The sequence below is a fragment of the Rhodococcus sp. 15-2388-1-1a genome (assembly GCF_002259145.1).
GTDB lineage: Bacteria > Actinomycetota > Actinomycetes > Mycobacteriales > Mycobacteriaceae > Rhodococcoides.
On record NZ_NPFP01000027.1, the window covers coordinates 1 to 57,671 of the forward strand.

Annotated in this window: 50 protein-coding genes (1 of these 50 running past the window's edge); 27 read left to right on the top strand and 23 right to left on the bottom strand. The window is 65.0% G+C overall.

Annotated features, from left to right (window positions below):
• Positions 1 to 177: 177 nt before the first annotated feature.
• From CH302_RS16495 to CH302_RS16530, 8 genes are all read right to left on the bottom strand, one after another.
• Complete coding sequence (locus CH302_RS16495; protein WP_082323634.1) at positions 178 to 3,972, bottom strand: multifunctional oxoglutarate decarboxylase/oxoglutarate dehydrogenase thiamine pyrophosphate-binding subunit/dihydrolipoyllysine-residue succinyltransferase subunit; 3,795 nt, start codon at positions 3,970 to 3,972, stop codon at positions 178 to 180.
• Positions 3,973 to 4,082: 110 nt separating this feature from the next.
• Positions 4,083 to 7,943 (bottom strand): ABC transporter ATP-binding protein, encoded by a 3,861-nt coding sequence (locus tag CH302_RS16500; protein ID WP_371828440.1) that lies wholly within the window; start codon positions 7,941 to 7,943, stop codon positions 4,083 to 4,085.
• Positions 7,944 to 8,075: 132 nt separating this feature from the next.
• A complete protein-coding gene (locus CH302_RS16505) occupies positions 8,076 to 8,846 on the bottom strand; it encodes an ABC transporter permease (protein WP_037190341.1) in 771 nt (256 codons plus the stop codon).
• Positions 8,843 to 9,883 (bottom strand): ABC transporter ATP-binding protein, encoded by a 1,041-nt coding sequence (locus CH302_RS16510; RefSeq protein WP_037190340.1) that lies wholly within the window; start codon positions 9,881 to 9,883, stop codon positions 8,843 to 8,845. Before CH302_RS16510 ends, CH302_RS16505 begins: the two co-directional genes overlap by 4 nt.
• Positions 9,884 to 10,004: 121 nt before the next feature.
• Positions 10,005 to 10,844: an LLM class F420-dependent oxidoreductase gene (locus tag CH302_RS16515; protein ID WP_037190339.1), complete on the bottom strand. Its 840-nt coding sequence runs from the start codon at positions 10,842 to 10,844 to the stop codon at positions 10,005 to 10,007.
• Between the two features lie 42 nt (positions 10,845 to 10,886).
• Positions 10,887 to 11,606, bottom strand: coding sequence for a hypothetical protein (locus CH302_RS16520; protein WP_037190338.1), 720 nt, complete (start codon positions 11,604 to 11,606; stop codon positions 10,887 to 10,889).
• Between the two features lie 47 nt (positions 11,607 to 11,653).
• Positions 11,654 to 12,670: a glutathione S-transferase family protein gene (locus CH302_RS16525; RefSeq protein ID WP_094649984.1), complete on the bottom strand. Its 1,017-nt coding sequence runs from the start codon at positions 12,668 to 12,670 to the stop codon at positions 11,654 to 11,656.
• A gap of 56 nt (positions 12,671 to 12,726) precedes the next feature.
• The gene (locus CH302_RS16530; protein ID WP_037190336.1) at positions 12,727 to 13,479 is read right to left on the bottom strand and encodes a GNAT family N-acetyltransferase; all 753 of its coding nucleotides are present in this window, start codon (positions 13,477 to 13,479) and stop codon (positions 12,727 to 12,729) included.
• A gap of 174 nt (positions 13,480 to 13,653) precedes the next feature.
• Here CH302_RS16530 and CH302_RS16535 point away from each other — a divergent pair, with 174 nt between their 5' ends.
• The 3 genes from CH302_RS16535 (at position 13,654) to CH302_RS16545 (ending at position 16,198) form a co-directional block, all read left to right on the top strand.
• Positions 13,654 to 13,857 (top strand): cold-shock protein, encoded by a 204-nt coding sequence (locus CH302_RS16535; RefSeq protein WP_008714360.1) that lies wholly within the window; start codon positions 13,654 to 13,656, stop codon positions 13,855 to 13,857.
• A 272-nt stretch (positions 13,858 to 14,129) separates the two neighbouring features.
• Positions 14,130 to 14,747, top strand: coding sequence for a PadR family transcriptional regulator (locus CH302_RS16540; RefSeq protein ID WP_037190334.1), 618 nt, complete (start codon positions 14,130 to 14,132; stop codon positions 14,745 to 14,747).
• Positions 14,744 to 16,198, top strand: coding sequence for a DHA2 family efflux MFS transporter permease subunit (locus tag CH302_RS16545; protein ID WP_037190333.1), 1,455 nt, complete (start codon positions 14,744 to 14,746; stop codon positions 16,196 to 16,198). Before CH302_RS16540 ends, CH302_RS16545 begins: the two co-directional genes overlap by 4 nt.
• A gap of 132 nt (positions 16,199 to 16,330) precedes the next feature.
• Here CH302_RS16545 and CH302_RS16550 read toward each other — a convergent pair whose 3' ends face one another.
• Complete coding sequence (locus CH302_RS16550) at positions 16,331 to 17,476, bottom strand: acyl-CoA dehydrogenase family protein (RefSeq protein ID WP_037190332.1); 1,146 nt, start codon at positions 17,474 to 17,476, stop codon at positions 16,331 to 16,333.
• Between the two features lie 89 nt (positions 17,477 to 17,565).
• On the opposite strand from CH302_RS16550, the gene CH302_RS16555 reads away from it, so the two are divergent.
• Both CH302_RS16555 and CH302_RS16560 read left to right on the top strand, forming a co-directional pair.
• A complete protein-coding gene (locus tag CH302_RS16555; RefSeq protein WP_037190358.1) occupies positions 17,566 to 18,357 on the top strand; it encodes an enoyl-CoA hydratase/isomerase family protein in 792 nt (263 codons plus the stop codon).
• 10 nt (positions 18,358 to 18,367) lie between these two features.
• Positions 18,368 to 19,303, top strand: a complete 936-nt coding sequence (locus CH302_RS16560) for an adenosine deaminase (protein WP_037190331.1) — start codon at positions 18,368 to 18,370, stop codon at positions 19,301 to 19,303.
• 1 nt (position 19,304) lies between these two features.
• Here CH302_RS16560 and CH302_RS16565 read toward each other — a convergent pair whose 3' ends face one another.
• The 3 genes from CH302_RS16565 to CH302_RS16575 form a co-directional block, all read right to left on the bottom strand.
• Positions 19,305 to 20,792 carry a molybdopterin-dependent oxidoreductase gene (locus tag CH302_RS16565; protein ID WP_037190330.1) on the bottom strand — a complete coding sequence of 496 codons (1,488 nt, stop codon included), beginning with the start codon at positions 20,790 to 20,792 and terminating at the stop codon, positions 19,305 to 19,307.
• Positions 20,793 to 20,871: 79 nt separating this feature from the next.
• Entirely contained in the window at positions 20,872 to 21,687 is an 816-nt protein-coding gene (locus tag CH302_RS16570; RefSeq protein ID WP_094649985.1) for a class I SAM-dependent methyltransferase, read from the bottom strand.
• A complete protein-coding gene (locus CH302_RS16575; RefSeq protein WP_037190329.1) occupies positions 21,684 to 22,997 on the bottom strand; it encodes a D-arabinono-1,4-lactone oxidase in 1,314 nt (437 codons plus the stop codon). The genes CH302_RS16570 and CH302_RS16575 overlap by 4 nt, the downstream gene beginning before the upstream one ends.
• Positions 22,998 to 23,085: 88 nt before the next feature.
• On the opposite strand from CH302_RS16575, the gene CH302_RS16580 reads away from it, so the two are divergent.
• On the top strand, positions 23,086 to 23,727 hold the full coding sequence (locus CH302_RS16580) for a TetR/AcrR family transcriptional regulator (RefSeq protein ID WP_037190327.1): 642 nt from the start codon (positions 23,086 to 23,088) through the stop codon (positions 23,725 to 23,727).
• 90 nt (positions 23,728 to 23,817) lie between these two features.
• Positions 23,818 to 25,032, top strand: coding sequence for an alanine racemase (locus tag CH302_RS16585; protein ID WP_037190325.1), 1,215 nt, complete (start codon positions 23,818 to 23,820; stop codon positions 25,030 to 25,032).
• Here the strand turns inward: CH302_RS16585 and CH302_RS16590 are convergent.
• Complete coding sequence (locus tag CH302_RS16590; RefSeq protein ID WP_037190323.1) at positions 25,002 to 28,451, bottom strand: TM0106 family RecB-like putative nuclease; 3,450 nt, start codon at positions 28,449 to 28,451, stop codon at positions 25,002 to 25,004. The two genes, CH302_RS16585 and CH302_RS16590, sit on opposite strands and share 31 nt — an antisense overlap.
• Before the next feature lie 79 nt (positions 28,452 to 28,530).
• On the opposite strand from CH302_RS16590, the gene CH302_RS16595 reads away from it, so the two are divergent.
• Positions 28,531 to 29,148 carry an alpha/beta hydrolase gene (locus CH302_RS16595; RefSeq protein WP_037190321.1) on the top strand — a complete coding sequence of 206 codons (618 nt, stop codon included), beginning with the start codon at positions 28,531 to 28,533 and terminating at the stop codon, positions 29,146 to 29,148.
• A 60-nt stretch (positions 29,149 to 29,208) separates the two neighbouring features.
• Here CH302_RS16595 and CH302_RS16600 read toward each other — a convergent pair whose 3' ends face one another.
• Complete coding sequence (locus tag CH302_RS16600; protein ID WP_037190319.1) at positions 29,209 to 30,996, bottom strand: AMP-dependent synthetase/ligase; 1,788 nt, start codon at positions 30,994 to 30,996, stop codon at positions 29,209 to 29,211.
• Between the two features lie 277 nt (positions 30,997 to 31,273).
• Here CH302_RS16600 and CH302_RS16605 point away from each other — a divergent pair, with 277 nt between their 5' ends.
• From CH302_RS16605 to CH302_RS16620, 4 genes are all read left to right on the top strand, one after another.
• Positions 31,274 to 33,067: a DEAD/DEAH box helicase gene (locus CH302_RS16605; protein ID WP_037190318.1), complete on the top strand. Its 1,794-nt coding sequence runs from the start codon at positions 31,274 to 31,276 to the stop codon at positions 33,065 to 33,067.
• A gap of 96 nt (positions 33,068 to 33,163) precedes the next feature.
• Positions 33,164 to 33,664, top strand: a complete 501-nt coding sequence (locus CH302_RS16610; protein ID WP_037190317.1) for a 2Fe-2S iron-sulfur cluster-binding protein — start codon at positions 33,164 to 33,166, stop codon at positions 33,662 to 33,664.
• Positions 33,661 to 34,656 carry an FAD binding domain-containing protein gene (locus CH302_RS16615; protein WP_037190316.1) on the top strand — a complete coding sequence of 332 codons (996 nt, stop codon included), beginning with the start codon at positions 33,661 to 33,663 and terminating at the stop codon, positions 34,654 to 34,656. The genes CH302_RS16610 and CH302_RS16615 overlap by 4 nt, the downstream gene beginning before the upstream one ends.
• The gene (locus CH302_RS16620; protein ID WP_037190314.1) at positions 34,653 to 36,716 is read left to right on the top strand and encodes a xanthine dehydrogenase family protein molybdopterin-binding subunit; all 2,064 of its coding nucleotides are present in this window, start codon (positions 34,653 to 34,655) and stop codon (positions 36,714 to 36,716) included. Before CH302_RS16615 ends, CH302_RS16620 begins: the two co-directional genes overlap by 4 nt.
• 16 nt (positions 36,717 to 36,732) lie before the next feature.
• Here the strand turns inward: CH302_RS16620 and CH302_RS16625 are convergent, their stop codons facing one another.
• The 4 genes from CH302_RS16625 to CH302_RS16640 are packed head-to-tail and all read right to left on the bottom strand — an operon-like array spanning position 36,733 to position 40,057.
• Positions 36,733 to 37,479, bottom strand: coding sequence for an amino acid ABC transporter ATP-binding protein (locus CH302_RS16625; protein ID WP_037190312.1), 747 nt, complete (start codon positions 37,477 to 37,479; stop codon positions 36,733 to 36,735).
• Positions 37,476 to 38,966: an ABC transporter permease subunit gene (locus CH302_RS16630; RefSeq protein WP_082323632.1), complete on the bottom strand. Its 1,491-nt coding sequence runs from the start codon at positions 38,964 to 38,966 to the stop codon at positions 37,476 to 37,478. The genes CH302_RS16625 and CH302_RS16630 overlap by 4 nt, the downstream gene beginning before the upstream one ends.
• Positions 38,967 to 39,005: 39 nt before the next feature.
• Positions 39,006 to 39,488, bottom strand: coding sequence for a RidA family protein (locus tag CH302_RS16635; protein ID WP_037190309.1), 483 nt, complete (start codon positions 39,486 to 39,488; stop codon positions 39,006 to 39,008).
• Positions 39,489 to 39,502: 14 nt separating this feature from the next.
• Positions 39,503 to 40,057 carry a histidine phosphatase family protein gene (locus CH302_RS16640; protein ID WP_037190307.1) on the bottom strand — a complete coding sequence of 185 codons (555 nt, stop codon included), beginning with the start codon at positions 40,055 to 40,057 and terminating at the stop codon, positions 39,503 to 39,505.
• 78 nt (positions 40,058 to 40,135) lie between these two features.
• On the opposite strand from CH302_RS16640, the gene CH302_RS16645 reads away from it, so the two are divergent.
• Both CH302_RS16645 and CH302_RS16650 read left to right on the top strand, forming a co-directional pair.
• Complete coding sequence (locus CH302_RS16645; RefSeq protein WP_037190305.1) at positions 40,136 to 41,311, top strand: acyl-CoA dehydrogenase family protein; 1,176 nt, start codon at positions 40,136 to 40,138, stop codon at positions 41,309 to 41,311.
• A gap of 16 nt (positions 41,312 to 41,327) precedes the next feature.
• The gene (locus tag CH302_RS16650; RefSeq protein ID WP_037190302.1) at positions 41,328 to 42,455 is read left to right on the top strand and encodes an acyl-CoA dehydrogenase family protein; all 1,128 of its coding nucleotides are present in this window, start codon (positions 41,328 to 41,330) and stop codon (positions 42,453 to 42,455) included.
• Positions 42,456 to 42,527: 72 nt separating this feature from the next.
• Here the strand turns inward: CH302_RS16650 and CH302_RS16655 are convergent, their stop codons facing one another.
• A complete protein-coding gene (locus CH302_RS16655; protein ID WP_037190300.1) occupies positions 42,528 to 43,337 on the bottom strand; it encodes an alpha/beta fold hydrolase in 810 nt (269 codons plus the stop codon).
• A 158-nt stretch (positions 43,338 to 43,495) separates the two neighbouring features.
• On the opposite strand from CH302_RS16655, the gene CH302_RS16660 reads away from it, so the two are divergent.
• A complete protein-coding gene (locus CH302_RS16660; protein WP_037190353.1) occupies positions 43,496 to 44,407 on the top strand; it encodes a phosphodiesterase in 912 nt (303 codons plus the stop codon).
• Here the strand turns inward: CH302_RS16660 and CH302_RS16665 are convergent.
• The 3 genes from CH302_RS16665 to CH302_RS16675 all read right to left on the bottom strand — a co-directional run bounded on the left by CH302_RS16665 (position 44,404) and on the right by CH302_RS16675 (position 47,097).
• Positions 44,404 to 45,903, bottom strand: coding sequence for a stealth family protein (locus CH302_RS16665; RefSeq protein WP_170945947.1), 1,500 nt, complete (start codon positions 45,901 to 45,903; stop codon positions 44,404 to 44,406). The two genes, CH302_RS16660 and CH302_RS16665, sit on opposite strands and share 4 nt — an antisense overlap.
• A 153-nt stretch (positions 45,904 to 46,056) precedes the next feature.
• A complete protein-coding gene (locus CH302_RS16670) occupies positions 46,057 to 46,419 on the bottom strand; it encodes a VanZ family protein (protein ID WP_037190297.1) in 363 nt (120 codons plus the stop codon).
• Positions 46,420 to 46,428: 9 nt separating this feature from the next.
• Positions 46,429 to 47,097, bottom strand: coding sequence for a class I SAM-dependent methyltransferase (locus CH302_RS16675; RefSeq protein ID WP_052047603.1), 669 nt, complete (start codon positions 47,095 to 47,097; stop codon positions 46,429 to 46,431).
• Positions 47,098 to 47,179: 82 nt separating this feature from the next.
• On the opposite strand from CH302_RS16675, the gene CH302_RS16680 reads away from it, so the two are divergent.
• The gene (locus tag CH302_RS16680; protein ID WP_037190294.1) at positions 47,180 to 47,653 is read left to right on the top strand and encodes a phosphoribosyltransferase; all 474 of its coding nucleotides are present in this window, start codon (positions 47,180 to 47,182) and stop codon (positions 47,651 to 47,653) included.
• Positions 47,654 to 47,753: 100 nt separating this feature from the next.
• Here the strand turns inward: CH302_RS16680 and CH302_RS16685 are convergent, their stop codons facing one another.
• Positions 47,754 to 48,128 (bottom strand): hypothetical protein, encoded by a 375-nt coding sequence (locus tag CH302_RS16685; RefSeq protein ID WP_141216668.1) that lies wholly within the window; start codon positions 48,126 to 48,128, stop codon positions 47,754 to 47,756.
• A 525-nt stretch (positions 48,129 to 48,653) separates the two neighbouring features.
• Here CH302_RS16685 and CH302_RS16690 point away from each other — a divergent pair.
• From CH302_RS16690 to CH302_RS16740, 11 genes are all read left to right on the top strand, one after another.
• On the top strand, positions 48,654 to 49,256 hold the full coding sequence (locus CH302_RS16690; protein ID WP_230596250.1) for an MspA family porin: 603 nt from the start codon (positions 48,654 to 48,656) through the stop codon (positions 49,254 to 49,256).
• Between the two features lie 101 nt (positions 49,257 to 49,357).
• On the top strand, positions 49,358 to 49,762 hold the full coding sequence (locus tag CH302_RS16695; RefSeq protein WP_141216669.1) for a hypothetical protein: 405 nt from the start codon (positions 49,358 to 49,360) through the stop codon (positions 49,760 to 49,762).
• A gap of 110 nt (positions 49,763 to 49,872) precedes the next feature.
• Positions 49,873 to 50,157 (top strand): hypothetical protein, encoded by a 285-nt coding sequence (locus tag CH302_RS16700; RefSeq protein WP_230596249.1) that lies wholly within the window; start codon positions 49,873 to 49,875, stop codon positions 50,155 to 50,157.
• Positions 50,154 to 52,937: a Tox-REase-5 domain-containing protein gene (locus CH302_RS16705; protein ID WP_094649986.1), complete on the top strand. Its 2,784-nt coding sequence runs from the start codon at positions 50,154 to 50,156 to the stop codon at positions 52,935 to 52,937. Before CH302_RS16700 ends, CH302_RS16705 begins: the two co-directional genes overlap by 4 nt.
• Positions 52,934 to 53,701, top strand: a complete 768-nt coding sequence (locus CH302_RS16710; RefSeq protein WP_052047600.1) for a hypothetical protein — start codon at positions 52,934 to 52,936, stop codon at positions 53,699 to 53,701. Before CH302_RS16705 ends, CH302_RS16710 begins: the two co-directional genes overlap by 4 nt.
• A gap of 115 nt (positions 53,702 to 53,816) precedes the next feature.
• Positions 53,817 to 54,398, top strand: coding sequence for a TNT domain-containing protein (locus tag CH302_RS16715; protein ID WP_037190289.1), 582 nt, complete (start codon positions 53,817 to 53,819; stop codon positions 54,396 to 54,398).
• 74 nt (positions 54,399 to 54,472) lie between these two features.
• The gene (locus CH302_RS16720) at positions 54,473 to 55,102 is read left to right on the top strand and encodes a hypothetical protein (RefSeq protein ID WP_094649987.1); all 630 of its coding nucleotides are present in this window, start codon (positions 54,473 to 54,475) and stop codon (positions 55,100 to 55,102) included.
• A 59-nt stretch (positions 55,103 to 55,161) separates the two neighbouring features.
• Positions 55,162 to 55,797 (top strand): hypothetical protein, encoded by a 636-nt coding sequence (locus tag CH302_RS16725; protein WP_037191237.1) that lies wholly within the window; start codon positions 55,162 to 55,164, stop codon positions 55,795 to 55,797.
• A complete protein-coding gene (locus CH302_RS16730) occupies positions 55,773 to 56,486 on the top strand; it encodes a hypothetical protein (RefSeq protein WP_094649988.1) in 714 nt (237 codons plus the stop codon). The genes CH302_RS16725 and CH302_RS16730 overlap by 25 nt, the downstream gene beginning before the upstream one ends.
• Before the next feature lie 164 nt (positions 56,487 to 56,650).
• Positions 56,651 to 57,418 (top strand): hypothetical protein, encoded by a 768-nt coding sequence (locus tag CH302_RS16735; protein ID WP_141216670.1) that lies wholly within the window; start codon positions 56,651 to 56,653, stop codon positions 57,416 to 57,418.
• 172 nt (positions 57,419 to 57,590) lie between these two features.
• Positions 57,591 to 57,671, top strand: partial view of a hypothetical protein gene (locus CH302_RS16740; protein WP_052047598.1) — the beginning only. Its footprint extends 399 nt past the window's final position; the window shows 81 of its 480 coding nt (coding positions 1-81); it begins with the start codon at positions 57,591 to 57,593; the stop codon falls past the right edge of the window.

The window sequence follows — 57,671 nt, forward strand, 5'->3', positions numbered from 1 at the left end:
CCCTTGCACTCCTAAGACGTATGCAGGGGTCCATTCACGCAGCCGCTGACTCTGCGTGAATGGACCGTTGCACAGCTCAGACGTATGCAATGGTCCATTGACGCGGAACGGGGAGCCCAGCAACGACAACAGCGGCCCACTTCCGAAGAAGTGGGCCGCTGTTGTTATCGAGTGTTTCTAGCCTTCGCCGACTGCGTTGAAGGCCTCGTCGATGATTTCGAGTTGCTCGACTGCGTGTACCTTGCTCGAGCCCGACGACGGGGCGGACATTGCGCGACGCGAGATGCGCTTGATGCCGACCAGCTTCTCGGGCATGAGCTCGGGCAGTGCGAGACCGAAGAACGGCCAGGCACCCTGGTTCGCGGGCTCTTCCTGGACCCAGCGGAATTCCGTTGCGTTCGGGTAGCTTTCGAGTGCTTCCCGGATGCGGCGGACCGGCACGGGGTAGAGCTGCTCCACGCGAACGATCGCGACGTCGTCGCGGTTGTCCTTCTGCTTGCGAGCGAGCAGTTCGTAGTAGAGCTTGCCGCTGACCATCAGCACTCGCTTGACCGCGCTGCGGTCACCGGTGCCGGTGTCGTAGGTGGGCTCGTCGAACACCGAGTGGAACTTGCCGTCGGTGAAGTCCTCGATGTTGCTCACTGCTGCCTTGTTGCGCAGCATCGACTTCGGGGTGAAGACGATCAGCGGGCGACGGATGCCGTCACGCGCGTGCCTGCGCAGCAGGTGGAAGTAGTTCGCGGGGGTCGAGGGGAGTGCGACGGTCATCGAGCCCTCGGCGCACAGTGTCAGGAAGCGTTCGATGCGTCCGGACGTGTGGTCGGGACCCTGGCCTTCGTGGCCGTGCGGCAGGAGCAGCACGACGTCGGAGAGCTGGCCCCACTTGGCTTCACCGGACGAGATGAACTCGTCGATGATGGACTGCGCGCCGTTGACGAAGTCGCCGAACTGCGCTTCCCACATCACCAGTGCGTCCGGGTTGCCCACCGAGTAGCCGTACTCGAAGCCGACGGCTGCGAACTCGCTGAGCGCGGAGTCGTAGACCATGAACTTGCCGGGGTTGTCGCTGCCGATGTTCTGCAGCGGCGTGTACTCGGCGCCGGTCTTGCGGTCGATGATCACCGAGTGACGCTGGGTGAACGTGCCGCGGCGGGTGTCCTGGCCGGAGAAACGGATGTTGCGTCCCTCGTCGACCAACGATCCGAGCGCCAACAGTTCGCCGAAGGCCCAGTCGACCTTGCCCTCGTGCGCCATCTCGCGACGCTTCTCGAGCACCGGCTTGACGCGCGGGTGCACGTTGAATCCGTCCGGAACGTCGAGGTGCGCATCGCCGATGCGGTGCAGCACGGCCTTGTCGACGGCCGTGGTGAGCTTGGCAGGCAACTGCTGGTCGAGTTCGACCGATTCGCTGGGCTCCGGGGTGTACTTCTCGAGTTCGCGTACCTCGTTGAAGACGCGTTCGAGCTGGCCCTGGTAGTCGCGGAGTGCGTCCTCGGCTTCCTTGAGCGAGATGTCTCCACGGCCGATGAGCGATTCGGTGTAGCTCTTGCGGACGCTGCGCTTGGTGTCGATGACGTCGTACATCGCCGGCTGCGTCATCGAGGGGTCGTCGCCCTCGTTGTGGCCGCGACGGCGGTAGCAGATCATGTCGATGACGACGTCCTTGTGGAACTTCTGACGGAAGTCCACCGCCAGCTGAGCCACCCAGGCGCAGGCCTCGGGGTCGTCGCCGTTGACGTGGAAGATCGGCGCGGCGATCATCTTCGCCACATCGGTGCAGTACTCGGACGAACGCGAGAACTCCGGTGACGTGGTGAAGCCGACCTGGTTGTTGACGACGATGTGCACGGTGCCGCCGGTGCGGTAGCCCCGCAGATCGGACAGGTTCAGCGTCTCGGCGACGACGCCCTGGCCTGCGAATGCAGCGTCTCCGTGCAGCATCAGCGGCAGGACGGAGTAGCCGCCCTGGCCGGTGCCCTTGTCCAGCAGGTCCTGCTTGGCGCGGACGAGGCCTTCGAGAACCGGGTCGACGGCTTCGAGGTGCGACGGGTTCGCGGTGAGCGAGACCTTGATGTCGTTGTCACCGAACATCTGGATGTACGTGCCCTCGGCACCGAGGTGGTACTTCACGTCGCCGGAGCCGTGTGCGGCGGCCGGGTTCATGTTGCCCTCGAACTCGGTGAAGATCTTCGAGTAGGGCTTGCCGACGATGTTGGCGAGCACGTTCAGTCGGCCGCGGTGCGGCATACCGATGACGACCTCGTCGAGGGCGTACTCGGCGCTCTGGTCGATGACGGAGTCCATCATCGGGATGACCGACTCGGCACCTTCGAGCGAGAAGCGCTTCTGCCCGACGTACTTGGTCTGCAGGAACGTCTCGAACGCCTCGGCTGCGTTGAGCTTGCTCAGGATGTACTTCTGTTGCGCCACAGTCGGTTTGACGTGCTTGGCCTCGACGCGCTCCTGCAACCAGGTGACCTGCTCGGTCTCGAGGATGTGGGTGTACTCGACGCCCACGTGGCGGCAGTACGAGTCGCGCAGAACGCTGAGCACGTCCCGCAGCTTCATCTTGTCCTTGCCGTGGAATCCGCCGACCTTGAACTCGCGGTCGAGATCCCACAGCGTGAGGTCGTGGCTGATCACGTCGAGGTCCGGGTGCATCCGGAACTTGTCCTTGGTGAACTGCAACGGATCGGTGTCGGCCATCAGATGACCGCGGTTGCGGTACGCCGCGATGAGTTCGAGCACGCGGGTGTTCTTGTCGACCGTGCCCTCGGGCAGATCCTTGCGCCAGCGAATGGGCTCGTAGGGGATCTTGAGCGAGTGGAACAGCTCGTCGTAGAACTCGTCGCTGATCAGCAGGTTGTGGATCGTCTTGAGGAAGTCGCCCGACTCTGCACCCTGAATGATGCGGTGGTCGTACGTCGAGGTCAGCGTCATGAGCTTGCCGACGCCGAACTCGGCGAGTCGCTCGTCACTGGCTCCCTGGAACTCTGCCGGGTACTCCATGGCACCTGCACCGATGATGGCTCCCTGGCCGTTCATCAGACGCGGCACCGAGTGCACGGTTCCGATTCCACCGGGGTTGGTCAGCGAGATGGTGACGCCCTGGAAGTCCTCACCGGTGAGCTTGCCGTCGCGAGCACGACGGACGATGTCCTCGTACGCGTTGTAGAACTGCGTGAACGTGAAGTCCTGCGTGTTCTTGATGGCCGCGACGACGAGGGAACGGTTGCCGTCCTTGCCGGGCAGGTCGATCGCGAGACCGAGGTTGATCGCTGCCGGAGTGACGGCGTTCGGCTTGCCGTCGACCTCGGCGAAGTGGCGGTTCATGTTCGGGAACGCCTTGACGGCCTGCACGATGGCGTAGCCGAGCAGGTGCGTGAACGAGATCTTGCCGCCGCGGGTGCGAGCGAGATGGTTGTTGATCACGAGGCGGTTGTCGACCATGAGCTTGGCCGGGATTGCACGCACGCTGGTCGCGGTCGGAATCTGCAACGAGGCGGACATGTTCTTCGCCACCGCTGCGGCAGCGCCGCGCAAAATCTTGCTCGACTCTTCACCGAACTCGGCTGCGGCGGGCTTTGCGGGAGCGGACTTCGCAGGCGCTGCCTTCTTCTCGGCAGGCTTGGCGGCAGCGGCGGGCTTCGAGGCCTCGGCCTTGGGAGCGGCGGCCTTGGGTGCTGCGGCCTTCGGCGCGTCGGTCTTGTCGGGAGCAGAGGCGGCCGGCTTGGCTGGTGGCGCGGGAGCTGCGGGAGGCGCGGACTTGGTGGAGCTACCGTTCGAGGCTGCGCCGTTGCCGGCCGCACCGTTGGATCCGGCGGTCTCGTCGGTCACGGCATCGGGGTCGTAACCGGTCAGAAACTCGTGCCAGCTCGCGTCGACGGATGAAGGGTCCTGCTTGAATCGCTGGTACATCTCGTCGACCAGCCATTGATTTTGTCCGAATTGGGTAGTAGAGCTGCTGCTCACGGCAGTAGTTCGCCTCGTTTCTGTCTTCGTTCCCGTTCAGCGCGCGTACGTGTCCAGGCTAGACCGTTGGTCCAGCTCACGTGCGTCCGGGACGTAGCTGTGATATGTACTCACCGGTAACCATCGGCCTCGTTGTCGATGACTCCTTGGACTATCGAATTATTCCCTCGGTTCGTTTCGGCTGCAGTCCACAGTTGCGCGTAGAAGCCGCCCCGCGTGCGGAGCTCCGAATGTCGACCTACTTCCACGATACGGCCGCCGTCGACCACCACGATCAGGTCTGCTCGTGCGGCGGTCGCCAAGCGGTGCGCGACGACCACTGCGGTTCGGGTCCGGGCGACGGCACTGCTGGCTGCCAGCACGGTGCGTTCGGTCGCCGGATCGAGCGTGGCGGTGGCCTCGTCGAGCAGGAGAAGGTCGGGGTCGACCAACTCGGCCCTGGCCAGTGCGATCAGCTGCCGTTGACCCGCGGACAGCCCTTGCCCGCGCTCGCCGACGGGTTGGTGCATACCGCCGCGAAGTGCAGCGATGGTGCTCAGAGCACCCACCGAGCGGGCAGCGTCCTCGATGTCGGCGCGGGTGGCGTCGGGCCTGCCGTAGGCGATGTTCGACGCGACGGTTCCGGTGAAGAGGTGCGCTTCCTGCGGTACGACGCCGAGTCGGTGGCGGTAGTCCGAGAGGCGATAGTCACGTAGATCGTGGCCGCCGACGCGCACCGATCCGGAGGTCGGATCGTAGAAGCGGGCCAGCAGTTTCACCACGGTGGATTTGCCCGCGCCGGTGCGTCCGACCAGCGCGACGGTGGTGCCGGCGGGAATCGTGAGATTTACCTCACTCAGCGCGTCGCTTTGGGCTCCGGCGTAGCGGAAACCGACGTCGACGAGATCGATGTCGGCGCGGAGACGTCCGCCAGGGAGGGCGGTGGCGTGCGCGGCGGTGGCAGTTTCGATGGAGCTGGTGGTGCGCAGCAGATCCCCGATGCGGCCGACACCGACACGTGCCTGCTGGTAACCGTCGAACACCTGCGAGAGCTGCTGGATCGGTCCGAAGAGCAGACCGAGATAGAGCACGAACGCGACGAGGGTGCCCGCGGTGGTGGTGCCGGTGGCGATCTGATGTGCGCCGACGAACACGACGACGGCGAGGGCGACGTCGGAGAGCAACGTGATGAGAGGGAAGAACACCGAGATCGCGGTCTGCGATCGCATTCGGCTCGCCCGGTAGCGGTCGGAGCGTTCGGCGAACCGGGTTGCGGCGTACTCCTCGCGCCGGTACGCCTGTGCGGCGCGCAGTCCCGTGACGTTCTCCTGGAAGTCGGCGTTGACGATCGAGATGCGCTCACGCGACGTCGAGTACGCCGCCGAGGAGATGCGCCGGAATATCACGGTGGCCACGGCGAGGGGCGGTACGACCGCCAACGCCACCAGGCCCAGAGTGGGGTCCGTGACGAGCAGGGCGGCCGCTATACCGACGACGGTCAACACGCTCACCACAGCGGTCGACGCCCCGGTCTGAATGAACGACGACAGTGCATCGACGTCGGTGGTCATTCGGGTCATGATGCGACCCGAGAGCTCACGCTCGTAGTAGTCGAGGCCGAGCCGCTGAATGTGCGCGTAGCTACGCACACGAAGACCGAAGAGGACTCGCTCGCCTGCCCGCGCAGTGATGACCGTCGTCCAACAGACGACGAACCAACTCGCCGCAGCCAACACGACGCCGATCGACGTGGCGATCCACAGCGTGTTCGAGTCTCCGCTCGCCACTCCGCTGTCCACCGCATAGCGAACGAGCGAAGGGAAGGCGATCGAGGCCAGTGAGTCCAGCGCGAGGAGCACCACAACCGCTGCGAGCAACGAGCGCACCGGGCTCAGCAGTCTGGACAGCCGAAATCCAGGGTCGGGTCGACGCAGGTCGGATCCCGATGTGCCCGGGTCCTCGGTAGCGGGAGGCAGGGCCGCGACTGCCCGGGAGATGGCCGGCGTGGGTGCGAGTGAGCCGAATGCCCCGGCCATCGCAGTTCCGTGACCACCTCCACCTCCGGGCGCGGGTGTCGCGGTTGCGCCGGGGGCGACCGTCGCCTCCGGCAGCGAATCGGGCCAGAGGGTGTCGGCGGACGGGTCCACGATCGGCTCCGCGCCGGGGGCGTCGTCGAGTTCGCCGTCGCCGCCGGCCAGGAGCGCCCGGAACAATGGACAACGCTGATCCAGTTCGTCGACCGTTCCGGTGTCGATGATGCGGCCGTTGTCGAGCACGGCGACGCGGTCGGCCAGGGTGAGGGTCGAGCGGCGATGAGCGAGAACGAGAGTCGCGCGCGTGCGGACGCCGCGCAACGCGTCGAAGATGGCGGCCTCGGTCTCGGCGTCCACGGCGGAGGTGGCGTCGTCCAGGATCAGAATTCGCGGCTCGACGAGAAGAGCGCGGGCCAGTGCGATGCGTTGGCGCTGACCTCCGGACAGGGTGAGTCCGCGTTCACCGACGAGGCTGTCGTATCCCTCGGGCAGCGCGTCGATGAAGTTGGATGCCTGCGCCAGCCGTGCCGCACGCTCGATGTCCTCCGCCGTCGCGTCGGGCCTGCCGAGCGCGATGTTGGCGGCGATGGTGTCGGAGAAGAGGAACGGCTCGTCGAACACCAGCGAGATCGCCTCGCGTAGTGACGTCGAGTCGAGGTCGTCGATATCGATCGACGTTCCGTCGGACGTCAGCGCAATCTGTCCCCGAGAGGGGCGGTAGAAGCGGGGGAGCAGCAACGCGAGTGCGGTCTTTCCCGAGCCCGCGTTGCCGACGACGGCCACCGTCTCGCCGGGCGAGATGGTCAGGTCCAGGCCGGTGAGCACGTCGCGTTCGGGCTCGAATCCGAAGGTCACCTCGGAGATACGGACCCCGAGCGGGCCGTCGGGCAACGCGACGGGTTCGGCCGGTTCCGGGTCGGACGGCTCGGTGTCGACCACCTCGTAGACGCGCTCGACGGCCGCACGGGAGAGCTGAGCCATGATCACCACCGACGAGACGGTGCGGGTCACGGCCGACAGGGTCGCGACGTAGGTGGCGAAGGCCAGGAACGTGCCGATCGTGATGTGGCCCTGCAGGGCGAGATAGCCGCCGAGGGCGATGACTCCGACGAGCCCGAGTTGAGGAATGGTGGCCATCGACGGTGCGAACCGCGAGTTGATCCTGGCCGATCGCATCCGCTCGGCGAACAGCGTGCGCCCCAGTGTCTCGATGCGATCCACCGCGCGTGCTTCCTGTCCGAAGCCCTTCACCACTCGGACGCCGGTGACTGTTTCCTCGACGTGCTGAGCTAGATCGGCAGCGCGTTGTTGAGCCGACCAGGTCGCCGCGAAGAGAGTGGGCCGCATTCGGTAGACCACGATGCCGACCGCAGGAACGATGAGGACCGCGACGACCGTGAGCAGCGGCGACAGATACGCCATGACCACCAGCGCCAGCACGAACTGCAGGACGGCACCCGCCGACAACGGCACCATGGCCAGCAGCCCCTGCACCAGTTGAAGGTCGGTGATGGATCTCGAGACGACCTGACCGGTACGGATTTCGTCCTGCTTGCGCCCGTCGAGCCGCTGCAGTGACGCGAGCAGGTCGAGGCGTAGATCGTGCTGGACGTCGATCGAGAGCCGGCCGGCGAGCATACGTCGGCCGAATTGGCACGCGAACCGCACCAGACCCAACAGAGCGATGGCGGCTGCAACGGTGGCGATCTTCTCGCCGTTGCCTGCGGTCGCGTCGTCGATCGCCACTCGGGTCAGCAGCGGGAACGAAATGTCGATGACGGCCGCGATCATCGTCACGCCCAGGGCTCCCAGTGCGGTGCGGCGATGCAGCATGCACTGCGCGATCAGACGTCTGATCCATCCACGCCTGGTACTCGACGCGGGTTCTTCGCTACCGAGTGTCGACGAGCTGCGTCGGGGTGCCGCTGCACGGTCTTTCACCGCATCACTGTGTGCCATCGATTCACCACGGTAGACCCGAGTACCGACACGGTCCGCCTACGACCGCAGGGACCGGATACCCGGGTCGTTCCGCAGGCTCCACTCCCGCCCGTCCGGGTCGTTCCGCAGGCTCCACTCCTGCCGCAGACCTCAGCCGATGTCGCGGGTTCGAGCCAGGAACCAGCCGACGCCGACGAGGATCGCCGCCCACAGCGCGAGTCCGAGCGGTGCCCACGGCCACGACGCCAGGTCGCCTGCGCCGTCGAGTTGAGTCGCTGCCATCGTCGGCAGAGTCAGGTTCGACGGAAGCGCCACCGCGACCGATCCGAGCCCGACTCCGAACAGGATCAACGAGAGCAGACCCTCGCCGAACGGCAGCCAGGCAACGAGCACGACCGCAGCCCACGTCGGGGATTTGAGCAGCAGACCGAGGCCGGCGCCGATCAGCGACCACAGCACGACGGCGAGGAGGCACGACGCCACCACGCCGATGAACGCGCCGTCGAGCAGCACGGTCCGCTCGTTGAAGATCAGCAGGCAGATCAGGCTGGCCAGCAGCACCACCAGCCCGTATCCGAGGCCGAACAGCGCAGTGACGATGAGTTTGGCGGCGATCACTCCGTCTCGGCCGCGAGCGGTGAGGAAGCTGGTGGTGATGGTCTGGTGGCGGAATTCGGTTCCGGTGTTGACGGCACCGAAGATGCCTGCGAACAGAATTGCGGCACCGGCGGCGACGTACAGGCCGATCGAGGCGACCCCGCCCGAGATATCCAGGTCTTCCTCGAACTCGCCCAACTGGTTCGCGATCACCGACGTGATGACGGAAGCGAAGATTCCGACGACGAGCGGTGCGATCGCCAGCGCCCACCAGAATTTCAGTGTCGTGACCTTGCGGATCTCCGACGTCAGCAACGCGTTCATCGCGGACCCCCGTTCCAGTTCTGCGGCGCACCGTAACCGGGCGGCGGGCCGTAGCCCTGGTGGTGACCCGGCGGCGGGCCGTAACCATGCGGCGGCCCGCCGTACGGATTCTGCTGAACGGGTGCAGCGTTGTACTGACCCGCGGTCATCGACAGGAACACCTGCTCGAGGTCGACGTGTTCACCGGTGGTCCCGAAAATCGTCACCTGGGCGTCGGCAGCGATGCGAGCGATCGTTGCCGCGTCGGTACCGGCGACGCCGATGCGTCCGTCGGGCAGCAGTTGGCTGTCGTTGAATCCATTCGATGCCAACGCCAATGCCAATGCCGCGGGGTCCGATGCGGCCACGAGTACACGGCTCGGACGCGTCGATCGCAGTTGCGCGATGGATCCCTGGTAGACGAGTGCACCGGCGCTGACGATCACCAGATTGTCGACGGTCTGCTCGATCTCGCGCAGGATGTGACTCGACACCAGCACGGTGCGTCCCGACGCGGCGAATGCCTTCAGGAAGTCGCGCAGCCAGGCGATGCCCTCGGGGTCGAGACCGTTCGCGGGTTCGTCGAGCACGAGGATTTCCGGATCCCCCAGCAGCGCGGTTGCCAACGTGAGGCGTTGACGCATGCCGAGGGAGTAGCCGCCCGCGGCGCGGTCGGCGGCGTCGCCGAGGCCCACCAGGTGCAGCACGTCGTGTGCGCGACTGTCGGGTACGCCGATCGCGGCGGTGTAGATCTTCAGGTGATGTGCAGCGCTGCGCTTGGGGTGCAGGCTCAGCGAGTCGAGGACGGCTCCCACCGTGCGAGCCGGATGGGTTGCCGTGCGGAACGGAACGCCGTTGACGAGGCCGACGCCGGAGGTGGGTGCAACGAGCCCGAGGAGCATGCGCAGTGTCGTCGATTTACCCGATCCGTTGGGGCCGAGGAATCCGGTGACGGTTCCGCGTGGAACCGCGAAGCTCAGGTCCGAGACCGCGCGAACGGTACCGAACTGCTTGGTCAGTGCGTGCGCTTCGAGCGCTGCTCCCGAGTAGCTGGTCATCCGTGCGCACTCCCCCTCACCGTGAAACACCTCGTGTACCGGCTGCGCGCGGCAACCGGTACACGAGGCTACGGGGTGTGACCGACATCCGGGCCGACCACTCGCACACGAGCCCTCCGCGTCAGCGATGCAGCGCGGCGGCGATCTCTCGGTAGGTCTCGAGTGGATCGGCCATGTCGGGTAGAGAGTGCAGTGTCACGTGCGATGCACCAGCGTCGAGGTGCTCGTACAATCGTGCTGCGATCGCGTCGGCCGTGCCGTGCGCAACCAACGCGTCGATCAGTCGGTCGCTGCCGCCGTCGCCGATCTCCTCGTCGGAGTAGCCGAGTCGGTTCAGGTTGTTGGTGTAGTTGCGCAGATGCAGGTACGGGTTGTTGACCGGTGGCCGGCCGATCGAGCGGGCCTTCTCCGGATCCGACTCGAGGACCACCTTGTGCTCGGGTGCCAGAATCTTGTTCGGGCCCAGTGCTTCTCGCGCTTCGCGGGTGTGCTCGGGAGTCGTCAGGTAAGGATGCGCACCTGCAGTGCGGTCGGCCGCCAGCGCGAGCACCTTCGGGCCGAGAGCCGCCAGGACGCGTCGTTCCACCGGGACCCCGGCCTCGTCGAGAGCGTCGAGGTACGCCACCAGAGCGTCGTACGGCTTGGTGTATTCCTGCGTCGCCTCCGGGTGGCCTGCGCCGATGCCGAGGACGAAACGGCCCGGGTGCTTGCTCTCCAACCGGTGATACGACGCCGCGACGTCGGCCGCTGCGTCCGACCAGATGTTGACGATGCCGGTTGCGACGACGACGGTCTCGGTGGCGTCGAGTATCTCCTCGGTGGTGGTCAGATCCGCAGGCGGCGAGCCGCCGAGCCAGATCGTTCCGTAGCCGAAGGACTCGATCGCCCGGGACAGTTCGGGAGTGAATGCCGAGTGCAGTCGCCAGACGCCGTACGTGCCGAGTTCAGGTGTGGAAGTCATGCTCGTGTCAACGCGTCCGACTCGTGAAGATTCCGTGAGCGCTCATTCGTCCGGCTCGATGATGCGATTCTCCGGGAACCGGGCCGGTGGTGGACCGAACGCGTCGCGGGCGTTCTTGATGACACCCTTGCCGACCGCGCGGTTGCCTGCGCCACCGATCGCCGCACCGATTCCGGCGGGCAGCATCTTGCCGACCAACAGCGCGCTGCGCTTGGCGAGGTACTTGGTGATGAACTTCTTCACCAGCGACTTGTTCATCGTCGCCATCGAGCCGCCCGGGATACGGGAGGTGATCAGCGGGCCCCAGTTCTTGGCCGTCTTGCCGACTGTTCGTTGCACGATCTGCATGCCCGATTCTCCGAGCGCGACCGACAGCACCAGAGCGCGCCGTTGCTGGTGGTTCTCGACGGGAATGCCGTGCACGGACGCGACCGAGAGTGTCAGCAGCGCCGAGGACTCGATGAAGAACGCGGTTTCGGCACCCACCGCGGCGAGCGAGGCGGCGGTCCCGACGCCGGGGATCGCCGCGGCACCGCCCACCGCCGAGCCGCTGCCGGTGACCGCCAGCAGGAACCGCTTCTCGAGGCGTTCGATGATCTGTGCCGGGGTGTCGTACGGGTGTGCTCGACGCACGTGCGCGACGTACTTGTCGACGGCGGGTCCCTGCAGGCGGCTGGCGTTGTCGAGAATGTTGACCAGCGCGCGTTCGAGCTTGCCTCCGCCCCCGATCTCGACCTGTGCGTCGTCCTTCTTGCCTGCCATCGATCTCTCTTTCGGTTGCGAGTGTGGTGGCCGGTCGATCCGCAGGGTCAGCGCACCCAGTGATCGGGCGGAACGAGCTCGTCGGGCTTCGGCGGTGGGGGAGCGGTGCCGTCGCCGAAGGGTGATCCTCCCAGGGATTCGCGACCGTGGGGTTCGAGCCAACCGGTCAGGTCCGGGCCCTTGGGCACGATGCCCGACGGATTGATGTCGGTGTGCACCTCGTAGTAGTGCCGCTTGATGTGGTCGAAGTCGACGGTGTCGCCGAATCCGGGAGTCTGGAACAGGTCGCGTGCGTAGTTCCACAGCACTGGCATCTCGCTGAGCTTGCTCCGGTTGCATTTGAAATGGCCGTGATAGACGGGATCGAAGCGCACGAGCGTGGTGAACAGTCGCACGTCGGCCTCGGTGATGTAATCACCGACCAGGTAGCGCTGTGTCGACAAGCGTTCGACTAGCCAATCGAGGCGGGCGAACAGTCGGTCGTAGGCCTTGTCGTACGCCTCCTGGGAGCCGGCGAATCCGCAGCGATAGACGCCGTTGTTGACGTCTCGGAACACGAGATCGGCAACCTCGTCGATCTCGCCGCGCAGCGCCTCGGGGTACAGATCCGGGGCTCCGTCGCGGTGGTACTGCGTCCACTCGGTCGACAGGTCGAGGGTGATCTGTGGGTAGTCGTTGGTGACGACCTCACCGGTGGGGACGTCGACGATGGCAGGGACGGTGATGCCGCGCTCGTAGTCCGGGAAGCGGGCGAAGTACGCGTCCTGCAACCTCTGGATCTGCAGAACGGAGTCGACGCCGCCCGGCTCCTCCTGGAAGTTCCAGCTGCGCGGGTCGTGCGTGGGTCCCGGAATGCCGAGGGACAGCACATCTTCGAGCCCGAGCAGTCGACGAACGATGATGGACCGATGCGCCCACGGGCATGCGCGTGCGGCGATCAGTCGATATCGACCGGGCTCGACCGGGTAGCCGTCCCGGCCGTCCGCGGTGATTCGAGTCGGAATGTAATTGGTGTCGCGCGTGAATTCTTTACCCGGCTTCACGTAGGCGGCATCGTCGGCCATGCTGTTCACTCCTCGCATCGAACTGTTCTGTCGACGCTACCCAGTTCGGAGCCGACTCAACCTCGATCAGCGCGAAGCACTGCGGTGTGACACGCGCCGATCTCGACGTAACCCAGCCGCGCGGCGAGGCGTCGAGCAACGGCGTTCTCCGGTCGCGATCGCCACTGCGGAATCAGGCCGTCGTCGATGGCGTCGTTGGTTGCCAGCCTGCCGACCACCTGGGCGTGGCCCCGTCGGCGATGGTCCGGGTCCGTCAGGACCCGCATGTCGGCCAGTATCAGCTGCTCCTCCGAGTAGCCGGCCGAGGCAAGGGAGTGCGCCGAGTCGGCCGGTCGGTCATCGCCGAGCAGAGTGAACCAGTTCCGCGAGACCGGTTCGCCGAATGCTTCGGCGACGTCGGCGTCACTGCAGTGCGCGGCGAGGTTGCGGGCGTGCTCCGCGTCGTGGGAGATCAGCGGGTCGTGGACGTCGATGGTGTGGCCGATGTCCGACCCGTAGGCGAGCGTGTGGGTGCCGATCTCGTAGCGATCCGAGCGGTCGCCCAGCAGCGACGAGATCCAGGTGCGGTCGATACCGGCGTGGCCGGCGATCGCCCGCGAGGCGTCCACGGCCCAGGACGGACCGGCGATCAGGGTGGTCTCGGCCAGTCGCAGGACGGTGATGTCCTCGGCGGCACCGACATGTTCGACGCGGTCCGCATCCGTGTCGAGGGCACGATCGTCCATCTGCAGTCGTCGACACCAGGCCAACCGGACGATGTCGAGTCGGTGGCGATCGAACGGGCCGGCATCGAGAAGAGGGAGATCCACGTCTGAAACCCTAGCCACAGAGACGCTGGGCGACGTTTCGGTTTCACCGTCCCAAAGCAATCTTTCGAACTTTTTTGCCCCCGGTGTTTCGCTCAGCGCCGATAGATGGCAGACTCGCATTTGAGATTAGAGCTTCGACGTGAAGATCTAGCTCGCTTACAGAAGGTTTACAGAATGACGCAGGGCAGTGTGAAGTGGTTCAACGGCGAAAAGGGCTTCGGCTTCATCGAGCAGGATGGTGGCGGACCGGACGTTTTCGTTCATTACTCGGAGATTCAGGGTAGCGGCTTCAAGTCGCTCGACGAGGGCCAGCGCGTGGAGTTCGAGGTGGGCCAGGGTCAGAAGGGCCCCCAGGCTACCGGCGTCCGCGCCATCTGATTCAAGCTTCGTAACCCGATTTCTCCTGGTGGAGTGACCTTCTCGAAGTAATCTCCACCAGAAACTCGGTGACAGGGCCGGATACACGGAAGAAATTCCGAGTATCCGGCCTTCGTCTGTTCGAACGGGATATCGACTGTTGTCGGTGTCCTTTTTCGTCTGTATGTCCGGATAACCCCAGTTCAGAGCATTGTCCGGGTTGCCAATCCCAGATCTGTCGGTCTATATTCCAACTGGAATAATTCAGCCGGGACATTCAGATCTGAGGTGCGATGCGAGGCGAGGCAGTGAACCCGCTGGGCGTCTCGGTTCTCGCCCTGTTGTCCGAGAGTCCGATGCATCCCTACGAGATGTATCAACTTCTGTTGGAGCGCAAAGAGGATCGGATCGTCAAGGTTCGACCCGGATCGCTCTACCACGCCGTTGCTCGCCTCCATGGGCAGGCGCTGGTCGCCGAGGTCGGCACCGACCGCGGCGGCAACCGACCCGAACGCACCACGTACGAGATCACGCCCGCAGGCCGACGAGTTCTCGTCGATCGCCTCGCCGAGATTCTCCGCACCCCGGTGCGTGAATATCCGCAGTTCACCCTCGGCCTGTCCGAGATGCACAACCTGGCGGCGTCCGAGGCGATCGCGTTGCTCCGCGCACGCATCGAGGACCTCGAGGTGGAGATCGAGGAACTGTCCGGCTATCAGCGGTTGGCGGCCGACCGCAACATATCCGAAATCTACTGGGCTGGAATCGATTACACGTACCACATGTTGTCAGCCGAAGTGAACTGGTTGACGAGTTACATCGCTCGGGTCGACAGTGGCGAGCTGGCGTGGCCGCACGAGATATCCACACACCACACGACCCTGACGGATCGAAACCAGGAGAGCACATGAACGTCGTCGAGACCGCTCCGCCACAACGAGAGATCAAGCCCTGGCCCGCCCTGTGGGCGCTGTGCTTGGGCTTCTTCATGATTCTGGTCGACACCACCATCGTGGCCGTCGCGCAGCCGGCGATCCTCACGGGCCTGAACACCGACATCAACAACGTCATCTGGGTGACCAGCGCGTATCTGCTGGCCTACGCGGTGCCGCTGCTCGTCACCGGGCGTCTCGGTGACAAGTTCGGTCCCCGAAATCTCTACATCGCCGGCCTCGTTCTGTTCACACTCGCGTCCGCCTGGTGTGGCCTCTCCGGGTCCATCGAGATGCTCATCGCCGCGCGTGCGGTCCAGGGTCTCGGTGCTGCGATGATCACCCCGCAGACGATGGCCGTGATCACCCGGGTGTTCCCCGCCGAGAAGCGCGGAACGGCCATGGGCGCGTGGGGCGCCGTTGCAGGCGTGGCGACACTCGTCGGCCCGATCCTCGGCGGCGTCCTGGTCGACTCGCTCGGCTGGGAGTGGATCTTCTTCATCAATCTGCCGGTCGGTGTTCTCGCAATCGTGTTGGCGCTGAGGTTCGTTCCCGTGCTGCCCACCCACGATCACAAGTTCGATCTGCTCGGCGTGGCGTTGAGCGCCATCGGACTGTTCTGCATCGTGTTCGGTATCCAGGAGGGACAGAAGTACGACTGGGGAACGGGCATCTGGATCCTCATCGGCACCGGCCTGCTCGTCTTCGCCGGGTTCGTCTACTGGCAGGCGGTGAACAAGAGCGAACCGCTGGTCCCGTTGGCGCTCTTCCGTGATCGCAATTTCTCGCTCTCCAATATCGGTATCGCCGCAATGGGTTTCGCGATGTCCGGCATGATGCTGCCGATCATGTTCTACGCGCAGAGCGTCACCGGGCTCACCCCTACCCGTTCGGCACTGTTGTTCGTCCCGATGGCGCTGCTGACCGGCATTCTCGCCCCCAATGTCGGCAAGCTCGTCGACAAGACGCATCCCCGCTACATCGCTGGTTCCGGATTGTTCATCCTGGCGGCCTCGCTGCTGTGGTTCGCGTACGAGATGACGCCCACCACCGCGATCTGGAAGCTGCTTCTGCCCATCGCGGCGATGGGCGTGGCGAACGCGTTGATCTGGTCTCCGTTGGCGGCCACCGCAACTCGTAACCTGCCGATGAGTCAGGCGGGCGCAGGTTCGGGTATCTACAACACCACCCGCATGATCGGCTCCGTGCTCGGTAGTGCGGGCATCGGCGCGCTCATCCAATCGCGCTTGGCCGCCGAACTACCTACCGGTGGATCGGCTTCGGGGGCAAACGAATTCGCCGGCCGAGTGCCCGAGATGCTGCGGGACGGCTTCACCGCCGCGATGGCGCAGTCGTTGATCCTGCCCGCCGCAGTGTTGGTCGTCGGCATGATCGCGGTCTGCTTCTACACCCGGCCTGCGTTCGAGTAAGTGCCTGCGGCAGTGGTGCGGCTCCGATCTCTGGTCGCTCCGCAGGCTCCGCTCCTGTGCGCCTTCCAAGGCACCTGACCGCACCACTGCTCATCCGGTCGTTCCGCAGGCTCCACTCCTACACGAAGCGCACTACAGGCCCAGATCGCGTCCGATCAGTTCCTTCATGATCTCGTTCGATCCGGCCCAGATCTTGGTCACGCGAGCGTCTTTCCACGCCCGAGCGGCGCGGTACTCGTTCATGAATCCGTAGCCGCCGTGCAGCTGTACGCAGTGGTCGAGGATTTCGTTCTGCACCTGCGAGCTCCACCACTTGGCCTTGGCTGCATCGATGGCCGTCAGCTCGCCGATTCCGTGCGCGGCGATGCAGTTGTCGATGTATGCCTGTGCCACATCGAGTTTGGTGACGAGCTCGGCGAGCAGGAACTTGTTCCACTGCAGTGAACCGATCTGCTGGCCGAATGCCTTGCGGTCCTTGGCGTACTGCAGTGTCTCCTCGAGAATGGGGCGGACGTGTCCGAGGTTGGCCACCGAGCAGCTGATGCGTTCCTGGGGGAGTAGCTGCATCATGTGGATGAAGCCGCCGTCGAATTCGCCGATCATGTTCGAGCTCGGAACACGCACGTTCTCGAAGAACAGCTCGGCCGTATCGGATTCGGGCTGGCCGACCTTGTCGAGCTTGCGGCCGCGGGAGAATCCTTCGGTGCCGTTCTCGACGGCGAAAAGCGTGATGCCCTTGGCCTTCTTCTCCGGCGTCGTGCGGGTGGCGACGATGACGAGATCGGCGGAGTTGCCGTTGGTGATGAAGGTCTTGGAGCCGTTGATGATGAAGTCGTCGCCGTCCTTGACGGCGGTGGTCTTCAGCGCGGCCAGATCGGAGCCACCGGAGGGTTCGGTCATCGCGATCGCGGTGAGGATCTCACCGCTGCAGAAGCCGGGCAGCCAGCGCTTCTTCTGCTCCTCGGTGGTGAGCTTGACCAGATACGGAGCCACGATGTCGACGTGAATACCGAAGCACGACGCCACCGCGGCACTCGAGCGGGCGAGTTCCTCGGCGAGGACGGCGTTGAACCGGTAGTCCTCGGCTCCACTGCCGCCGTATTCCTCCGGTACCTCGAGGCCCAGGAAGCCGTTGCGTCCGGCTTCGAGCCAGATCTCGCGGTCGATGTATCGCTGTTCGACGAGCTTCTCCTCGACCGGCGTGATGGTTCGGGTGACGAATTCTCGAACCGATGCGCGGAAGTCCTCATGGTCGGACTCGAACAGACTGCGCTTCATCTAGGTGTTCCTCTCGGTAACGTTCACTTTCCTGCGCACAATACTCGGTGGTAACAAGGTCCTCGGACGGGTGTGGCACTATGCGAACCATGGCTGACGCACCCACTTCGCTCGTTCGATCGACCACCGCGGCCGGCGCGGAGGTCGCCGTCCTCACCTTCGACCACGGTCCGCTCAATCTGTTCGATCAGGCCATGTTCGACGCGGTGGCCGCGAACGTTGCCGATCTCGTCGCGCGACCTCCGCGTGCGGTATTGCTGCGCGCCGAGGGCAAGGTCAATTCGGCAGGCGTCGACGTTCATGTCTTCGAGGGCCTGTCCGCCGCGCAGGGCGCCGATCTGTGGCGTGGTCTGTTCGCACAGATTGCTCATCCGCTCGAGGCGTTGCCCTGCCCGGTGATCTACGCCGCGCACGGGTTGACGCTCACCGCGGCGTTCGAGATCTCGTTGGCCTGCGACATCATCCTGGCCGGACCGAAGGCGAAATTCGGTCTGGTCGAGACCGTCGTCGGTCTGACGCCGTCGATGGGTGGGCCGCAGCGTCTGGCCGAGCGGGCCGGTTCGGGTCGGGCTCGCGAGCTCGTCATGACCGGTGATCTGTACGACGCCCAGACGCTGAAGGAGTGGGGCGTGGTCAATCAGATCCACGACGACGTCGATGCCGCCGCGCTCGCGCTGACGCATCGATTGGCCGACGGCCCCACCGTCGCGCACGCGGCAACCAAACAGATTGTGGCAGCGTGGCGTTCCGGTGGTGTGGCCCACGCGGACGAGATCACCTCGGAGGTCTCCGGGGCACTCTTCGAGACCGAGGATCTGCGCGGCGCAGTGAAGAGCTTCCTCGAGGTCGGCCCGGGTAAGGCGACGTACACGGGCAAGTAGAATCGTATGAGTGAGTAATGATCAGCTGGCCGAACTGCACCTGCACATCGAAGGGTCGCTCGAACCTCCGCTGATCTTCGATCTTGCCCAGCGCAACGCAATCACGCTGCCGTACAACGATATCGAAGAACTGCAGGCGAAATACGAGTTCAGCGACCTGCAGTCGTTCCTCGATCTGTACTACGCGAACATGGCCGTGTTGCAGACCGCCGAGGATTTCGCCGACCTGGCCCGCGCGTACTTCCGCCGCACCGCGCAGGCCGGGGTGACGCACGCGGAGATCTTCTTCGACCCGCAGGCGCACACCGAGCGTGGTGTCCCGCTCGCGGCCGTCGTCGAGGGATTGGCCGACGCCTGCGCATCCAGCGCGCGCGAATTCGGCGTCACCAGTGGGTTGATCGCGTCGATCCTGCGCGACAAGCCGGTGCTGCACGCCAATCAACTGCTGGAGGATCTGTTGGCGATGCAGGCCCCGATCATCGGGCTCGGTCTCGATTCCGCCGAGGTGGGCTATCCGCCGTCGCTGTTCGTCGACGTGTTCGCCAAGGCCCGTGCCGAGGGCTTGCATGTCGTCGCCCATGCCGGTGAGGAAGGCCCACCCGACTACATCTGGCAGGCACTGGATCTGCTGAAGGTCGAGCGCATCGATCACGGGGTGCGGTGCCTCGAAGACGAGGCACTGGTGAACCGGCTTGTGGAGGAGCAGATTCCGCTCACCGTCTGTCCGCTGTCCAACGTCCGGCTCAAGGTGATCGACAACGTCGAGCAGCTACCGTTGCGGCAGATGCTCGAGCGCGGCCTGTCGGTGTCGATCAACTCCGACGATCCCGCCTACTTCGGCGGCTACGTCGACGACAACTTCTCTGCCCTCGAAGCGGGAATGGGCCTCACCGCGGCCGAGCGAAAGCAGTTGTCCGAGAACTCGATCCGCGCGAGCTTCGCCTGAATCAAGTCGCCGTCACCGAAATTCTCGGGTAGCCGGTCGCTCCGTCGGGGACGGTGTCGGCGGTCTTGTTGGTCTGCAGTTCTCCGGCGGAGTTGGTGGCGCGGGCGCGGATGGAATGCTGGCCCGCAGGCAGGTCGAGTTCGACGGTCCATTGCCGCCAGGTGTCCTTGGAGTATTCCTCCGAGAGCGTGGCCGGCACCCAATTGCCCTCGTCCACTTGTACTTCGACGCCGTCGATGCCGGTGTGCTGATCCCAGGCGACGCCCGCGATCACCAACTTTCCGGCCGGCACCGAGCTGCCCGATCGCGGAGTGTCGATCCGCGAGGCCGTCTTGATCGGTCCGAGTGCGCCCCAACCACGGTCGGTCCAATAGGCGGTCGCCTTGTCGAAGCGGGTGATCTCGATGTCGGTGACCCACTTGGTCGCCGAGACGTATCCGTACAGACCGGGGACGACGAGTCGCGCCGGGTAGCCGTGCTCGACGGGCAGCGGCGCACCGTTCATCCCCACAGCCAGTAAGGCGTCGCGGCCGTCGAGCAGAACCTCGAGGGGCGTGCCGGCGGTGAAGGCATCGCTGCTCGACGACAGCGCCATGTCGGCGTCGGGCGAGATGCCCGCTTCTTCGAGAATGTCCTTGAGCGGGTAGCCGATCCACGTCGCATTGCCCACGAGATCGCCGCCGACGATATTGGACACGCAGGTCAGGGTGACCGTCTTCTCCACTGCCTGGCGCTCGGCGAGGTCGGCGAATGTCAGCTCGATCTCGCGGTCCACCATGCCGTGGATGCGCAACGACCACGTATCCGACGCCAGGCGCGGAACGACCAACGCGGTGTCGATGCGGTAGAAGTCGTCGTTCGGGGTGATGTACGACGCGAGGCCGTCGATCTTCAGGTCCGCCCCCTCCGGAATCGGGGGTTGCGGCGTCGGCGTGGGCAGCATGAAACCGAGTCGATCCGCGGTGACAGCTCGGGCCGAGGTCAGCATCCGTCCGGCTGTTCCGGCGACGACGCCGAGCACCGCAGCACCGGCGGCGAGAGTCAGGAAGCTGCGTCGGGTCATTCCTTCGGTCGCCGGGGTGGCGGCACCGATGAGGGCGTGCAGCACGACGATGCCGACGATGACGCCGCCGATGGTCGGGACTGCGGACAAGGCCGTCGCGTCGGGTCGGGTCATTGCCGCGAGTACGCCCACAACGCCCAGAACTGCGAACACCACGGCACCGATCGGTTTGCGGGCGATGCCTGCCGCTGCGGCGATGGCGCCGATCACCACGGCCATGCCGATGAACAGGGCGAGCTTGTCGGAGGTGCCGAACGTGTCGATGGCCCATTCACGGACCGGGGCCGGACTGTGGTCGACGGCCGAGGACCCGACGGCGGTCAGCGGTGACGAGTTGGGTCCGATGGGGACGGCGATCAATTCACCGACACCGAGGACAACTCCGGCGGCGATGATGCCGGACAGCGCGCGTTTTCCTGTGCTCACTCGTTCCAATGTAAGCGAGTGCAAGAAAGTTGGTCGTGGACAGGCCGGGTAGAGACGAGCCCGTCGAGTTGGGCGATGTTCAGTCGGCACTCACTGTGGTGCATTCGAGCAGCATGAACAGTGGGCGGGTGAAATTGGTTGCCCAGAATTCGTCGGTTCGTCGCTGCTCGGTGGACGGCCGAGGCTCTCGCAGGCTCGTCATCGCGAACCCTGCCGCGGTGATCATCCCGATGTGTTCTTCCAACGAGTAGAACTGCTGGAAGGACTCGACGGGGGAGGTCAGACCTGCGACGCTGAACCGCTGTTGGACCGTTCTGACACCGAAGTAGTCGTCGATCGTGGACGCGAAGCCGATCCCTTCTCGATCGGCGCGGGCGGCGTAGAAGCAGGGATGCATGGACAGCACGATCAGCCGCCCGGTGGGCCGGAGGACTCGGCGGAACTCACGGAACCGTCCGGCCGGGTCGGCTATGCCGTGCGGGAGACGGTTCGCCACCACGATGTCGACACTCGCGTCACGCAGCGGTAGGTCGGCCACGTCGGCGTGATGATAGTCCGCGTGGCGACCCCCGTTCTCGGGATGCGCGCGGGCTGCAACGATCAACTCGGCGCAGGTGTCCACACCGTGCACGTGCGCAGCCCCGCGTCCGATGAGTTCACGAGTGAAGTACCCCTCGCCACAACCTGCGTCCACTACCTGCGCGCCGCTGCAGTCGCCGATCAGGTCCAGCAAGGCGACGTCGGTGACCTCGGTCTGAAATTTGTCGAGCCGTTCTCTGACGATGTGCTCCCAGTACTGCGCGTTCTGCTGATACCCGCGCGATACTTCGACGTCACCCAGCATCTCGTCTCCCCGGGAGTGGTAGCTCGTATCCGGCAACGAATGATCACTCACGACAGCAGACGCTCGAGGTAGTCGCTGCCGAACAATCGTTTCGGGTCCATCGAATCCCGAACACGCAGGAAGTCGTCGAAGTGTTCGTAGGTATCGCGGAGCTCATCGCCGCCGAGGGAATGCAGTTTGCCCCAGTGCGGCCGGCCGCCGACGCTGCGGCAGATGGCTTCGACGGCGTCGAAGTATTCGCGGTGATCTCGTCGGTGGTACTGGTGCACGGCGATGTAGGCCGTCGGGCGCCCATAGGCCGTGGAGAGCCAGATGTCGTCGGCGGCGGCGAATCGTACTTCGACGGGAAACGCGATGGAGATCGAAGACTGCTCGAGCCAGCGATCCACCTCGCGCAGCACCCAGCCGATCTCGGCTGCAGGAACGGCATATTCCATCTCGACGAACTTGACGGTCCGCGACGACGCGAACACCCGGTACGAGCGGTCGGTGTACTCGCGGGCCGACAGGGCCCGGGCCGAGACCGCGTTGAGGCGGGGGATCAAGGCCGGCATACGCGTCACCATGCGGTTGAGGCCCTCGAAGACCGTGTTGGACAGTAGTTCGTCGTCGAGGTACGAACGGACCTTCCCCAGCGGGCGCAGCGCAGCGTCGCCGGGCAGGCGGGTGTTGTGTTTGGTCAGCACCCGGTCGGTGTGCGGAAACCAGTAGAACTCGAAGTGGTCGACGCCTGCGACGGTCGCATCGAGCTCGGAGAGCGTTGCCCGTAGCGTCGACGGCTCCTCGACGGCCCGTAAGGCGAAGGCCGGAACGCAGTCGAGCGTGACCCGGGTGATGACGCCGAGCGCACCGAGCCCGACGCGGGCCGCGTCGAACAGATCCGTGTTCTCGTCGCGAGAGCACCGAACGAGCCGGCCGTCTGCGGTCATCAGCTCCACCGCGCACACCTGCGTGGCGATGCCGCCGAAGCGGGCTCCGGTTCCGTGAGTACCCGTGGAGATGGCACCGGCAACCGATTGTTCGTCGATGTCGCCCAGGTTGGTCATGGCAAGGCCGAGGTCCCACAGCCGCGCGGTCAGCTCGCGCAGCCGGGTGCCGGCGAGCACCGTCACCCGGGCGGAACCGTCGTCGTGGCGGACGACCGATTCGATCCCGCGCAGTGAATCCAGGCTGATCTGAACGCCGTCGGTGACGGCGATCGGGGTGAAGGAGTGTCCGGCACCCACGCATCGCACCGTTCGAGACGCCTCGACGGCGCGCTGCAGAACACTGCGCACTTCGTCCGTCGATGCGGGCTCGGCACGCTGCGCCGGATACGCATGCTGATTGCCCGCCCAGTTCTGCCACGACCACTCGATCATCCGATCACTATCGCACTCCTGAAACCTCGGGTTGTTCCCCGTGGGTCAATACGAGGCACAGACCTCGGCAGCGCCCTAGTATCGGGTCATGCAATCGAGGCTGCCCGCTGATGTGCGACGCGCACAACTGGTGCAGTCTGCGATCGACGTCGCCGAGCGGGTCGGGATCGAGTCCCTGACCGTGCGTGCTCTCTCGGAACAAGCCGAGGTCACCAAGGGCATCGTGCAGTACCACTTCGAGACCAAGCAGGATCTGGTGATCGCGATGGGGGAGCACCTCATCGTCGATGTCACCGAGATTCTGCACGCTGCGTTGGACAGTGCCGTGGGCACGCGCGAACTCCCAGGCGTTCGTGGCCTGCGCGAGCTGGTGCACGGCGGTCTGAGCGCGGTGTGGTTGCTGATCGAGAAGTCGCCGGATCGGCAGTTGCTCGCCTACGAGATCAAGACCTATCTGCTGCGCCATCGCGCGCTCGGGTCCGCCACGGCCGCCGAGATCGCCAGTGGGCAGTACCGAATCCGGGACTCCGAGGCCCGGTTGTTCTTCGAGAAGTGTTCCGCCCACACCGGGACGCGATGGATCGAGCCGGTGGCGTCGATCGCGCGTTTCGGGATGGCCACCCTCGACGGGCTGGTGCTGCGGTGGTTGGTCGACGGCGACGATCTCGAGGTGCTGGCGCAGATCGACGACCTGTCGGGGCTGATTGCAAGCAAGGCCTTGGACTGCTGAGGACCGGCGTGGCAGCTGCTCGCTGGGACTTCTGGGCTGCGGAGTGTTTGACTGTGTAGGCCTGGCAACGACGACGAAGGAATACGCCGCATGAGTTCGATCGCCGGTGTCGCAACCACCGACACGACACCACTGTCCCGTATCGCCGCTGCCACCGAGGGTCTCGAATCACCTTTGGCTGCAGTCGATTCCGCCGCGCTCGATGCCAATGCTGCTGCTCTGCGGGCACGGGCGGACGGAGTGCCGATCAGGATCGCGAGCAAGTCGGTTCGGTGCCGGGCGGTACTGGATCGGGTGCTCGCGGCCGACGGCGTGAGCGGGGTCATGGCGTACTCGCTGCGTGAGGCGATCTGGTTGGCGCGCCACGGCGTCGAGGACATCCTGATGGGGTACCCGACGGTCGATCGCACCGCCCTCGCCGAGGTCGTGAACGATCGTGTTCTGTCGGGGCGCATCACGCTGATGGTCGACGACGTCGCACAGCTGGACATCGTGCGCGACGCGACCGACAGTGATCTTCTCAAGCCACGTATCTGTATCGATGTCGATGCCTCGCTGCGGATCGGGCCGCTGCACATCGGTGTCAGACGTTCGCCGCTGCGCGAACCCGAGCAGGTCGCCGCCTTCGCGCGGGTGGCGCAGGCGCGTGGGTTCCGAGTGGTCGGTCTGATGTTCTACGAGGCGCAGATCGCCGGTGTGCCCGATTCCAATGTTGCGGTGGAATGGATGAAGTCGCTGTCGTCGCGTGAGATCTCCACGCGCAGAACGGCGGTGGTCGAGGCCGTGACCGCGGCCGTCGGGCGGATCGAGATCGTCAACAGTGGCGGTACCGGGTCGATCGACTTCTCGGCCGCCGATCCGGTCGTCACCGAGGTGACCGCGGGATCGGGCTTGTTCGCGCCGACGCTCTTCGATCGGTATCGCGCATTCTCGGCCGAGCCCTCGCTGTTCTTCGCGCTGCCCGCGGTGCGCAAGCCGACGCCGCAGATCGCCACGCTGTTCGGTGGTGGCTACATCGCGTCGGGTCCGGCGTCGACGTCGAGGTCCCCGCGGCCGATCGCCTGGTCGAGAAAGGCCAGGGGAGTGGTGACGTCCGGTCTGAGGCTGCTGCGCAACGAAGGTGCGGGCGAGGTGCAGACTCCGGTGAGTGGAGCGGAAGAGATCCGGATCGGTGATCGCGTCTGGTTCCGGCACGCCAAGGCGGGCGAGCTGTGCGAGCGATTCGACACCCTGCATCTGGTGCACGCCGACGGGTCCGTCGAGGCGGTCCCCACTTATCGTGGTGAGGGCATGGCGTTCGGCTGAATTCCGTTCTCGCACAGGCTCATGAAGGTGCCGAGGGTGACCAGTCCGGCCGGGGTGGACGGCAGGTAGCGGGTCAGTGCCCGCGACCGGATCAGTATCGCGGCCCACTGGCCACGCGAGACGGCGACGTTGAGTCTGTTGCGGGACAACAGAAAGCCCATGCCTCGCGGAACGTCTTCGATCGCCGACGCGGCCATCGAGATCAACACGACCGGTGCCTGTCGTCCTTGGAACTTGTCGACGGTGCCCACCGAGACCTCGTCGAGTCCGGCGGCCGCGAGTCGTTCGACGATGACGGCCACCTGCGCGTTGTAGGCCGCGACGACCAGGAAGTCGCCCTGGTCCATGGGCCGCGCACCCTCGAAGGACTGCGGGTCGCTCCACGGTCGGCCGAGCAGATTCTGCACGTGAGTGACGATCTCGTCGGCTTCCTCCACCGAGTCGGTGGAGTTGCCGTGGTGGTCGAGGTAGACGATATGCAGGCCGGGCTCGAGCGAGTCCAGTGAACGTGCCTGTGTCACAGCACTGTTGGACTCGAGCTTGCCCTCGTACGACAGTGCCGAGACCGGCGCGCACAGATCGGGATGCATCCGCCACGTCGTGGCCAGGAAGTACCCGCGGTCGGCGGGCAGCGTCGGGTGACCGCTGGTGATCCAGCCCAGCGCCGACTCGTCGACGGGTTCGGGGTGGGTGCCCTGGCTGACCTGCGGCAGCTGGGCCGGGTCGCCGAGCAGCAGCAGGTTGCGTGCGGACACCGAGACGGCGATGGTGTTGGCCAGCGAGAACTGCCCGGCCTCGTCGATGACCAGGAGATCGAGCGACTCGGGCGGGATGCGGCCGGGGTTGGAGAAGTCCCAGGCGGTACCGCCGATGACGCAGCCGCCCTCGGCGTCGGTGACGAAGCGGGCGTAGTCGGTGGGTTCGACGACGGTGTGGGCGGTCGGTGCCTTCTTGCCCACCTCGGCCGGGTCCACCCCTGCGGCCACGATGGTGTCGAGCAGGTTGTTCACCACGTGGTGCGATTGGCCCACCACGCCGACCTTCCAGTGATGTACATCGACCAATTCGGCGATCACCCGTGCAGCGGTGTACGTCTTCCCGGTCCCGGGCGGACCCTGCACGGCAACGTAGGAGTGATCCAGATCGAGCAGCGCCGCCGTGACGGCCGTCGCGTAGTCACCGGCGTGCACCTCGGGAAGGCCGGTGCCGGAACGGGTTCGGGGCGGCGACAGCGTCAGCAGATCGGCGACGGCCGTGCGTGGAAGGTCCGGCAGTGCGGCGTGGACCTCGGCGGCGACGGCAACGATCGCCTGCTCCAGGTACTTGGTCGCCGGGGGCGGTTCGGGTGCGGTGGCGACGGGGAAGTCGGGGTACTCGTCCACTCCCTTGCGTAGGTTCTCCTGCACCACCACCATGTCGAGGGTGCCCTCGTAGCCCGCCTCCACGATCTCGACCGTCGTGGTCGCGCGATGGGTCGGCTGCTGTTTCGGTAGTCCTTCCGGGGCCGGGTCGTCGTAGAGCAGCTTGACCTTCGAGCTCGACAGGACGCCGCTGCTCAGGTGCCCCAACAGCTTGAGCTGTCGTCGCATGACCCGTTGCTTCGGTGCAGTTTTCATCCAGTCGTGCACCAGCTCGGCGCGCTCGACCTTCAGCACGTCGGCCGCGTCGGCCCACTCGTCGAGCGGGTGGGTCAGACGATCGAAGTGAGCCCACCAGAACGGCTTTCGTTCACGTCGGTGATACCCGATGGAACCGGAGAACAATGCGACGGCCTGCTGCGTCGAGGTGCGCTCCCACGGCAGACCGGCGTAGTCGGCGAGTTCGAGCTCGAGCGGACTCGCGGTGTCGGTTGCACCGTCTTCGAGCTCGAGATGCTGCGTTGCCCGTGGGTGCACACCGGCATCCGACGCGCGCGCGAGCAACCAATCCCGCAGTCGCAGCGTCGATTCGCAGTCGGTGCGGTTGTACTCGGCGATATCGGCGAGCAGAGCAGCGGCCTCGGCGTCCTTCCCCTGGTCTCGTAGATCGCACCAGTTCGCGTATTCGACGATCGACGCGGCCGCGTCGGTGACGTCTCCGTCGCGGGCCGCGGGCATGTACAGGGGTTCGAGCTTCTTGATGCTGTAGGACCTGGCACCGATGCGCACCGCAGATCGCACGATCGGATAGAGGTCCACCAGAACGTTGTCCCGCAGTAGGTCGTCGACCGCGTCCTCACCTACTCCGTAGCGACCGGCGAGGCGCAGTAGCGCGGTCTTCTCGTACGGCGCGTAGTGGTAGACGTGCATGTTCGGGTACGCGGCACGGCGCGCGGAGACGTAGTCGAGAAAGTCGATCAGGGCGCGGCGTTCCTGCGCGCGATCGTGCGCCCAGAACGGGAGGAAGTCGCCGTCGGCGGTGTAGACGCCGAACAGGTACTCGAGACCCCATTCGGCACTGCCGGCCTCGGCCCACAACGGGTCGCCCTCGAAGTCGAAGAAGATGTCGCCCGGATCGGGCTCGGGGATCACGCCGAGTGCATCGGCGTCGAAGATCTCGAACTCGGCGTCGCCGCTGTGTTCCTGGCGAACCTGCAGCGCGGCCTGAGCTCGCAGATTCGTGACCGTGCGAGAGGACATGCCGTCCACGTTCGCGGTCGATGCAGCGAGTTCGTCGATCGTCGAGATGCCGGCGTCGAGCAGTCTGTCCCTGGTACTCGCGCGCATGCCGGCGACGAGAACCAGGTCGCGGTGCTGTTCCACCTCGACCGTGCATGCCTCGCATTGCCCGCAGCCGGAGTAGCGCGAATCGAACCAGTCGACGACGGTGCCCTCGGCGTGGTGTTCGTCGAGTATGTGTTGCAGGTGTTCCCGGGACTGCCGGTAGACCGGAAGGATCTCGGTGAGCGAGTGCGCGGAGTCGCTGCCGTCGCCGAGCATCAGGTGCACCTCGTCGCTCGGAACGATCCCGCCGGATCGGAGCGCGTCCGCGTAGGCCGCCAGCTGCAGCAGGGCCGACACCTTCGCGTGCCGCGACAGCTTGGTGTCGTACACGGCGTACCGATCGCCCTCGGCCACCAGAAAGTCGCAGAATCCGAGAAATCGGCCGTCGAAGAAGGTGGCCTGATACACCACGGGTGTCCGGGAGGTGAGGGCGGTGAACGTCGCCCAGGCCGCGTCGGCCAATTCCTGTGCGGTGCGTCCCGGTCGGTCCATCGTCAGGACACCGCCGGGAAATCGCTGCTGGAATGTCTCGAGCTGGCGGCGTTCGTGCTCGAATCCGAGTGCAGAGGTGCGGTCCAGCATCGGATCCGGCGCGGCGGTTGCGCGCGGGATCAGACCGGTGAGGCCGTCGAGTCGGCGCAGCAGTCCGAATTCGCACGACGCTGCCGAGGCGAGGTCGCTGGCGCTGTAGATGACGCGATCGCCGATGAGGAACACGCGCCCACCCTAGTCACCACCACGCGCGGTACCGGTCACGTTGCGCGCGGATGCCGCCGCGAGGAGGCAAAATGATCGAATGCCTTTTTTCGACGGAGCCACCGGTGCTGTCCATTACCGAAACTGGACTGTTCCCGATGCTCGTTTCGGTCTCGTTTTTCTGCACGGTCTCGGCCAGAACAGCGGCCACTATCACCGTTTCGCCCGGGTCCTCAACGGACGCGGAGTCGATGTGTGGGCGGTCGATCACGTGGGCCACGGCCTCACCGAGGGTGAGTTGACGGATGCCGCTCAGATCCCCGCACTCGCTCGGAACGCGCTGCAGTTGCTGGACATGGCCGAGGCCGAGCACCCGGAACTGTCGTTCGCTCTGATGGGTCATTCGTTGGGTGCGGCGACGGCCATCGCTGCCCTCGGCGCGCATCCGGAGGCAGTGCGGTGCGCCGTGCTGTGCGGAACGCCCAAGTCGGTGACCGGCTCGGTCACCGACCTCGCAGACAATGTGATTCCGCTTCTTGCCGTGCACGGCGTGGACGACCGTCTGGCTCCGATCGATGCGGTGCGCGAGTGGATCGGCGGTGTTCCCGACGCGTCCCTGCGTGAGTTCGAGGACGGTGGTCACGACCTGCTGCACGAGAAGATCCACCTGCAGGTGACGTCGGTGGTGGCGGAGTTCCTCGACGACCACATGTCCTGACAACGAAGAAAAGAAGGGCCCGGCGCGAACATCGCGCCGGGCCCTTCTCGTGTGGTCGATCTACGTGTAGATGGCTTCGATGTCGCTGCCGCGCTCGGCGTGAATGATGTTGCGCTTGAGCTTCATCGTCGGGGTGAGCTCACCGGTTTCGACGGTGAAGTCGTTCTCGAGGATCGTGTACTTCTTGATCTGCTCGGGGTTCGAGACCTTCTTGTTGGCCTCGGCGACGGCCTTGTCGATCTCGGCGACGAGGTCGGCGTTCTTGGACAGTTCGGAGAACGGAATGTCCGCGGCCAGATCGTGCCGTTGGAGCCAGCCCGGCATGGCCTCGGGGTCGAGGGTGATCAGCGCACCGATGAACGGCTTGGCGTCGCCGACGACGAGGCACTGGCTGATGATCGCGTTCGCGCGGAGGGCGTCCTCGAGCACTGCGGGGGCGACGTTCTTGCCGCCCGCGGTCACGATGATCTCCTTCTTGCGGCCGGTGATCGAGACGTAGCCTTCCTGGTCGATCGCGCCGAGGTCGCCGGTGTGGAACCAGCCGTCGACGATGGCCTCGGCCGTGGCCTTCTCGTTGTGCCAGTAGCCGCTGAACACGACCGGTCCCTTGAGCAGCAGTTCACCGTCTTCGGCGACCTTGACCGAGTGGCCGTCGATGGGCTTGCCGACGGTGCCGACGCGCTGTTCCTTGGTGGTGTTGACGGTGATGGCCGCGCTGGTCTCGGTCAGTCCGTAGCCCTCGTAGACCGGGACGCCTGCACCGCGGAAGAAGTGGCCGAGGCGGGCACCGAGAGGTCCGCCGCCGGACACCGCGCGGGTGCAGTTGCCGCCGAGTGCTGCGCGCAGCTTGGAGTACACGAGCTTGTCGAACACTGTGTGCTTGAGGTTCAGAACCAGCCCGGCTCCGCCCTTCTCCTGGGCCTCGCTCCACTCGATGGCCGTCGCGGCGGCCTTGTCGAAGATCGAACCCTTGCCGCCATCGTGCGCCTTCTGCTTGGCGGAGTTGTAGACCTTCTCGAACACGCGCGGCACCGACAGGATGAAGTCCGGCTTGAACACGGCGAACTGATCCACCAGAGTCGTCACGTCCGAGGTGTGTCCGACGGTGACCTTGGACTCGAAGGAGCCGAAGGACACGGCACGGGCGAACACGTGCGCCATCGGGAGGAACATCAGTGTGCGGTTGCCCTCCTTCATCGAGTCGTGCAGCGCGATCTGGGTGGCCTGAACCTCGGCGTAGAAGTTGGCGTGGGTGAGCTGAACGCCCTTGGGGCGGCCGGTGGTGCCCGAGGTGTAGATCAGGGTCGCGGGCGATGCGGCGCTGACCTGATGGCGTCGCGCATGCAGATCCTCGTCGCTGACTCCGGCACCGCGGGTGGTCAGTTCGTCGATGGCTCCGGCGTCGATCTGCGGAACCTCACGCAGATCCTTGGCACCTTCGGTGACCTCTTTGAGGTTCGAGGCGTGCGCTGCGGTCTCGACGACGAGCAGCTTGGTGGCGGAGTCCTCGAGAATCCACTGCGCCTGGTCGGCGGAGGACGTCTCGTAGATCGCGACGGTGCATCCGCCTGCGGACCAGATGGCGTAGTCGAGGACGACCCACTCGTAGCGCGTCGCGCTGAGGATGGCGACGCGGTCGCCGAGTTCGATCCCGGAGGCGATCAGTCCCTTGGCAGCTGCCGCGACCTCGGCCGCGAACCGAGCTGCGGTGACGTCGGTCCAGTTGCCGTTCACCAGACGTTGGAACGGTACGAAGTTCGGCGATTCCTTCTCGTACCTGTAGACGGTGTCGGCCATGGATGCGTCGTCAGGAATGGTGAACGACGCCGGCACAGAATATTCGCGCACTGCTGGACCCCTTACGGAAAAATAGCGTGGTAGTTGTGCATTTCATCACATTCGGGGCCGTGGCGCACCATCCGGGGTGTCCGGTTTGTCGACTTTGCCGCGAGTCCGAGGGGGTTGAGTGTGACTCGGAGTACAACTTAACCGCCTGCGCGTGCGCTCGGGTGTCGGGTCGCCGGTGTGAGGCCGCTCGCACCGCACGCCGCCGCGGCCGTTTTCGTCACCTGATCAGCGTAGAAGGGTTCGCGGGGGCCGAGCAGGTACTAAACTCGTGCGACATATGAGCACTTCAGAAACTGATCAGGATGCCGCCGTGACGTCTGACGAGACGAGTTCGCCCCTTTCGGAGTCCGCTTCCGTCCCAGCCGGCGACGACATCACCTTTGCCGATCTCGGAATCGACGAGCGGGTCCTGAAGGCCCTCCGCGATGTCGGCTACGAAAGCCCGTCGCCCATCCAGGCGGCCACCATCCCGCCGCTGATGGCAGGCAACGACGTCGTCGGCCTCGCGCAGACCGGTACCGGCAAGACCGCCGCGTTCGCGGTGCCGATTCTGTCCCGTCTCGACGTCTCGCGTCGGACGCCGCAGGCATTGGTGCTGGCCCCGACGCGCGAGCTCGCGCTGCAGGTCGCCGAGGCGTTCGGTAAGTACGCCACCCACATCCCCGGTCTGCATATTCTGCCGATCTACGGTGGTCAGGCGTACGGCATCCAGCTCTCGGGTCTGCGTAAGGGCGCGCAGATCATCGTCGGCACTCCCGGTCGAGTCATCGACCATCTCGAGAAGGGCACGCTCGACCTGTCCGGGCTCGAGTACCTCGTGCTCGACGAGGCCGACGAGATGCTCAAGATGGGCTTCCAGGAAGACGTCGAGCGCATTCTCTCCGATACCCCGGAGTACAAGCAGGTGGCGTTGTTCTCGGCCACGATGCCTGCCGCGATCCGCAAGATCTCCAAGCAGTACCTGCACGACCCGGTGGAGATCACCGTCAAGACCAAGACCTCGACGGCACCGAACATCACCCAGCGGTACGTCCAGGTGGCCCATCAGCGCAAGCTCGAGGCGCTGACTCGAATCTTCGAGGTCGAAGAGTTCGAGGCCATGATCATGTTCGTGCGCACCAAGCAGGCCACCGAGGAACTCGCCGAAAAGCTGCGCGCACGGGGCTTCTCGGCCGCTGCGATCAACGGCGACATCGTGCAGGCCCAGCGTGAGCGCACCATCGGGCAGCTCAAGAACGGCCAGATCGACATCCTGGTGGCCACCGATGTCGCGGCCCGCGGTCTCGACGTCGACCGCATCTCGCACGTCATCAACTACGACATCCCGCACGACACCGAGTCCTACGTGCACCGCATCGGTCGTACCGGTCGCGCCGGTCGCGCCGGTCAGGCTCTGCTGTTCGTCGCACCGCGCGAGCGGCACCTGCTCAAGGCCATCGAACGTGCGACGCGTCAGCCGATCACCGAGATGCAGCTCCCGAGCGTCGACGACGTCAACGCGCAGCGCGTGACGAAGTTCAAGGACTCCATCACCGAGAGCCTGGGCAACGAGAATCTGGCGCTGTTCCGTCGTCTCATCGAGGACTACGAGCGTGAGCACGACGTGCCCTTGGTCGACATCGCAGCCGCTCTGGCCATCCAGTCCCGCGACGGCGAAGCGTTCTTGCTCAAGCCCGAGCCGCCTGCCCCGCCGCGGGCACCGCGCGAGCCTCGCGAACCGAGACCACCGCGCACGTTCGACGAGGACGCGGCCAGTTCGCACCACCGCAAGACGGGCCAGGAGATGGCGACCTACCGCATCAGCGTCGGCAAGCGGCATCACGTCGCTCCGGGTGCGATCGTCGGTGCCATCGCCAACGAAGGCGGTCTGCGCCGAAGCGACTTCGGGCACATCAGCATTCGTCCCGATCACTCGTTGGTGGAGTTGCCTGCCGACCTCGCCGACGAGACGGTCGAGGCGTTGCGCCGCACCCGCATCAGTGGCGTGTTGATTCAACTGCAACCCGATTCCGGCCCTCCCGGACGCAGCGGCGGTCCACGCGGCGGCGGAAAGTTCAAGGGAAAGCGCTGACGCACGTGCGCGGCAATTCGTAGTCCACTACGAGTCTCCGCGCACGACCTCGGGGTCGAGCGTTTGACGGTCGAGGCCGCGGGTATCCACCCGCCCATGACCCACGTCACTCTCCGTGTCAACGGCACCGATCGCGAGTTCGACTGCGACATGCGAACCACCCTGCTCGACGCCCTTCGGGAAAACCTAGACCTGATCGGTGCCAAGAAGGGGTGTGACCACGGGCAGTGCGGTGCGTGCACGGTGTTGGTCGAGGGGCGGCGGATCAACAGCTGCCTGACGTTCGCGGTTGCGCAACAGGATCGCGACATCACCACGGTCGAGGGACTGTCCGACGGCGACACACTGCATCCCGTGCAGCAGGCCTTCGTCGACCGTGACGCGTTCCAGTGCGGGTACTGCACATCCGGGCAGATCTGTTCGGCGGTGGCGGTGATCGAAGAGGCCAAGCAGGGTTGGCCGAGCGCGGTCACCGAGGACATCGAGGCCGCCGATGTCGAACTCGATTCCGACGAAGTACGAGAACGTATGAGCGGCAACCTCTGTCGTTGTGGTGCCTACTGCAATATCGTCTCGGCCGTACGGGACGCATCGTGAAGACCTTCGAGTACGACGCCGCCACCGCCGTCGACGACGCCGTGGCCCGCCTCGCCGAGAACGAGAACGCGATGCTGCTCGGTGGGGGAACCAACCTCGTCGACCTGATGAAGCTCGGTGTCGTGGGCCCCACGACGCTGATCGATGTGACGCGTCTTCCGCTGCACGACATCGACGTGTCGGACGACGGCTCGCTTCGTGTCGGTTCCGGCGTGACCAACAGTGACCTCGCGGTGCACCCGGTGGTGCGTCAGCGTTATCCGGTGCTCTCGCGGGCGGTGCTCTCCGGAGCCTCGGGCCAGTTACGCAACATGGCCACCACCGGCGGAAACCTGTTCCAGCGCACCCGGTGCGTCTACTTCATGGACTCGTCGAAGCCGTGCAACAAACGCGAACCCGGTTCGGGCTGCCCGGCCCGGACGGGTGAGCACAGGAATCTCGCGATCCTCGGGGCTTCGGAGGCGTGCGTGGCGACGCATCCTTCGGACATGGCGGTTGCGCTGTCGGCTCTCGATGCGCATGTCGTCGTGCGCGGAGTCGACGGTGAGCGTGTCGTGCCGATCGACGACTTCTACCGACTTCCCGGCGACGATCCGGAACGTGACAACACGGTCGCGCGGGACGAAATCGTCACGGCCGTGGAGATACCGGAATTGGCGGACGGCACCGTCTCCACGTACCGCAAGGTGCGGGATCGGCAGTCCTACGCGTTTGCCGTCGCATCCGTGGCCGCCGTGCTCGATGTCGAGGACGGCGTCGTGCGTGGGGTGTCGATCGCGCTGGGCGGTGTGGCGCACAAGCCGTGGCGGGCTCGCACGGCCGAGCACGCGCTGCTCGGCGCGGCCGCCGACGAGGCGTCGTTCCGGCGGGCGATCGCAATGGAACTCGACGCGGCAGAGCCGTTGCGCGACAACGCGTTCAAGATTCCGCTGGTGACCAACCTCGTCGCCCGCACCCTGGTGGAACTCACAGATTCGGGGGATCGGTCATGACCGCATCGATCGGGCAACCGATTCAGCGCACCGAATCGATAGCGAAGGTGACCGGCCGGGCTCGGTACGCCGCCGAGCAGCCGCCGGCCGTCGGCCAGTTGTACGCCTGGTACGTGCCCGCGACAGTTCCTGCAGGCACGGTCGAGCACGTCGAACTCGCTACCGACCCTGCGGTGCACGCCGTCCTGTGGCACGGCAGCGCCGAGAAGCTCGGCGAGGTCGAGGACGCCGAATTGCATGTGCTGCAGTCGAACACCGTCGCGTACCGCGGCCAGAGCGTTGCCGTCGTCGTGGCCGAGACCCTGCAAGCCGCGCGGGCCGCCGCTGCCCAGGTGCAGGTGCGGTACGCCGGCGTCCGCTCTCCCGACAACACATTGACGGCGGAGCACAGCACGCTCTACGCGCCCGAGTCCGTCAATGCGGGGTTCCCCACCGACGTGACCGTCGGCGATCCCGACGCTGCGCTGGCATCGGCCGAGCACCTCGTCGACAATTGGTACTCCACCGCGCCGATGCACAACAGTCCGATGGAGCCGCATGCCACCACGGCGCAGTGGTCCGACGGCGTTCTGACGGTGTGGGATTCGACGCAGGCACCGTCCGGTGTTCAGGGCGACCTCGCCACGGCGTTCGACCTCGAGCCCGAGAACGTTCGCGTGATCGCGGAGAACGTCGGCGGCGGATTCGGAGCCAAGGGCAGTACTCGGCCCAATGCGATCCTCGCGGCGATGGCTGCACGGGCCACCGGTAAGACAGTGAAGCTGGTCCTGCCGAGGCAGGCCCTGTTCGATGTCGTCGGCTATCGCACCCCGACGCTCAATCACGTTCGTCTGGGCGCTGATTCGACCGGAACTCTGCAGGCGATCGCACACGATTCGTTCCAGCAGACCAGCACGATCTTCGAGTTCTGTGAGCAGACCTCGGAATCGACTCGGCACATCTACGCGGCTCCGAACCGTCGCACCACCCACCGGCTCGCACAGCTGGACGTCGGAACCCCGCGGTGGATGCGGGCACCCGGCGAAGCGCCGGGCATGTTCGCCGTCGAGACGGCCATCGACGAATTGGCCGTGGCCACCGGTATCGATCCGATCGATCTGCGGATTCGCAACGAGCCGGACGTCGATCCGGCCAGTGGTAACCCGTTCAGCTCACGCAGCGTGGTGCAATGCCTCCGCGAGGGAGCCGAGAAGTTCGGCTGGGACCGCCGCAATTCCGCGCCCGGTCAGCGTCGAGAAGGCAACACTCTGGTCGGCATGGGGGTCGCGACGGCCAGCTACCCGGTGCTGATCTCACCGAGTACCGCGTCGGCGCGCGTGGAGCAGGACGGCACGATCACGGTCTCCGTCGCCGCGTCGGACATCGGAACCGGCGCGCGCACCGTGCTGCGCCAGATCGCGGCCGATGCGCTCGGGGTGGACGCGGACACCGTCACACTCGAACTCGGCGACAGCGCACTGCCGAAAGCGCCTGGAGCAGGCGGCTCCTCGGGCACCTCGTCGTGGGGCTGGGCCGTCACCAAGGTCTGCCACTCTCTGAAGGCTCAGGGTTCGTACGAGCCGGGGAACTCGGCCGAGGCCGACACCACCGACGACGTCGAGGGTCAGAAGGAGCTGGCGCGCATGGCTTTCGGTGCCCAGTTCGCCGAGGTGGCGGTCGACATCGACACCGGTGAAGTGCGGGTACGAAGGATGCTCGGCGTCTTCGGTATCGGCGCGGTGATGAATCCGCGGCTGGCCAGGTCTCAGCTCATCGGCGGCATGACGTTCGGACTCGGCATGGCGCTGATGGAGAACGGCATCACCGATCGCGAGTTCGGTGGATTCGCCAATCATGATTTCGCGGAGTACCACATCCCGGCGTGTGCGGACGTCACCGATCTCGAGGCCGTATGGGTCGAGGAAGTCGACACAGAACTGGCGCCCATGGGCGGCAAGGGTATCGGTGAGATCGGTGCAGTCGGATCCTCGGCGGCCATCGGCAATGCCGTCTACAACGCCACCGGCGTCCGAGTCCGTGACCTCCCGATCACCCTGGACAAGGTGCTACCGCACCTCTAGAACGGGCGCAGCCCCTCTACGCCAGTATCCGCTGCAGGAATTGACGGGTCCGGGGCTCGGTCGGGTTCACCAGCACCTGTTCCGGTGTGCCTCGTTCCAGGACGACGCCGTTCTCGATGAACAGCACCTGATCGGCGACCTGCTGGGCGAAGCGGATTTCGTGGGTGACGATCACCATCGTCCAGCCCTGTGCGGCAAGGCCTTTGATGACGGCAAGAACTTCGCCGACGAGCTCGGGATCGAGTGCCGAGGTGGGCTCGTCGAACAGCATCAACTTGGGGCGAAGAGCGAGAGCTCTCGCAATTCCGACGCGTTGTTGCTGGCCGCCGGAAAGCTGGAACGGGTACTGGTCGGACTTGGCGTCGAGACCGATCTGATCGAGGATTGCGTGCGCGTCCCGAATGGCGTCGTCCTTGGCGCGCTTCTGCACGATCACCGGTCCCTCGATGATGTTCTGCAGCACCGTCTTGTGCGGAAACAGGTTGTGGCTCTGGAACACCATGCCGCTCTGGGCACGGAAATGTCGGAGCTGCGCCGCGCTGACGGAGTCTGCGAAATCCACCGATACGTCCCCGATACGGATGATGCCTGCGTCGGCCTGATCGAGTGCGTTCAGTGTGCGCAGCACCGTGGTCTTACCGGATCCGGACGGTCCGATGATGACGGTGACGGTGCCGGAGGGCACGGTGAACGAGATATCCTTCAACACTTCGAGTGGTCCGAACGATTTCTTCAGTGCGGATACTTCCAGCAGGTCTGTCATTTGGCCACGTACCTGTCGAGTCGGACTTCGAGTTTGCCTTGGAAGAACGAGAGAACGATGCAGATCACCCAGTAGTAGAGCGCTGCAACTGTGTAGAGGGTGAAGAAGTCGAATGTCGGGGCCGCCGCGAGTTGCGCGACGCGCAGCAGCTCGGTCACCAGGATGGTCGACGCGAGCGAGGTGTCCTTGACCAACGAGATCAGCGTGTTCGACAACGGTGGTACCGCGGTGCGCAGTGCCTGTGGAAGCACGATGCGCTGCAACGTCGTTCGGTATCCCATCCCGATGGTTTGCGCGGCCTCCCACTGGCCCTTGGGCACGCTCAGGATCGCGGCACGGATCACCTCGGCCGCGTAGCCACCGACATTCAGCGAGAACGCGACCACCGCGGCCGGGAACGGCGAAATCACGATGCCGAATTGCGGGAGCCCGTAGAAGATGATGAACAGCTGCAGCAGCAGGGGAGTACCGCGGATGATCGAGACGTAGAACCGGGCGACCGCAGCGAGCGGCGTGATCGACGAGATGCGAGCGAGCGCAACCGCGAGAGCGATCACGAGTCCGATCACGAAGCTGATGGCGGTCAGCGGAATCGTCATGGTCACCGTGGCTTTGAGCATCGGCCACAGGTTGTCGAGAACCAGCTGTGTCTTCGACGGCGCAGTCGAACCCTCGTCGTCACTCACCGGGACCACGGTGTCGGCCGTCGGTGCGGCGACGTCGCTGCCGAAGTACTTGTTCGAGATCTCGGCGATGGTGCCGTTCTCGCGGAGTGTGTCGATGGCGGCGTCGACCTCGTCCATCAGCCCACTGTCCTTGCGAGCCACGAAGGATTGCAAGGTCGTGTCTCCGGTCTCGCCCGCGATTTTCACTCCGGTGTCGCCGGTCTGCTGCAGGTACTCGGCGATCGCGAGGGAGTCGTTGACGGTGGCGTCGACCCGGCCGTCCTTGACGAGCGTGACGGCCTGGACGAATCCCTCGACGGCTTCGACGTTCGCGCCCGCGTCCGCCGCGACCTCTGCCCAGTTGCTTGTCGAGGATTGGGCGGTGGTCTTGCCGGCCAGGTCGGCGAGAGAGGTGATGGTGGAGTCGTCTGCGGCGGTGAGGATCTGGCCTTCCGACACCGTGTAGGGCGTCGACAGGTCGTAGGCCGACTGGCGCGCAGGGGTGATCGAGACCTGGTTGGCGATGAGGTCGAAGCGTTGGGATTGCAGTCCGGCGAAGATCGAATCGAACGGGGTCTGCACGAAGTCGACGCGTACGCCCAACTCGGCACCCACGGCGTTGATGACGTCGATGTCGTAACCGGTGAGTTGTCCGTCGCCGCCCTGATAGCTGAACGGGCTGTAGGTGCCCTCGGTGCCGACGACCAGTACGCCCTCGTCCTTCACCCGGTCCAGCAGCGACTGTGAGGACGAACTGCAGCCGGACAGCCCCAGGATGCCGATGAGGATCGCGACCAGAGCAAGAATCGATCTGCGCACCATCTGCGCCCGCTTTCGCCGTATGTACGAGTGGAGAAAAACCTACCCGTCGATCTCCAGTTCCGCTGACACCACGACGGTGTTGTTCATCGGCAGGGCCGCCACCCCGAGTGCGGTGCGGGCATGGGCACCGATCTCCGGACCGAAGATTGCGAGCACAAGATCCGAGAAGCCGTTGACGACCGTGGTGGTCTGAGTGAAGCCGTGGTCGGCGTTGACCGATCCGGTGACGGTCAGCCACGCGCTGATTCGATCGAGATCTCCGACGGCACGGGCGACGCTACCGAGGAGCGCCAGTGCGGTGTCGCGAGCGGCGTCGGTTGCGGCGTCGAGATTCACCTGTGACGGCACAGCGCCGAACGGGCCGGCCAGAGTTCCGTCCGGTGCCAACGGAGAATGCCCGGACGCGAAGACCCGGTTGCCGCGCACGCGCACCCATTCGAACGAGAACTCGAAACCGGGCGGGGCGGTCGGTTCACCGGGCAAGGTGAAGCCCAGTTCGGTGATGCGACGTTCGATCTCCATGGAGGAAAACTCTGTCAGACCGGGATGCCGTTGATGGTGCGAACGGTCCAGCGAGAACCGTCGTGTTCGAGGGTGGAGACGCCCGCGTTGAGGATGCGCGGCGAGTGCCGCCGCCGGATCGCGTCGAAGATCGCCCGGATGACGCCGCCGTGCGCCACGGCGATCACCGCGGAGTCCGGGTAACGCGCGGCGATGTCGTCGACGGCGCGCACGCCTCGGACGATCAGATTCGAGCGGGGCTCCAAGCCGGGGTACATGCCGTTCGGCCAGTGCGAATACGCATCCCAGTCGGTGAATCCTTCGGCCTCGCCGAAGTGTCGTTCGGCCAGATCGGGGAACTCGGCGGTGCGCGTCAGGCCGAGGTGGGCACCGATGATGTCGGCGGTCTCGGCTGCTCGGATCAACGGTGAACTGACCAGGTGGTCCCACTGGCGGTACTCGAGTTCGTAGCCGGCCTCGCGGGCCTGAGCACGGCCGGTGTCGTTGAGCGGAATGTCCGACGAGCCCTGCAGACGCCCGTGCAGATTCCAGTTCGTTTCACCGTGCCGAACCAGTGCCAGAAGAGTCATAGTGAGCGGAGAATATCCCAGAGTTACCAGGGAGTACGGTCGATACGAAGATACGTGAACGAGCTTGGAGGATTGTCGATGAATCTTGCCCTGACAGAAGAAGAGGCCGCGTTCCGTGACGAGATGCGGACGTTCTTCACCACGAAGGTCCCCGCCGAGATTCGCGAGAAGAGCGCGACGGGTCAGGAGTTGAGCAAGGACGAGGTGGTTACGACCATGCGAATCCTCAACGAGAACGGCTTGGCGGTCCCACATTGGCCCGCCGAGTTCGGTGGCCGCGACTGGACCGCTGTGCAGCGCCACATCTGGCTCGACGAAATGCAGCTGGCGTCGGTGCCGGAGCCGCTGGCGTTCAACGCCTCGATGGTCGGCCCGGTCATCGCGACGTTCGGCTCTCAGGAGCTCAAGGAGAAGTTCCTGCCCAAGACGGCGAATCTCGACATCTGGTGGTGCCAGGGCTTCTCCGAGCCCGAGGCCGGATCGGACCTGGCGTCGTTGCGCACCACCGCCATCCGCGACGGTGACGACTACATCGTCAACGGACAGAAGACGTGGACCACGCTCGGCCAGTACGCCGACTGGATCTTCGCGCTCGTGCGCACCAACCCGGACGCGCCGAAGAAGCAGGCCGGAATTTCGTTCCTGCTCATCGATCTGAACACTCCCGGCATCGAGATGCGCCCCATCAAGCTGATCGACGGCAGTGTCGAGGTCAACGAGGTCTTCTTCGACAACGTCCGCGTTCCGGCCGAGAACCTCGTCGGCGAGGAGAACCAGGGTTGGAGCTACGCCAAGTTCCTGCTCGGTAACGAGCGCACCGGCGTCGCCCGCGCCGGACACACCAAAGTGCATCTCGGACAGGCGAAGAAGCACGCCGCACAGACCAAGGTCGGCAGCGGCACGCTGCTCGAGGACCCACTGTTCGCGGCCAAGATGGCCGAGGTCGAGAACGAACTGCTCGCCCTCGAGCTGACTCAGCTGCGCCTGGTGTCCAGCTCGGACGACGGCAAGCCGAATCCGGCGTCGTCGATCCTCAAGCTGCGGGGATCGGAATTGCAGCAGACCACGACCGAATTGCTGATGGACGTTGCCGGGCCGGACTCACTGCCCTACGAGGCGGGCGAGGACATCGAGAGCGAAGGCTGGGCGCAGCGCTCGGTACCGGGGTATCTCAACTACCGCAAGGTGTCGATCTACGGCGGCTCGAACGAGGTTCAGCGCACCATCATCGCCTCGGCGATTCTCGGACTGTAAGGGAGCATCTGAAGACATGGATTTCGAACTCAACGAAGAGCAGAAGCTGCTGCGCGACACCACTCGTGAGGTGCTCACGCGGGCGTACGACACCGAGAAGCGCAACAAGATCGTTGCCGGTGAGCTGGGCTGGAGCACCGACGTCTGGAAGCAGTTGGCCGAGGTCGGCCTGTTGGGTCTGACGTTCAGCGAAGAGGACGGCGGCATGGACGCCGGTCCCGTGGAGATCATGGCAGTGATGACCGAGGTCGGGCGACGACTCGCGCCGGAGCCGATTCTCGACGCCGTGCTCGTCCCCGGCGGGTTGATCTCCGAACTCGGCAGCGCCGATCAGCGCGCGCGGCTCCTGCCGCCCGTCGCCGAGGGGTCGTCGATGTTGGCGTTCGCGCACAACGAATCCGGCAGCCGCTGGCCCAACATCGAGGTCGCGACCACCGCCACCGAGGACGGTGGATCGTGGTCGATCAACGGCGTCAAGAACCCGGTTCCGCACGGCGGTAGTGCAGACGTGATCGTGGTCAGTGCCGCGCTGCCCACCGGTGGAACAGGACTGTTCGTCGTCGACGCCGACGCGACCGGTCTCACACGCAAGTCCTACGCCACCCATGACGGTCAGCGCGCCGCGCAGATCGAATTCGTCGACGTCGCGGCCGAACCGCTCGGCACCGCCGAGAACGCAGCTGCGGCGATCACCGGTGCCGAGGTGCGTGCCCAGGCCGCACTGTGCGCCGAGGCGATCGGTGCCATGGAGGAGGCGCTGCGGCTGACCACCGACTACCTGAAGGCGCGCAAGCAGTTCGGGGTTCCGCTGGCCAAGTTCCAGGCGCTCACCTTCCGTGCGGCGGACATGTACGTGCTGCTCGAACTCGCCCGCAGCATGAGCCTGTACGCCACGATGTCGTTGGCCGACGGCAACGTCGACCCGACGATCGCCTCGCGCGCGAAGCTGCAGATCTCACGGTCCGGTCGCAAGATCGGCCAGGAGGCGATTCAGTTGCACGGCGGAATCGGCGTCACGGCCGAATATCCGGTCGGGCACTACACCAGTCGGCTGGTGGCCATCGAGCACACCCTCGGCGGTGCCGACGAGCACCTGCGCATCCTGGCGTCGAAGGTCGCCGATCACGATCTCATCGGGATCTGACGCTCGTCAGAAGACTCCTCGGGCCCGGCCACCGTCGACAGGTGGCCGGGCCCGAGGTCGTTGTGCGAGGTGTCAGCTGCCCGAATCCGCCTCGGCGACAAGGTCGGCCACGGCAGCGGGATTGGAAACCAGGATCGCGTGCGAACCCGGAACCTCGGTCACCTGGGCACCGGCGCGCTGCGCCATGAACCGCTCGGCCGATGCCGGGATGATCTGATCCTGCTGGGGGACCAACGCCCACGACGGCGTGTGTGCCCAGGACGGCGGACCGCTCGGCTCGAGCAGTGCTCCGGCGGCGATGGTCTTCTGATGCGCAGCCATCCGCGCGGCTTGCTCCTCGGTGACGTCAGGGGCGAAGAACGGCCGGAACAGGGCGGGTGTGATGTACGAGTCGACGTTCTTACCGATCAGGTTGGAGGAGTCGTCGACGATCGACAGGCCGATCACCGGCGGCACCAGCGCGGTCACCGGGAATCGGATGGGGTCGAGTTCCAGGGCGACGGGTTCGCCTTCGACCGGCATGAAGGCCGCGACGTAGACCAATGCCTCGACGTTGTCGGCGTGCACGTTACTGATCACCGTGCCGCCGTAGGAGTGGCCCACCAGGATCACCGGACCGTCGATACTCTCGACGACATCGGTGACCGAGGCCGCGTCGACGGCCGGTCCGCGCAGTGAGTTGTCCGCAGTCACCACGGGGTAACCGCGGCCGCGTAGGTTCTCGGCGACGCCGTCCCAGCTGGTGTTGTCCGCGAAGGCTCCGTGCACCAGCACCACGGTCGGCAGCTCCTGCGCGGCGGCGGGCGCGACGCCGATGCCGACCATCGACCCCACTGTCAGTCCGGCAGTTGCGAGAAGGGTGGTCAGCTTCGGTTTCGTCATGCTCTCAACCTGTCACACGCCGGATGTTCGTGCGGTGTTCACCACGTAGATCCGACCAGCTTTTTCTCAGTGAACGCTCGTATGCTTGGCTTGCAGCAGTGGCGTTCGCCCGGCCGGGTGAACGTGAAACGGTAGGTCCGATCGTGAGCGAGAGTTCGATGAAGTCTCGGATGGCCGAGTACCCACGTCCCCATCACTGCTTGCTGCATGTGAGCGACACGCATCTCGTCGACGGCGGAGGTCGGTTGTACGGCGGCGTGGACAGTCAATTGCGGCTCGAGCAGGTGATGACCGACGTACGCAACTCCGGTGTGCGGCCCGACGCATTGGTGTTCACGGGGGATCTGACCGACAAGGGTGAGCCGGGCGCGTACGAGAAGCTGCGGGCGTTGGTCGAGCCGGTGGCCGAGGAACTCGGCGCACAGATCGTCTGGGCGATGGGCAATCATGACGACCGGGCGACTTTCCGTCAGAAGCTTCTCGACGCCGAACCGACCGGGCAGTCGATCGACCGGGTGCACGACGTCGACGGTCTTCGTATCGTCACCCTCGACACGACGGTCCCGGGAAGGCATCACGGCGAGCTCGGTGACGAGCAATTGGCCTGGCTGGCAGACACACTCGCGACGCCCGCCGAGTTCGGCACGATCCTGGCGATGCATCATCCGCCGGTGCCGACGGTGCTCGATCTCGCAGTGCTGGTGGAGCTGATCGATCAGCCTCGGCTGGCGGACGTGCTACGCGGAACCGATGTGCGGTCCATTCTTGCTGGGCACCTGCACTATTCGACGACGGCAACCTTCGCGGGTATACCCGTCTCGGTGGCGTCGGCCACGTGCTACACCCAGGATCTCAATGTGCCCGCGGGCGGATTACGCGGACGCGACGGTGCCCAGGGATACAATCTCGTCCACGTCTACGAAAACACCGTAGTCCATTCGGTGGTGCCCACAGGGTCGTACGACACTGTGGGAGAACCGGTCTCGGCGGAGGAGACCGCACGCAGGCTGAGTGCAGCGGGAGTCACCATCGCAGACAGTGCCCGCCGAAAGACGTTCAGCGACGCCTAGCGCTGTTCGCGTTCCCACGGCGCGACGATGGGGAAGTACTTGTCCAGGAACTGAGTCACGGTCCTGGTGCGCAGATCCAGGTCGACTTCCGGGAAGCTGCCGTCGTTGAGGCAGAAGAAGTCGACCGATCGCTTGGGGAGCAGCTTCTCCATCAAGTCGAGACCTGCCACGGACGTGGTGTCGATGTACCGAACCTTCGCGTCCTTCTGCACCACCGCGCGCCCGCTCATCAACGCGTAGTAGTGGTACAGCGAGTTCGTCACCGAGATGTTGGTACTCGCTCGGAATGCGCTCGCCGCAGTCGAGGCGAACTCGTCCGGAAACTCGTTTTCCATCTGCTGCATCACGCTGCGGCGCAACGGAGTTGCTGCATGTTCGAGATGCCGGGTTGTGGTCATCCCGAATCGGTCCTGCAGGATCCGACGGTTCACCCGCGCCGCGTTCTCGAAGCCGCTGCGGTCGGCGTCGCTGTAGCCCAACCCGATTCGCGTTGTCGCTTCGATGAACATACTGATTCCGCCGGGGGAGAAGAACATCGACGGGCTGACCGGTCGGCCGAAGAACATGTCGTCGTTCGAGTACAGGAAGTGCTCGGACAATCCGGGGATGTGGTGCAGCTGGCTTTCGACGGCCTGCGAATTGTGGGTCGGCAGAACGGAGGTGTCGACGAAGAAGGCCTCGCTCGGCACAAAGGTCACCTTGGGGTGGTCGGCGAGCCACGCCGGCCTCGCCGAGTCGGTGGCCACGAAGATGCGCCTGATCCACGGTGCGTACATGTGAATCGACCGCAGCGCGTACTTCAGTTCGTCGATCTGCCGGTATCGGGCAGCCGAATCGTCGCCCTCACCGACGACGTAGTTCGCCATCCGCCGCGCACGCTGAGCCTGGAACTCTGCCGACGAGCCGTCGACCCAGGAGAACACGATGTCGATGTCGAAATTGATGTCCGACGCGTGGTCGGCGAACATGTTCTCGATGGTCGGCCAGGTTCGTCCGAAGCGTTCGACGGTGCCGCGGACGGCCTCGTCGGGCCGGATGTTGCGTCGGGTCAGCGAGTTCTCGATCGGCAGCACGATCTCGGCCGGGGAGAACGACCACAGTTCGATCTGCACCGCCGTCGACGCGCCGTAGTACAAGCCGCTGAACGGCTCGACGCGCGGTCGGTACAGGCGCACGATCCGTGCGTTCGCGGACGGCGAGAGTGTGCCGTCGGCGACCAGTACTGCTTTCCCGCGGGCGTCGACGGTCTTCGAGTAGAACGGCTCGGCGCGGCAGGCGTGTACCAGTGCGGTGGTGAGCGCGTCTCGGGCAGCCAACTCGATGGCAATGACCGGGCGTTCGTCGTTGCCGCGAACGAGTAGGTACTTGATTCGCGCGGAGTCGAGCACGGCGCGGACGAACAGTAGATCCTCGACCATCGCCTGGTGTGGGGTGGTGGAGGTGATCGTCAGGGCGTAGCGGCCGTCGTGGCTGACCACGTCGGATCGTTCGCTCAGGCGTGCTGCGGATGCTGCTGATTCTCTGGTGACGGCATCGTTGGTCTCGTGCTCCGGTGGAACGAGGTAGATATCGTGCGGGGCAGAAGACGAGGTGATGGCGTTCCTTCCGGAGTGAACTCGCTGGCCGAGGAAACCCGGTGCAGAATCAGTCTAGTGCAGGTCCGCGGCTTTCCTGACGCGCTGCGGTAGAACCCGGCTCGCCGCGACCGAGCCCACCGCGACTCCGGCAGCGTCGGCCAGAGCGTCGGCGACCGATCCGGAGCGCCCCAGAGGCAGGTTCGCCTGCAGGACCTCCGAGATCGCCGCGAATGCCAGTACCCACAGCGCGGTCCTGACCCAGTCGATTCCGGCCAGTCGCGACGTATACGCCAGGGCCGCGAACAGTACGAAGTGGATGATCTTGTCGCTGTGCTGAAATCCCGAGGGCACCCCGGACGCGGGGGTGAACAGTACGATCAGCGCCACCACGAACGTGACCGCCAGGGGAATTCGATAGGTCGACGGTGAGAACACCGCCCGAGTTTAGCGGCGCTGCAGCACCACGACCGTGTCGATGCGCTCGTCGCCGTCGGGCGTGATGCGGGTGCGATGTTCGGCGTGGATCACCTCGAACCCGTCGCCGGCCGCAGCGACGACCGGTTCCGGAACGAACAGTCGGTGCTTGGCCGGGTGCTGCGAGGCGTGGCTGTCGCTGGGGCTGTGGCCGACGATCAGCAGTCGTCCCTTCGGTGCGATCGCGGCGGCGAACCTGCGGGTGGTCAGTTCGAGTTCGTCCGGTGGCACCTGGAGGAAGTGCACCGACACCAGATCGAACGCCGTTGCCGGCGGAGTCCAGTCCAGAACGTCCTCCTGTTGCCAGGTCACCGCGAGTGTCCGCGGCTCGAGTGCTTGTTGTGCTGCGCGAGCGCGGCCGAGGGCGACGTCGGAGATGTCGACACCGGTCACGTTCCAGCCTTGACCGGCCAACCACAGCGAGTCGGCACCTTCCCCGCAGCCGATGTCCAGGGCGCGTCCCGGAGTCAGCGCGGACGCTTCCTGTACCAACACGGCGTTGGGATTTCCGCTCCAGATGGTGGTGCGCTGGTTGTAGAGGTCGTCCCAGAATGCTTCGTCGAAGGCACCGTTCTCGAAATCCGGCTCTGCGTGGGTCCGGTCGGCGGGATGGGTGTGAGCATGTGTGTGGTCGGCCATGGTTCGAGACTGCCCGCTGCTGGCCGTTGACGCAAACCTATTTGCTGTATCGGCAAATTTGCTGTGGGTAGAGTGATGCGGCATGACCGAACCGGAACGTGAAGTGCTGACGTGGGCGACGTTCGGAGACGCGTCGCGCGACCTGACCGAGAAGATCGTCGACGACGGGTTCGTTCCGGACATCGTCATCGCGATCGCTCGCGGTGGGCTCATCCCCGCGGGTGCGATCTCCTACGCGATGGGCGTCAAGGCTGCCGGCACCCTCAATGTCGAGTTCTACTCCGACATCGAGGAGACCCTGCCCGATCCTGTTGTCCTCGAACCTCTTCTGGACACCGACGCAATCGTCGGCAAGAAGCTGCTCGTCGTCGACGACGTGGCCGACTCCGGCCGCACGCTGGCTCTGGTCATCGACCTACTGAAGGCTCATACCGCCGACGTGCGGTCGGCAGTCATCTACACCAAGCCGAGAACCATTGTGCAGCCGGATTATTCGTGGCGCGAGACCGACAAGTGGATCAACTTTCCATGGTCCACGCTGCCGGTCATCACCTGAGCTGCCGGTCTGGGCGACTGCGCCGTCGGGCCGGGGTGGTCGACGTGATCGATCGTGTCGGCCGGAGTTCGAAAGATCATCGGCGCACCGTGTTCGACTGCTACGTGTAGCCCCAGGTGTGGAATCTGGTGGCCGAGCAGTCTGGGCAATACTGCTCGTCGTCACCCATGGTCCAGCCAGGTTCGGGCGCGATCATCGCAGCAACTCGGCGGCCGTCGTAGACGACCAGACCGCACCCGCTGCAGCCTTCGGTGCTGTGCTGGACGCCTTCTGTGCGGCCGGCGCGAGCTACGACCGTTCTGGCCAAAACGGTCACCGTGGCCGGAACGAGAAGGAAGGTCGCTGCGCAGCCTGCCGCTCTCAGCAACTGAGCACGCCTGCTGTGGGAATGATCGGCGTCGACGCTGCCGAATTCAGGTGTCGTGTCACCGTTGAAGCTGCCTCTCGAACTCGCACAGTGCATGCCCGCGGGCATCGCGGTACGACAGATAGTACATACGGTGCGTGGAGGGTGCCGCCTCGGAGCCGCGGCAAACAGCAGTTCTGTGAAGCCCGTCGAGTGGCTCGAAACCGACTCGCTGGGGAAGCGCGGCTTCGGACATTGCAGAGCGTGCCCTCGTAATCCCTACTGCGTCAGGGTTACTGGAAGTTTTCGTTCTCTATGGGTCGTCACCATTCTGTGACTATGAGGCGCGTCACTCGCTGTGGTGCGGTAGATCGCCTGGTCGTGCGTGTCCGGAGATGTTTCTGTCACGTCCGGGTGGGGGTGTCGCCGGCGTGATTCGGGTGTCAAGGGCCTGTCGTGGATGTGTGGGGTGTTGTACCGTCCCGACAGGATTTTCAGTTATCTTTCAGCAATCATTGTGGTCGATGGAATCACCGAATCGTGTACGGAGACTCGCTCATGGAAACGATGGCACGCGCTACGACTGGTTCGACGGTGCGGGGACGTGGCGTATCGAGGGCTGTGGCTGGTTGTGTGGTGGTGTCGGCGGCAGTGATGGTGGGTTCGCTTGCGTTCGCGGGCAGTGCGTCGGCGACGCCGACGCTGTTGGCCGACAAGTTCGCGAGCACGGTCACCGATGACGGCTGGACGTTGGATCTTACTGCCAGCAACTTGTCGGTGAACCCGGTTCCGAACGTGGCGACGACGGCGTTCACGCGGGAGGGGTTCGTCTCGGCGAAGGTTACCGGCACCATCACCGGTGCCGGTGGCACGGCGGTGAAAACCGGGTACATCGAACAGGGTCTGCAGATCGGGTGTCAGATCGATGTCTCCTCCGGACTCGGTGTGGGGCTCGGGTTCTCGTTCGGTCCGTCGGTGGGTGTGTCCATCTCGGGGGTTCCCTCGGCGAACCTCGGTGTCAACGCCTCGGTGAACCCGAGTATTCAGGCCACCATCGCGCCGGGAACGATCACCACGATTGCGCTGGGCACGAAGGATCTCGAGGCGTCGAAGGCCTCGATCACGGCGGAGAACGTGCATGTGAAGGTCGATGCGTGCATGGGTCCGGTCACGGTCCGCTCCTATGCGCAGTTCGCGGTGTCGACGGCGACCTCGGACAACAGTGTGTTCGTGTACTCCGACCCGACTTGGCTCTGACACACAACTTCGATTCCAGCCGGCAACGGCTCTACATGCATGCGCAGCGATTTCGATTGTCGACCAACAATTTCCGCACTCACCCTTACCTGAGGAGCATCATGTCTTTCACTCGTACGAAGCGAATCGCAGCCACCACCACAGCAGCCACGCTTGCTGCCGGCGGGGTTCTGCTTGCCAACGCCCCGGCCGCTGCAGCTGTTCCCGTGACGACCGAAGGGCCGCTTCCGGCGTACTACGGCGCGCCGGTGGTGCAGGTTCCCCTCAATCACGCCCTGACCGTCGCGGCCCGTGACAGTGGTATCCCAGCCGCTCTGGCCAACGCGGATATCACGATTCCGGTGCAGGGGTGGGAGAGGGTGATCGACTCCTCGGCCAACGTCCTGGCAATCGCGACCGCTCGGGCTGCGCAGTACCCCAACGGTTGCGCTTCCTACGAGTTCTACCTTCCGCCGAGCGGGAAGTGGGCAGCCGCAGCCGCCTCGTACATCAACTGCCCCTGGTAGAGAACACCTTCTTCCTGTCCACATGCATCTCCTCCCGCTCTCCGACCCAGCGGGTTGCGGGTATCTCGAGTCCCGCGTTTCTGTCTGGAAGAGAAAGGCATTCACTTTCGATGACCACTTCACCGGCCGACCCGATGACCCCGCCGACCCGCCGCCACGGTGCAGCAGGCAACGAAACCTCGACGGCGGTGATCGCGACAGTGTTCGGGCTCGGGTTGCTGATTGTGGCGTTCGCGGTGATCGGACGCCTCGCCGGATGGGCCGGCGATCACGGGACGATCCTGGTGTATCTGGCGTTCTTTCTGTGGATGTCGATCGCAGGGCGGGTGTTCTGGTGGGGCACCGACAGATTGGTTGCCACGGTCCGGAAGACGGCGGCCCAGGACCACCGATGAGGCCGGAACCGATATCGAAACCGATTGCGGCATCGAGGAACCCGACGCTGCGCAGGTCGGTGGCGGGAGTGCTCGCTGCCGGGGCATTGTTGACCGGGGCTGCCGGGGTGATCGGTGCCGCGATCGTGCTCACAGCAGGACCCGCCTCGGCGGGACCGGCGGAGGATTGTGCGGCGGTGCGGGCGCGGGATCATCAGATCTACCTGAACTTGATTGCCTCTCTACCGCCGGGCTCTCCGATCCCGCCCGAGTACATCAATCCGTGCCTGACCGCGCCGTCGACGACCACGACTGCTCAGCCGACGAGCACCGCCGGATTGCCGGGCGCGCAAGCACCCGGCGGTGGCCCGAACGTCGGAGCGAACGCTCCGACAAACTTCCCCACCTACAACGGCACCCCCATCGTCCCCGGCCCCGGCCCTGTCCCTGTGCCGGGGGTGGTGCAGACCGCGACACCCGGCGCACCAGCGGCCCCGGGTGGTGAGAGTCCTGCAGGAGTCCCGGCTGCGACGGCGACCAGTGGTGGTGCTCCGACATCGCCGCAGCCTGCGGGATCGACTGCACCCACTGCGGTTCCCGATCGGGGGCCGGGACCGATACCCACCGACACCGATTCGGATACCGCACCGGCGCAACCGGTTCCGGACGCTGGAGCCCCGACTGCGGGGTTCGGCCAGGGCGACGGGCGTGATCGCTATCTCGAACTGGTGTTGGTCGGTGCTGCCGCGTTCACCGCCGGCGGGATCGGAGTGCGTGGGCGTCGTTCCCCGTTCGGTGCCCGGACTCCGGAATCGGTACTGTCCCAAGCGGTCGGCACTGTTGCTTCGCCGTTGATGCAGTACGACAAGGGTGGGCAGTCGAAGATCACCGTCCCCGATCCGGGTGGGGGTCGTCGTACGTTGTTCTTGATCCACGACCGGTCGTCGTCGCACGAATCGGTGATTCCTGTCGACGTGCCGCCCGGGGGGCGCATGTCGGTCGATCCGGATGGTTCGGTGACCGTTGTCGACGCCGATGGAAACCCGGTGTCGACGGTCGCCGCGCCGTGGGCGTACGACGCCGACGGCACACCGATTCCCACGCACTTCGAGATCCGCGACGGACATCTGGTCCAGGTCGTCGACACTGTGGGCATCGAGAACATTCTGTATCCGATCCTCGCGGACCCGCCGTCCGGTGGTGAGAACATCGCTACCGGCAGAGAGATGACGGCGATACCGTTGTACAACGGGCAGGACGCGATCAGTGGTCAACCCGGCGGTATCGCCGTCGTCGGTGATCCCGACCCCGGATACAGCCCATATCAACCGACCACCGACACCGTCAAGGACGGTACCGACCTCACCGTCGACCAAGGTAACGGCACCACCAACCGCTACACCGGCACCGGCACCGGCACCGATGCCGGTTTGCCTTACACCACCGAAGCGACCACCGACACCTATCAGCAGATGGCCGCAGACCAAGCCGCCGCTGAGCAGGCCGCTGACGATGCCGCGGCGCGGCTCGAGTCTGCGCAGGCCCCGCCGGTGAGTGAGAGCGGGATCGAGCCCGGCGACCTCGAGGGCCGTGCCAGCGAGGTGGACAACGTCTGGGCCTGGACCTACACCGACCCGGACGGGCTGACCCGCAACTTGCAGGTCACCTACGACGACGACGGTCGACCGTGGCGGGTCTTCGACCATGCCACCGGAAATCTGTACCTCTACGACTGGAGTACCGGCGAGCCGGTCCTGCGTCAGTCGCAGCACCTCGACTCCGGCTCCGTAGTGGATCAGACCCCGGAACTCATGAGCTTGATCGTTCCCCCACTGCGCGGGACACGCGCGATCTCGGGAGCTCTACGCCTCGACGACCTGATCATCTCGGCCAAACCACCCACCCGGCCGAACCTCGGTCCCGGAACATCGACCCGGCCTCGAGACCGGCCCGTACCCGCTCTCGACCCCACCGGCATCCCCATGGACCCGACATCGGGTGATCCCGCCGCCATCACCCCGGCACCGACCGAGACCGACCGGGTCGTCCCCGATCCCGAGGCTCCCGGGGCACCGCGCCGGCCCGGCCTCGACGACTTCGACCCCTACGCTCTCGACCCCACCGACCTCGACGACCCCACCGCACTCGACGACCCCACCGACCTGCCCACCGTCACCGCACCCCCGACCTCGTCCACCCCTGCCGCACCGACATCGCCGCCGGAATCGAGCTACGCCCCGAAACTCGGCGACGGCGAGAGCGCACCGAACTTCATCGACGTCCCCGGTCACGGCACCCTCGACATCGGTGCACTGGCACGCCCCGAGATCGGCGATCCCGACCTCGGGAACTATCCGGACCTCGGCGAACCCCGACTCTGGGCACCCGCAGGCGAAGGTCCCCGCTACACCCCCGACGGTCGACTCAAGGATTACCGGGTGATCCAGGAATTGGCCACCGGGATCGACGGCGACGTCGCGTACACCATCAACGGAGTCAAATTCGACGGCTGGTTCCCCGACGACGGCATCGTCACCGAAATCAAAGGCAACTTCGCGTTCCTCTTCGACTCCGCCGGCAACCCCACCACCTGGGGCGCAGACATCTGGCAGGTCAAATGGCGTGATCAAGCCCAAGCACAAGCCCGAGCCCTCGACACCACGGGCCAGAACATAGAACACATCTGGGTAATGTTGCAGGAGAACACCATCGACCTCGCCGAGAGAGTATTCAGTGCGAACGGTCTAGAAAATATCGACGTATTGTCACTTGCCGACTGGCTCGAAAGGATCCGACGATGATCGATCTGCACGCTCCGACGGTGATCGGCTACTGGCACGATCGCTCGCAGAGCGTCGATCGTCCTCGGAGCGCCGAGGACCTCGCCGCCACGACCCGGGCGTTCCTCGATACCCTAGCCGCGATCGATCCCGCTCTCGTGCCGGAGCTGTTGCTGCTCGGGGAACACCAGAGCGGTCACCCGGCGGATCTGAGTATCGAGGGACTCCGCCGGATCTACCACCGCAGAAAACAAGACGATCCCCCCTCGGGGTCCTACGTCTCCGGCTACTCGGTGCACCTCGTGCACCCCGATCACCGGCAGAGACAGTCGGTGAGCTTCTCGGTCGGAGCGACCGCGGGAACGAACGTCGTCCATGTGACTCTTCCTCGACCGGAGCACGCCGTCGGGGACGCATCCGAACTGCTCACCGCCCGCGTCGGGGATGCGGTACTCAAGGCGATCCTCGACCACTGGAACGCCACTGAAGCTCACTGGGACCTGGAAAAGTATTCCCGACCTCAGCGAGACTTGGTCCTCGGTAAAGCATCGAGCACATCATGGACAGAGCGACGCGAGGCCAGGAAACGATGGGCGAAGGAACTTCAGATCGGGTGGGAAACTCTCATCCCACCGCAGGTGCCTCTCGACCGCACTCTGTTGCCTGCTGTCGCCGACATCGAGACAGTGACCGCCGGTACTTTGGTTCGGCTCGGTGACGCGCCACTCGATGTCGACTTCGAGGACATTCTCGATCTCCGCCGCGCCCTCGGCTACCCGACATGATCCTCCGTCGCTTACTGTTTCGGTTCTCTCCGAATGTGAGCGGTAGCAACAGAATAGACGGACGTGCCGAAGTGGGGTCGGATCTGCGGGGATCGGGCGAGGCCATAAAGCAGTCGTGGACTACAACCGGGACCCCAGCGGTACTGCCGGTGACGCGCTGTTTAGTGCTCTGCGGCTCGATTCCGTGGTTGCTTTGCCCTCCGGTCCGTTCGCCCAAGCCGGAGCGTCGTCGAGAACGGAGCAACGTCGAGGGCGTGTCCACTACCCCAAGCACTACGGTTTCGATTGCGACACCGTCACGAAAAGACCGATCTACGAACGGCTATCGCAGTTCCCGGCCGGAGCGGCCTTCGACCGCTTCGGCTCACCCAACGGCTACTTCCTCGGGGCGGACCACGATATGTTTCCCACTCGGAGTGTTCCGCCGGAGAGTGCGGCCGAGGAGTACTACCGATACATCGTCGGTCAGCCGCTACCGGCGAATCTCGCGGTGCTCATGGGCGAAATTGAGGAGGCATTCGCTGCTCCTGGCGGTGGGACCCAATACATGGTCATCCGCATCGACACAACGACCGGACTCCCGACCCTGCGTCGGAGTACTGACTACGCGGACATCACGAACTACTTCCGGCTGACCATCGAGCAAATGATGGATGCGGACATCATCGAACTGGTCTATCCGCGAGCTACCCCGTGACCTGCGGCCTTGCGCGTATTCGGCGGGCCGCGGGAGATCGGCATCGACAGGTGTCACCACAGTCAGGAGCGAGTATGACCAGGAATCCTCTTCGTGAGGCGGAGGAGAACAATCCCCAGGGGGTGGGGGCGTTGGCCGATGGCGAGGTGGCTCAGTTCACGGCGGCGGTGGAGTATTTGCGGTCGGTGATTGTTGCTGCGTTCGGGGTGGAGTGGACCGATCCGGTGTTTTCCGGTGACGGGTATGTCGTGACCGAATTTCCACGCAGTGGTGGGTACTTCGACGGGTATGAAGGGGTGCGCAAGACTGCGCGCGGGTATGCGGTGATGTCGGCATCCGAGCGTAACAGTGAGGGTGGGTCGGTGACGTTCGGCCGGTTCGAGGATGCGGTGAAAGGCTATGCGGCTGGGGTGATTCGTTCGTTTCGGATGGAGCGCAGCGGCCGTTACCTGGGCAGTGTGGCGTGGATGTGGAACGGCACGATCGGGCCCGGTGTCGTTGCGCACCCGTTGAATCGGTCGAATACACAGTTTCGCTATTCCCTCGAAGATGATCCGAGTATCTGGCTCGAGGGCCGAACGACGGCAGCGACACTTTCGCATGGTTTGGGTATGTCGATTGCGGCGTTCATCGCGGTGATCGTCGCGCATCCGAAGGTGACTGCCGAGGATGCGACAGCATGGCCGAAACCGTTGCGACCCTGACCCTTTGGCCGGTATGGCTGGTTCGGCATCGTGAGAAACACATCCAGTCAGGAGCGAGTATGACCAGGAACCCTCTCCGTGAGGCGGAGGAGAACAATCCCCACGGGGTGGGGGTGTTGACCGATGACGAGGTGGCTCAGTTCACGGCGGCGGTGGAGTATTTGCGGTCGGTGATTGTTGCTGCGCTCGGGGTGGAGTGGACCGATCCGGTGTTTACCGGTGACGGGTATGTCGTGACCGAATTTCCACGCAGTGGTGGTGGGTACTTCGACGGGTATCGCGGGGTGCGCAAGACTGCGCGTGGGTATGCGGTGATGTCAGGCGACGAGCGGGGTTACGAGGGTGGGTCGGTGACGTTCGGCCGGTTCGAGGATGCGGTGAAAGGCTACGCAGCTGGGGTGATTCGTTCGTTTCGGATGGAGCGCAGTGGCCTTTACCTGGGCAGTGTGGCGTGGATGTGGAACGGCACGACCGGACCCGGTGTGGTGAGGCAGTCGTTGAATCCGCCGTACGACACGGATTTTCGCTATTTCCTCGAAGATGATCCGAGTGCATGGCTCGAAGGCGACAAGGTGGTTGCGACGTTGTCGCATGGTTTGGGTATGTCGGTTGCGGCGTTCATTGCGGTGATCGTCGCGCATCCGAAGGTGACTGCCGAGGATGCGACGGCATGGCCGAAACCGGTGCGACCCTGACCCTTCGACCGGTATGGCTGGTTCGGCATCGTGAGAAGCACATCCAGTCAGGAGTGAACATGATCAGGAACCCTCTTCGTGAGGCGGAGGAGAACAATTCCCTTGGTGTGGGGTCGTTGACCGATGGCGAGGTGGCTCAGTTCACGGCGGCGGTGGAGTATTTGCGGTCGGTGATTGTTGCTGCGTTCGGGGTGGAGTGGACCGATCCGGTGTTTTCCGGTGACGGGTATGTCGTGACCGAATTTCCACGCAGTCGTGGGTACTTCGCCGGGTATGACGGGGTGCGCAAGACTGCGCGCGGGTATGCGGTGATGTCGGGCGACGAGCGCAACCTCGAGGGTGGGTCGGTGACGTTCGGCCGGTTCGAGGATGCGGTGAAAGGCTACGCAGCGGGGGTGCTCGATTCGTTTCGGACGTGGCGCAGCGGCCGTTACCTGGGCAGCGTGGCGTGGATGTGGAACGGCACGATCGGGCCCGGTGTCGTTGCGCACCTGTTGGGTCGGTCGAATACTCAGTTTCGTTATTTCCTCGAAGAGGATCCGAGTGCATGGCTCGAGGGTGACAGGGTGGTTGCGACGTTGTCGCACGGTTTGGGTATGTCGATTGCGGCGTTCATCGCGGTGATCGTCGCGCATCCGAAAGTGACTGCCGAGGATGCGACAGCATGGCCGAAACCGGTGCGGTCCTGACCTTCTCGACCCGTATCGATGGCGGCGCGCCCGCGGTTCGACATCCGATGTCAGGAGTGAACTCGAGCAGGAACTCTCCGCGAGGCGGAAGAGATTTGCTTCGAGGGCGACCTCGAGGAGATCGATGTGGTGTTGCTCGCTGACTGGCTCGAAAGGATCCGACGATGATGGATTTACACACTCCGACGGTGATCGGCTACTGGAGTGATCGCTCGCAGAGCGTCGGTCGTCCTCGGAGCGTCGACGAGCTCGCCGCCACCACCCGGGCGTTCCTCGATACCCTCACCGCGATCGATCCCGCTCTCGTGCCGGAGCTGTTGCTGCTCGGGGAACACCAGAGCGGTCGTCCGGCGGATCTGAGTATCGATGGACTCCGCCGGATCTATCAACGCAGAAAACGAGACGATCCACCCACAGGGTCCTACGTCTCCGGCTACGGGGTCCACTTCGTGCACCCCGACCATCGGCAGAGGCAGTCGGTGAGTTTCTCGGTCGGAGCGACCGCGGGAACGAACCTGGTCAATGTGACTCTTCCTCGACCGGAGCACGCTGTCGGGGACGCATCCGAGCTGCTCACCGCCCGTGTCGGGGATGCGGTACTCAAAGCGATCCTCGATCACTGGAACGCCGAGAACGGGCGCTGGAGCGTCAGCAAGTATTCCCGACCGCAACGGGAACTGGGCATCGATTTCACCGGCCTCGACGCCCTCGACCGGCAACGCGCCATCAACACCCGACTGGCGAAGGAACTCAAGATCGGGTGGGAAACTCTCATCCCACCGCATGTGCCTCTCGATCACACTCTGCTGCCTGCTGTCGCCGACACCGAGACCGTGACCGCCGGTACTTTGGTTCGGCTCGGTGACGCGCCACTCGATGTCGACCTCCAGGACATTCTCGACCTCCGCCGTGCCCTCGGCTACCCGACCTGACCCGCATTGGCACCCGGATCCTCGCTCGGCCCGCTCTGCCGGTCACCCCTGCCCCACTGTCTGGGCGCAGTGTCTCGACGCCCGTCGTTCGCCCCGTCTGGCGGGTACACCTCAGGTGTGGACGTCGCCGTACCGGCGATGAGTCGACACCACCGCCTCAGAAGGGAGCCTGATGTTTCTGTTCGTATCCAACGGCGGCAAGCAAAAAATGATCGAGCATCGGATCGACGCTCCCTGGCAGTTCGGTCAGCTG

Coding starts and splice junctions, on each gene's coding strand:
- CH302_RS16500 (WP_371828440.1), bottom strand. CDS start 7,943: ATGGCACACAGTGATGCGGTGAAAGACCGTGCAGCGGCACCCCGACGC.
- CH302_RS16505 (WP_037190341.1), bottom strand. CDS start 8,846: ATGAACGCGTTGCTGACGTCGGAGATCCGCAAGGTCACGACACTGAAA.
- CH302_RS16510 (WP_037190340.1), bottom strand. CDS start 9,883: ATGACCAGCTACTCGGGAGCAGCGCTCGAAGCGCACGCACTGACCAAG.
- CH302_RS16515 (WP_037190339.1), bottom strand. CDS start 10,844: ATGACTTCCACACCTGAACTCGGCACGTACGGCGTCTGGCGACTGCAC.
- CH302_RS16520 (WP_037190338.1), bottom strand. CDS start 11,606: ATGGCAGGCAAGAAGGACGACGCACAGGTCGAGATCGGGGGCGGAGGC.
- CH302_RS16525 (WP_094649984.1), bottom strand. CDS start 12,670: ATGGCCGACGATGCCGCCTACGTGAAGCCGGGTAAAGAATTCACGCGC.
- CH302_RS16535 (WP_008714360.1), top strand. CDS start 13,654: ATGACGCAGGGCAGTGTGAAGTGGTTCAACGGCGAAAAGGGCTTCGGC.
- CH302_RS16540 (WP_037190334.1), top strand. CDS start 14,130: ATGCGAGGCGAGGCAGTGAACCCGCTGGGCGTCTCGGTTCTCGCCCTG.
- CH302_RS16545 (WP_037190333.1), top strand. CDS start 14,744: ATGAACGTCGTCGAGACCGCTCCGCCACAACGAGAGATCAAGCCCTGG.
- CH302_RS16550 (WP_037190332.1), bottom strand. CDS start 17,476: ATGAAGCGCAGTCTGTTCGAGTCCGACCATGAGGACTTCCGCGCATCG.
- CH302_RS16555 (WP_037190358.1), top strand. CDS start 17,566: ATGGCTGACGCACCCACTTCGCTCGTTCGATCGACCACCGCGGCCGGC.
- CH302_RS16575 (WP_037190329.1), bottom strand. CDS start 22,997: ATGATCGAGTGGTCGTGGCAGAACTGGGCGGGCAATCAGCATGCGTAT.
- CH302_RS16580 (WP_037190327.1), top strand. CDS start 23,086: ATGCAATCGAGGCTGCCCGCTGATGTGCGACGCGCACAACTGGTGCAG.
- CH302_RS16585 (WP_037190325.1), top strand. CDS start 23,818: ATGAGTTCGATCGCCGGTGTCGCAACCACCGACACGACACCACTGTCC.
- CH302_RS16595 (WP_037190321.1), top strand. CDS start 28,531: ATGCCTTTTTTCGACGGAGCCACCGGTGCTGTCCATTACCGAAACTGG.
- CH302_RS16605 (WP_037190318.1), top strand. CDS start 31,274: ATGAGCACTTCAGAAACTGATCAGGATGCCGCCGTGACGTCTGACGAG.
- CH302_RS16610 (WP_037190317.1), top strand. CDS start 33,164: ATGACCCACGTCACTCTCCGTGTCAACGGCACCGATCGCGAGTTCGAC.
- CH302_RS16620 (WP_037190314.1), top strand. CDS start 34,653: ATGACCGCATCGATCGGGCAACCGATTCAGCGCACCGAATCGATAGCG.
- CH302_RS16625 (WP_037190312.1), bottom strand. CDS start 37,479: ATGACAGACCTGCTGGAAGTATCCGCACTGAAGAAATCGTTCGGACCA.
- CH302_RS16630 (WP_082323632.1), bottom strand. CDS start 38,966: ATGGTGCGCAGATCGATTCTTGCTCTGGTCGCGATCCTCATCGGCATC.
- CH302_RS16635 (WP_037190309.1), bottom strand. CDS start 39,488: ATGGAGATCGAACGTCGCATCACCGAACTGGGCTTCACCTTGCCCGGT.
- CH302_RS16640 (WP_037190307.1), bottom strand. CDS start 40,057: ATGACTCTTCTGGCACTGGTTCGGCACGGTGAAACGAACTGGAATCTG.
- CH302_RS16645 (WP_037190305.1), top strand. CDS start 40,136: ATGAATCTTGCCCTGACAGAAGAAGAGGCCGCGTTCCGTGACGAGATG.
- CH302_RS16650 (WP_037190302.1), top strand. CDS start 41,328: ATGGATTTCGAACTCAACGAAGAGCAGAAGCTGCTGCGCGACACCACT.
- CH302_RS16655 (WP_037190300.1), bottom strand. CDS start 43,337: ATGACGAAACCGAAGCTGACCACCCTTCTCGCAACTGCCGGACTGACA.
- CH302_RS16660 (WP_037190353.1), top strand. CDS start 43,496: ATGAAGTCTCGGATGGCCGAGTACCCACGTCCCCATCACTGCTTGCTG.
- CH302_RS16675 (WP_052047603.1), bottom strand. CDS start 47,097: ATGGCCGACCACACACATGCTCACACCCATCCCGCCGACCGGACCCAC.
- CH302_RS16680 (WP_037190294.1), top strand. CDS start 47,180: ATGACCGAACCGGAACGTGAAGTGCTGACGTGGGCGACGTTCGGAGAC.
- CH302_RS16685 (WP_141216668.1), bottom strand. CDS start 48,128: ATGCCCGCGGGCATGCACTGTGCGAGTTCGAGAGGCAGCTTCAACGGT.
- CH302_RS16690 (WP_230596250.1), top strand. CDS start 48,654: ATGGTGGGTTCGCTTGCGTTCGCGGGCAGTGCGTCGGCGACGCCGACG.
- CH302_RS16695 (WP_141216669.1), top strand. CDS start 49,358: ATGTCTTTCACTCGTACGAAGCGAATCGCAGCCACCACCACAGCAGCC.
- CH302_RS16700 (WP_230596249.1), top strand. CDS start 49,873: ATGACCACTTCACCGGCCGACCCGATGACCCCGCCGACCCGCCGCCAC.
- CH302_RS16705 (WP_094649986.1), top strand. CDS start 50,154: ATGAGGCCGGAACCGATATCGAAACCGATTGCGGCATCGAGGAACCCG.
- CH302_RS16710 (WP_052047600.1), top strand. CDS start 52,934: ATGATCGATCTGCACGCTCCGACGGTGATCGGCTACTGGCACGATCGC.
- CH302_RS16720 (WP_094649987.1), top strand. CDS start 54,473: ATGACCAGGAATCCTCTTCGTGAGGCGGAGGAGAACAATCCCCAGGGG.
- CH302_RS16725 (WP_037191237.1), top strand. CDS start 55,162: ATGACCAGGAACCCTCTCCGTGAGGCGGAGGAGAACAATCCCCACGGG.
- CH302_RS16730 (WP_094649988.1), top strand. CDS start 55,773: ATGGCCGAAACCGGTGCGACCCTGACCCTTCGACCGGTATGGCTGGTT.
- CH302_RS16735 (WP_141216670.1), top strand. CDS start 56,651: ATGATGGATTTACACACTCCGACGGTGATCGGCTACTGGAGTGATCGC.